This is a genomic window from Bradyrhizobium sp. USDA3010, assembly GCF_056429065.1.
This window is the reverse complement of sequence record NZ_JBWJZD010000035.1, coordinates 1-57671: the sequence shown is the minus strand read 5'-3', so window position 1 is coordinate 57671 and position 57671 is coordinate 1. Positions and strand designations below refer to the sequence as shown.

Below are 57671 nucleotides of genomic sequence, written 5' to 3'. Positions count from 1 at the left end.
CGCACCGTCAAGAAGGAAGACATCGTTGCGGTGTCGAAGTGGCTCAAGAAGCGCCAGCTCGAGCACGAAATCGCGTTCCGCCCGGCGCGCGTCCTGATGCAGGATTTCACCGGCGTTCCGGCCGTGGTCGACCTCGCGGCGATGCGCAACGCGATGCAGAACCTCGGCGGCGATGCCGAGAAGATCAACCCGCTGGTGCCGGTCGATCTCGTCATCGACCACTCGGTGATCGTCAACTTCTTCGGTGACAACAAGGCGTTCGCGAAGAACGTCACCGAGGAATACAAGCAGAACCAGGAGCGCTACGAGTTCCTGAAGTGGGGTCAGAAGGCGTTCTCGAACTTCTCGGTGGTGCCGCCCGGCACCGGCATCTGCCACCAGGTCAATCTCGAATATCTCGCGCAGACGGTGTGGACCAAGAAGGAGAAGATGACGGTCGGCAAGAAGACCGGCACCTTCGAGGTCGCTTATCCCGACTCGCTCGTCGGCACCGACTCGCACACCACCATGGTCAACGGCCTCGCCGTGCTCGGCTGGGGCGTCGGCGGCATCGAGGCGGAAGCCTGCATGCTCGGCCAGCCGTTGTCGATGCTGCTGCCGGAAGTGGTCGGCTTCAAGCTCAAGGGCCAGCTCAAGGAAGGCGTCACCGCGACTGACCTCGTGCTGACCGTCACCCAGATGCTGCGCAAGCTCGGCGTGGTCGGCAAGTTCGTCGAGTTCTTCGGTCCGGGCCTCGATTTCCTGTCGGTCGCGGACAAGGCGACCATCGGCAACATGGCGCCCGAATACGGCGCGACCTGCGGCTTCTTCCCGGTCGACGCCGCGACCATCGATTACCTGAAGACCTCGGGCCGCAAGGCCGATCGCGTCAAGCTGGTGCAGGCCTATGCCAAGGCGCAGGGCCTGTTCCGTACCGCCAAGTCGGCCGATCCGGTGTTCACCACCACGCTGACGCTCGACCTCGCCGACGTGGTGCCGTCGATGGCCGGACCGAAGCGCCCCGAAGGCCGCATCGCGCTGCCGGCGGTCTCGACCGGTTTCGCGACCGCGCTGGTCAACGAGTACAAGAAGCCCGATGGTGAGCAGAAGCGCTTCGCGGTCGAGGGCCGCAATTTCGATCTCGGCCATGGCGACGTCGTGATTGCCGCGATCACCTCCTGCACCAACACCTCGAACCCGAGCGTGCTGATCGGCGCCGGCCTGTTGGCGCGCAAGGCGGCCGCCAAGGGTCTGAAGGCCAAGCCGTGGGTGAAGACCTCGCTCGCGCCGGGCAGCCAGGTCGTGGCTGAGTATCTCGCCAATTCCGGCTTGCAGGCCGATCTCGACAAGGTTGGCTTCAACCTGGTCGGCTTCGGCTGCACCACCTGCATCGGCAATTCCGGCCCGCTGCCGGAAGACATCTCGAAGTCGATCAACGAGAACGGCATCGTCGCCGCCGCCGTGCTGTCGGGCAACCGCAACTTCGAAGGCCGCGTCTCGCCGGACGTGCAGGCGAACTACCTCGCTTCGCCGCCGCTGGTGGTCGCGCATGCGCTCGCCGGCACCGTGACCAAGGATCTCGCGGTCGAGCCGATCGGCATCGGCAAGGACGGCAAGCCGGTATTCCTGAAGGACATCTGGCCGACCACCAAGGAGATCAACGCCTTCATGAAGAAGTACGTCACCGCGACGATCTTCAAGAAGAAGTACGCCGACGTGTTCAAGGGCGACACCAACTGGCGCAAGATCAAGACCACGGAAAGCGAGACCTATCGCTGGAACATGAGCTCGACCTATGTGCAGAACCCGCCCTATTTCGAAGGCATGAAGAAGCAGCCGGAGCCGATCGTCGACGTGGTCGACGCGCGGATCCTCGCGATGTTCGGCGACAAGATCACCACCGACCACATCTCGCCGGCCGGGTCGATCAAGCTGACCTCGCCCGCTGGCAAGTTCCTGAGCGAGCACCAGGTGCGCCCCGCCGACTTCAACCAGTACGGCACGCGGCGCGGCAATCATGAAGTGATGATGCGCGGCACCTTTGCCAACATCCGCATCAAGAACTTCATGCTGAAGGGCGCCGACGGCAATATCCCGGAAGGCGGTCTGACCAAGCACTGGCCCGACGGCGCGCAGATGTCGATCTACGACGCGGCGATGAAGTACCAGCAGGAGAACGTGCCGCTGGTGGTGTTCGCCGGCGCCGAATACGGCAACGGCTCGTCGCGCGACTGGGCCGCGAAGGGCACCCGCCTGCTCGGCGTGCGCGCGGTGATCTGCCAGAGCTTCGAGCGCATCCATCGCTCCAACCTGGTCGGCATGGGTGTGCTTCCGCTCACCTTCCAGGACGGCACGTCGTGGTCCTCGCTCGGCCTCAAGGGCGATGAGAAGGTCACGATCCGCGGGTTGCAGGGCGATTTGAAGCCGCGCCAGACGCTGACGGCCGAGATCGTCTCCGCCGACGGCGGCAAGCGGGATGTCCCGCTGCTCTGCCGCATCGATACGCTGGACGAGCTCGACTACTATCGCAACGGCGGCATCCTGCATTACGTGCTGCGCAAGCTCGCGGCCTAGCGCGGATTTGTGATCAGTGCCTCACTGCTTAGTGAGTAGCGGCTAAAAAGAAGGCGGCCTATGACAAGGCCGCCTTCTGGCGTTCTGGGGCACGCAAGTTCAAGGGACAACTTCATGCTCCGTACAATTACGGATAGAAATCATCACGACTGGTTCGCAGTATGACAGCGATGATGGCCTATAATTCTATCTCGCGATGGTCCAGCGCCCTAGGTTTCTGCGCGATCGTTGCGATCATCCGCCCCGCTCACGCCGATCCGCGTGCTGTCGTCGAACTCTTCACCTCGCAGGGATGCTCGTCCTGTCCGCCCGCGGACAAGATCATCGGTGACCTCGCGAAGGACCCCAACGTCATCGCGCTGAGCATGCCGATCGACTATTGGGACTATCTCGGCTGGAAGGACACGCTGGCCGATTCCCGTTTCAGCGCGCGCCAGAAAGCCTATTCGCACATGCGCGGCGACCGCGACGTCTACACGCCGCAGGCCGTGATCAACGGCTCCGCCCATGTGATCGGCAGCGACCGCGCCAGCATCGAGGACGCGATCAAGGACACCGAGAAGAGCGGCAGCGTGATGTCGGTGCCGGTGACGATGACGCTGACCGGCAAGCAGATCAACGTGTCGGTGGCCGCATCGAAATCGCCCGCGGTGTCGCGCGGCGAAGTCTGGATCTGCTCGATCTCGAAGTCGGTGCCGATCTCGATCGCGCGCGGCGAGAACCGCGGCCGCGAGATCACCTACCACAACGTGGTGCGCAATCTCCTGAAGGTCGGCGACTGGAACGGCTCGTCCGGGAGCTGGACCGTGCCGCTGGAGAACATCACGCGCGATGGCGTCGATGCTGCGGCCGTCTACGTCCAGGACGGCAATCGCGACAAGCCGGGCCCGATGCTGGGCGCCGCATTCACCTCGCTTCACTAGAGCCTTTCGGTTCTGATTGATCAGAAGCGCAGCTTTAGATTCCTGTTTAACGCGTTTTCTTCACGCGAACCGGTGTCCACTTCGCTCGAAAACGCTCTAACTGCGCGGTGCTGGCTTCTGTCAGTCTTGCGTCGTTGGGCCGCACGCATGGTGTCGTGCGGCTCCGCGCGGCGGCAAGCGTGCATCCAGTGATCTGCTGAGAGGGAAGCGCCGAGGCTTTGCGCGGCTTGATCGCGCATATTCGAGCAGGGCCCAAAAACAAAAAGGACCAACTTTCGTTGGCCCAGTGTGTTGGGATTTGATTCCCCTGCGAACAGGCCCGATCCCGACGGCCCCGGGGGGCTGGGGGCTGAGGAATCCGGAACCGAAAGGACCGGGCCAACGCAGGATTGTCTTTTCGCAGGGCAGCGGGGCGGGCGATGGGCGGAAGTGGGGCAGCAATATGATTCCTCTAACGTTCCCGTGACTCTTCGGTTTTCCGGACAATCCGTCGCGCCTGGCCGTGGTTAAGGGCTGGTTGCATTGCGAATGGCCCCTTGCAGGCTCCGGCGCTTAGCGCAATCATGTCACTCTCGTGACGATCCCGAAGTGGGGCACCGGCCTTCGGCACCCGATCGTCACCGGGATGACAGGAGGCGCTCGATGAGTTTGATCTCGGAGGATAGTGATCCGAGTGGGAGTCGTGCCGCGGCGCGTCCCGCCGCCGCGACCCCTCAGCCCAACCGCGTGACATTCAATCGACTTGAGCTCAACCGCATTCTCAATCTCTACGGCCGCATGGTCGCCGATGGCGAGTGGCGCGATTATGCGATCGACTTCCTTAAGGACCGTGCCGTGTTCTCGGTGTTCCGGCGCGCATCCGAAATACCGATCTACCGGATCGAAAAGGATCCCCGGCTGGCGCGCAAGCAGGGCATGTACAGCGTGATTTCGGCGACCGGCCTGATCCTGCGCCGCGGCCACGAACTCGAACGGGTGCTGTTCGTGATCGATCGCAAGCTGTCGCTGGTGTAGGCGCGGCAAATTCAACAGACCGAGCCCGGATGAAGCGAAGCGCAATCCGGCACAAGTTCATCTGCGGTATCGGCGGCCCCGGATTGCGTTGCGCTGCATCCGGGCTACGGACTGTAGCTCAGTCCGCTGGCACCGTCGCCGCGCCCTCGCCGAGCGCGCGCTGCATCATCACGGTGTCGAGCCAGCGGCCGAACTTCCGGCCGACATTCGGGTGCGTCCCGATCATCTGAAATCCGCAGCGGCGGTGCAGCCCGATCGAGCCGGCATTGGCGGAGTCCCCGATCACCGCGATCATCTGCCGGAAGCCGCGCGCGTCGCATTCGGCGATCAGGCGGGCCATCAGCCGGAGGCCGATGCCGCGGCGATGGACCGCAGGGTCCAGATAGACCGAGTTCTCGACCGTGAAGCGATAGGCCGGCCGCGGCCGGTAGGGGCCGGCATAGGCATAGCCGGCGACGCGGCCGTCGAGCACGGCGACGAAATAGGGGAAGCGGCCATCGATCAGCGCCCTGTAGCGGCGGGTCATCTCGGCAAGGTCGGGCGGGATCAGCTCGAAGGTTGCGGTGCCGAAGCGCACCGCGTGCTCGTAGATCGCCGTGATCGAGGGCAGGTCCGCCTCGACGGTTAGCCTGATTTCCCGATTGGCCCCCGCAGGATTGGACATGGGCGCGACAGTATTTTTGCCCTGCGCAAAAGAAAAGCCCCGGCCGCAAGGCCGGGGCTTGGATTGGATCGATCGTCTCGCTCGAGGCGCTCAGTCGCGCTGGCCGAGCAGCTGCAGGAGCAGCGTGAACAGGTTGATGAAGTTCAGGTAGAGCGACAGCGCACCAGTGATTGCCGCACGCTCTGCCATCGCGCCACCCTGCGAGGCGTAGCCGTAGATGTAGTCGTTCTTCAGCCGCTGGGTGTCCCAGGCGGTGAGGCCCGCGAACACCAGCACGCCGACCACAGAGACGATGAACTGCAGTGCCGAGCTCGCCAGGAACAGGTTGACCAGGCTCGCGATGATGATGCCGATCAAGCCCATGAACAGGAACGAGCCCATGCCGCTCATGTCACGCTTGGTGGTGTAGCCGTAGAGGCTCAGCGCACCGAACGTCGCCGCGGTGATGAAGAACACGCGCACGATCGAGGTGTGCGTGTACACCAGGAAGATCGACGACAGCGACAGGCCCATCAGCGCCGAGAACACCCAGAACAGCAGCTGGGCGGTCGCAGGCTGCAGGCGGTTGATGCCGGCCGAGATGACGAACACCATCGCCAGAGGGGCGAGGATGAACAGCCACTTCAGCGGGCTCACGAACATCGCGTAGCCGAACTGCGTCAGATAGGCGTTGCCAAACTTGGCGACGGCGGCGGACTGATCGGTGGTCACCGCACCCATGTAGACACCGAGCGCGGCCAAGCCTGTGATGGCCAGGCCGATGCTCATGTAGTTGTAGATGCGCAGCATGTAGGCGCGCAGACCGGCGTCGACGGCCGCAGCGTCAATGCGCCCGGCGGCCCGGCCGAAAGGAGAAGCGTAGTTGCGGTCTAGGTCCGACATGGTCGAATTCCCGTGGTTGGTCCCGGTGGAGCGCAAGGGATTTGCGGCGCCGGTTCTAAATCTATCTCAGATGGCTCGGTTTGCGGAACATTAATTGCGTGTCATTCAAACCGACTATCCGACCCGAGTGGTATGTGGGAAATTAACACATCCGACGCAAGCTTCCACGCGCGGCCGAATGTCGCTCTAACCTAGTATTCATAGGTAAAACGGCGCTGCCGCCGCTACAAATTGTCACAAATTCCGCAACACCGAGGCCGGCTTCTGGTTCAGCGCGAGCAGCGTTCCGGCCAGCCCCAATCCGACGGTGACGACCAGCGCGGCGACCACGACCAGCGCGGCGCTGCCGGCCTGCCAGATGAAACTCAGCGTCATCAGCCGCGTCACGATCAGCCAGGCCGCGACCGAACCGGCGATCACCCCGAAGATTGCGGTTGCAAAACCGATCATCAGATACTCCAGCGCGTAGGCGCCGAGCAATCGCACCCGCGTGGCGCCGAGCGTCTTGAGGATCACGGCGTCATAGACGCGGTGGCGGTGCCCGGCGGCGAGCGCCCCGCCCAGCACCAGGATCGCCGAGATCAGCGTCACGGCGCTGGCGCCGCGGATCGCCAGCACCAGATTGCTGACGACGGTGCCGACCGTCTCCAGCGCCTCGCGGACGCGGACGCTGGTCACCATCGGGAACGCGTCGGCGACCTGCTTGATGATGCGCGCATCATCGGTAGTGCCGCCATGGGGTTCCGTCAGGGTCGCGACGTGGCTATGCGGGGCGCCCTTGAAGGCATTCGGCGAGAACACCAGCACGAAGTTGATGCCGAGGCCCTGCCAGTCGATGTTGCGCAGATTGGCGATCCTGGCCGGCACATCGCGGCCGAGCACGTTGACCACGATCTCGTCGCCGATCTTCAAGGACAGGCCGTCGGCGATCTTCTTCTCCATCGAGACCAGCGGAGGACCGCTGTAGTCCGGTCCCCACCATTCGCCCTCGACGATCTTCGAACCCTTGGGAACTTCGCCGGTGTAGGTCAGGCCGCGGTCGCTTTGCAGAACCCATTCCGAATCGACCGACGGCTTGAGCTGGTCGGCCTTGACGCCGCGTGCGGCGACGATGCGCCCGCGCAGCATCGGCACGTCCTCGACGGTCGAGCCGGCCGCGATCTGCGCCAGGAAGGCGGCAAAGCGGTCGGCTTCCGTGGAGGGGATGTCGATGAAGAAGAACGACGGCGCCCGCTCCGGCAAAGCGGCCAGGAATTGCCGGCGCAGATTGCCGTCGATCTGGGTGATGGTGACGAGCACCGCGAGCCCGAGCCCCAGCGACAGCACGACCGACGGCGTCAGCGCACCCGGTCGGTGGATGTTGGCGATCGCCAGCCGCAGCATGGTCATGCGGCTGCGCGGCAGCCGCCGCGCCACCGCCATCAGGATCTCGGCGATCCCGCGCAGCAGCAGGAACACCGCGATCGACGAGGCGACGAACACGGCGGCGACCCGCTTGTCATAGGCGAGCCCGATCGCAACCCCGATCAGGAGCGCGACCACCACCGCCATCAGCGCGAGATAGCTCCAGCGCGGGCGGTGCCATTCGCTGGCGACGGTCTCGCGGAACAACGCAGCGACCGGCACGTCGTGGACCCGGCCGAGCGGCCATAGCCCGAACGCCAGCGCGGTGAGCTGGCCGTAGAGGAAGGAGAGCGCGAGCTCGTCGGGATGCAGGGCCGGCACCACCGGCAGCGGCAGCAGCTTGCCGAACAGGCCGACGATGACGAAGGGCAGCGCGGCGCCGAGCACCAGCCCGATCAGCGAACCGATCCCGGCCAGCACCACCACCTGCGTGCAGTAGATCGTGAAGACGTCGCGGCCGGTGGCGCCGAGCGCCTTGAACGAGGCGATGACGTCGCGGCGCCGGTCGATATGGCTCTTCACCGCGTTGGCGACGCCGACGCCGCCGACCAGCAGCGCGGCGAGGCCGACCAGGGTCAGGAACTGGGTGAAGCGGTTGATGGTGCGTTCAAGCTGCGGCGAGGCGTTGTTGCGGCTGCGGACTTCCCAGCCGGCCTCCGGCGCGGCAGCCCGTGCGCCTTCGATCAACGCGGTGGTGGCGCGATCGTCGTTGGCGCCGTCGCGCAGCTTCACCCGGTAGATCCAGCGCACCAGGCTGCCCGGTTGCAGCAGGTCGGTGGCGCGCAGGCTGGCTTCGCTGATCAGGAAGCGCGGGCCGAGGCCGACGCCGCCGGCAAGCTTGTCGGGCTCGGTCGCCACCACGCTGCGGATCTGGTAGGTCGCGCTGCCGATCGTGACGCGGTCGCCGAGCTTTAGGTCGAGCCGCGCCAAGAGCGTTGAATCGGCGGCCGCGCCATAGACGCCATCGCGTTCGGCGAGTAGATCGGCGACCGGCATGTTCGGCTCGAGCGTCAGCTCGCCGAGCATCGGATATTTTCCGTCGACCGCCTTGAGCTCGACCAGCGCCAGCTTGCCGTCGCCGCTACGGGCCATCGCGCGCAGCGTGGCCGCAACCGAAACCTCGCCGCGGGTACGCAGATACGCGACCTCCTCGGGCTTGGCCTCGCGCGAGATCAGCGAGAAGGCGACGTCTCCGCCGAGCAGCGTGCGGCCCTCGCGCGACAGGCCGTCGCCGAGGCTCGCGGCGACCGAGCCGACGCCGGCAATCGCCATCACGCCGAGCGCGATGCAGGCGATGAACACGTAGAATCCGCGCAGGCCACCGCGCAGTTCGCGCAGCGCGTAACGGAAGGCAAGCGACGACGCGCGGCCCTGCACCGCGACTTCGGACGCGATACTCATGTCGTGGATTGTCCGTCGATGCGGCCGGAACGCAGCCGCACCACACGATCGCAGCGCTGCGCCAGCGAGAGGTCGTGCGTCACCAGCACCAGCGTCATGCCGCGCTCGGTGTGCTTGGTGAAGAGCAGGTCGATGATCTGCTTCCCCGTCGTCTCGTCGAGATTTCCGGTCGGCTCGTCGGCAACCAGGATCGCGGGATCGGGCGCGAGCGCACGCGCGATCGCGACGCGCTGCTGCTCGCCGCCGGAAAGCTGCGTCGGGTAGTGATGCAGCCGTTCGCCGAGCCCGACCGATTGCAGCTCCTGCGCGGCGCGCGCGGCGGCATCGGGATTGCCGGCGAGCTCGAGCGGCACGGCGACGTTCTCCAGCGCCGTCATGGTCGGGATCAGATGGAACGACTGGAAGACGATGCCGACCTGGCGGCCGCGGAAGCGCGCCAGCGCATCTTCATCGAGGGCATTGAACGACGTGCCGTTGACGACCACTTCTCCGCTGTCAGGACGTTCAAGCCCCGCCATCACCATCAGCAAGGTCGACTTGCCCGAACCCGACGGGCCGATCAGGCCGATGGCCTCACCCGCTGCCACACGAAGGCTGATATCTTTGAGGATATGGACCCGTGCCGCGCCGGTGCCGAGCGAGAGATTGACGTTCCTGACGGCAATGGTGTCCGGCTCGACGTCGGTCAGTGAAGAGGATTCGATGAGACTGTCCATGGTTCGGTCATATGGCACTTCCGCTGCTGCGGTCGAGAGCCGGTTGAGAATCTTCGTGCACATACTCGTGTTGCTTATGGGCTTGATGACGGCGGCAAGTGCGCAGACGGCAGGGGTGGAGAAAAGCCCGGCGCAAGGTTCGGCGAAACCGATCAAGATCGTGGTTCTGGGCGATTCCCTGAGCGCCGGTTATGGCCTTCCGGCCGCGGCGGCATTTCCGGTCCGGCTGCAAAAAGCCTTGGAGACCAAGGGGATAAAGGTCAATATGACCAATGCCGGGGTATCCGGCGACACCGCCTCGGGGGGCCGCGAGCGGCTCGACTGGTCGGTGGCTGACGGAACTGACGCCGTGATCGTCGAGCTCGGCGCCAACGATGCGCTGCGCGGCATCGATCCCGCGGTCACGCGTGCCGCGCTATCCGACATCATCACAAAGTTGCAGGCGCGCAAGATCGCCGTGCTCTTGTGCGGCATGCTCGCGCCACCGAACTATGGCAGCGAGTATGCAGCGAAGTTCAACGCGATCTATCCGGATCTCTCGAAGTCGCTGGGCGTGCCGCTCTATCCGTTCTTCCTTGACGGCGTTGCTGCCGATGCCAAGCTCAATCAGGCTGACGGCATGCATCCGACAGCGGAAGGTGTGGACATCGTCGTGAAGAACATGCTGCCCACGGTGGAGGCATTTCTCGGCGCATTATCAGGGCAACGCAGTTGAAATGCAGGCAGCGCGCCGAGTTGTGCCCGTAGGTTTACGAGCTGTTAACGGGTCATGCTTCGCAGAGTCACATATCTCGGGTACAAATAGGCATCGGTGATTCGTCGCCGGGCTTGTTACAGGGGCGGGCTCCCAAAACCCGCGCCAAGCATCGAGGATTATTGCGATGCCGCGTCTGTTCACTGGTCTGGAAATTCCGGCCGATATCGGCCAAACCCTCTCCAGCTTGCGTGGCGGCCTTCCCGGCGCACGCTGGATCGATCCCGAAAATTATCACGTCACTCTGCGCTTCATCGGCGACATCGATGGCTTCTGGGCCAACGAGATCGCGACGATGCTGTTTCGGGTGAACCGAAAACCGTTCGAGGTCAAACTGCAAGGTCTGTCGAGCTTCGGTGGACGCAAGCCGCGCGCGGTGGTTGCCGCCGTCGAGCCCAGTCGGCCGCTGATCGAACTGCAGGCCGAGCTCGAGCGGATGATGCAGCGGATGGGGCTCGATCCCGAGGGCAGGAAATTCACGCCCCACGTCACGCTCGCGCGTCTGCATGACGCATCGAGCCAGGACGTCGCGGATTATCTGTCGGTGCGCGGCTACTTCCCGAGCCGCAGCTTCATGGCGGACCGCTTCGTGCTGTTCTCGTCGCGTGCGTCGACAGGCGGCGGCCCCTATGTGGTCGAGGATTCCTACGCGCTCTGCGCGTGAGGTTTCTTAGGATCGCGGCTTGAGGTGTCAGGCAGCGGCCGGTGCGGTCGGCCGTGGTATGCAAGGGCTTGCGCTTGCATACCCCATTGGCACAATTCACGGCTTGCAATTTTCCGCGCACTAGGGCCGTAAGGTGGACCCATGCTGTCCACCTCGCCGAGTTCCTTTCTCGAACACTACAAATCCCTGGTCGCCTCCGGCGCGATCGAGGCCGATCCCGCGCAGGCCCGCGCCGCCGAGGCGTTCGGCGCGCTGGAGGAGCGGCTCGCGAGCTACAAGCCGCAGCGCAAGCAGAGCCTGCTCGGACGGCTGTTCGGCGGCGACAAGGACGACACGCCGCCGCGCGGCCTCTATGTCCATGGCGAGGTCGGCCGCGGCAAGACCATGCTGATGGACCTATTCTTCCAGCAGAGCCCGGTCGAGCACAAGCGCCGCGCCCATTTCCACGAATTCATGGCCGAGGCGCATGAGCGCATCTACGGCTACCGCCAGCAGATCGCGCGCGGCGAGATCGGGGACGGCGACGTGATCGCGCTCACCGCGCAGGCGATCTTCGACGAAGCGTGGCTGCTCTGCTTCGACGAATTCCACGTCACCGACATCGCGGATGCGATGATCCTCGGGCGGCTGTTCGCCAAGTTGTTCGATCTCGGCACCGTCGTGGTCGCGACCTCGAACGTCGCGCCTGATGATCTCTACAAGGGCGGTCTCAATCGCGCGCTGTTCCTGCCGTTCATCGCGCAGATTTCCGACCACATGGATGTGCTGCGGCTCGATGCACGCACCGACTTCCGGCTCGAGAAGCTCGTCGGCGTGAAGATGTGGCTGGTGCCCGCGGATGACGCGGCTCGCGATGTGCTCAATGCGGCGTGGCGCAAGATGACCGGCAACGCGCCGTGCAAGGCGCGCCTTATCGAGATCAAAAAGCGTTTGCTGACTGTGCCGTGCTCGTCGCATGGCGTCGCGCGCTTCAGCTTCGCCGATCTCTGCGAGAAGCCGCTCGCCGCGTCCGATTACCTCAGGCTCGCGCACGATTACCACACGATCCTGATCGACCATATTCCGGTGATGGATTACGCCGAGCGCAACGCCGCCAAGCGCTTCATCTCGCTGATCGACACGCTCTATGACAATGCCGTGAAGCTGATGGCCTCGGCCGAGGCCGATCCGGTGTCGTTGTACCTTGCGACCGACGGCATCGAGGCGATGGAGTTCACGCGCACGTCCTCGCGCCTGATCGAGATGAGCTCGGAATCCTATCTGGCGCTGCCGCACGGCCGCAAGGACTCCGCGGCCAGCGGCGCGTCGACCGGCCTGGTCGAGACCTGAAATTAGCCTCGAAATTCGGTCTTGCGCGCGGTCCGGTTCGGAGCAACTTTTCGTGTCTCCGGGACGGATGTTGCTGGCATGCCTGATCGAATTCCAGGCAAGGCCTCCAATCGGGCAGGCCGCGACTTGAATGGATCATTCGAAAGGGATAACCACCCTTGCAACCGACTTCCCTCCCTCCTGCACCAGTTCAAAGGACTGATTTCCCATGGCACGCGACAAGATTGCACTGATTGGCTCCGGACAGATCGGCGGAACGCTGGCGCACCTCGTTGGCCTCAAGGAGCTCGGAGACGTCGTGCTGTTCGATATCGCCGAGGGCGTGCCGCAGGGTAAAGCGCTCGACATCGCGCAGTCGTCGCCGGTCGACGGCTTCGACTCCAATCTGGTCGGCGCCAATTCCTATGAAGCGCTCGATGGCGCCAAGGTCTGCATCGTCACCGCGGGCGTGCCGCGCAAGCCCGGCATGAGCCGCGACGATCTGCTGTCGATCAACCTCAAGGTCATGGAGCAGGTCGGCGCCGGCATCAAGAAGTACGCGCCCGACGCGTTCGTCATCTGCATCACCAACCCGCTGGACGCGATGGTCTGGGCGCTGCAGAAGGCCTCGGGTCTGCCGCACAAGAAGGTGGTCGGCATGGCCGGCGTGCTCGACTCCGCGCGTTTCCGCTATTTCCTGGCCGACGAATTCAACGTCTCGGTCGAAGACGTCACCGCCTTCGTGCTGGGCGGCCACGGCGACACCATGGTGCCGCTGACCCGCTACTCGACCGTTGCCGGCATCCCGCTGCCCGACCTCGTCAAGATGGGCTGGACCTCGCAGGCCCGCATCGACGAGATTGTCGACCGCACCCGCAATGGCGGCGCCGAGATCGTCAACCTGCTCAAGACCGGCTCGGCTTTCTATGCGCCGGCGGCGTCCGCGATCCAGATGGCCGAGAGCTATCTGAGGGACAAGAAGCGCGTGCTGCCCTGCGCCGCCTATCTCAACGGCGAGTACGGCGTGAAGGACATGTATGTCGGCGTGCCGACCGTGATCGGCTCCAAGGGCGTCGAGCGCATCGTCGAGATTGAGCTCGCCGGCAAGGACCGTGAAGCCTTCGACAAGTCGGTCGGCGCGGTGCAGGGCCTGGTCGACGCCTGCAAGAAGATCGCGCCCGATCTGCTCGGCAAGTAATCTCAATCGACAATGACCCGATAGGCGATTTCAATCGCCTGTCGGGTACAAGGTGATGAAATTCCGGCGGATTTTGTAGTTGCGCGAGCTTTGGTATATGGTATACCAGCGTCAAGGCTGACTTGAAGTTCGCCGCACGAGGGTTTGGGAGCGTCTTTCCATGAATATCCACGAATACCAGGCCAAGGCTCTGCTGCACGAATTCGGCGTGCCGATCTCGCGCGGCGTGCCGGTGCTGAAGCCGGAAGATGCCGACGCGGCGGCCAAGCAGCTCCCCGGCCCGATCTGGGTGGTGAAGAGCCAGATCCATGCCGGTGGCCGCGGCAAGGGCAAGTTCAAGGAAGCATCCGCCGGCGACAAGGGCGGTGTCCGTATCGCCAAGTCGGTTGCCGAGGTCGACCAGTTCGCCAAGCAGATGCTCGGCGCGACGCTGGTCACGGTGCAGACCGGCCCGCACGGCAAGCAGGTCAACCGCCTCTACATCGAGGAAGGCTCCGACATCGACAAGGAGTTCTACCTCTCGATCCTGGTCAATCGCGAGACCTCCGAGATTTCCTTCGTGGTGTCGACCGAAGGCGGCGTCAACATCGAGGACGTCGCGCATTCGACGCCGGAAAAGATCGTCTCGTTCTCGGTCGATCCCGCCACCGGCGTCATGCCTCACCACGGCCGCACGGTTGCCGAGGCGCTGAAGCTGAAGGGCGATCTCGCCAAGCAGGCCGAGAAGCTGACCGGCCAGCTCTATGCAGCTTTCGCCGCCAAGGACATGGCGATGCTCGAGATCAATCCGCTCGTCGTCACCAAGCAGGGCCAGCTCCGCGTGCTCGACGCCAAGGTGTCGTTCGACAGCAACGCGCTCTACCGTCACCCGGACGTGGTCGCGCTGCGCGACGAGTCCGAGGAGGACGCCAAGGAGATCGAGGCGTCGAAATATGACCTCAACTATGTCGCGCTCGACGGCACGATCGGCTGCATGGTCAACGGCGCCGGCCTCGCCATGGCGACGATGGATATCATCAAGCTCTACGGCATGGAGCCGGCGAACTTCCTCGACGTCGGCGGCGGCGCCAGCGCGGAGAAGGTTGCAGCTGCCTTCAAGATCATCACCGCCGATCCGAACGTGAGGGGCATCCTGGTCAACATCTTCGGCGGCATCATGAAGTGCGACGTGATCGCCGAGGGCGTGGTCGCCGCGGTGAAGCAGGTCGGTCTCAAGGTGCCGCTGGTGGTGCGCCTCGAAGGCACCAATGTCGAGCTGGGCAAGAAGATCATCCGCGACAGCGGCCTCAACGTGGTGCCCGCCGACAATCTCGATGACGCCGCACAGAAGATCGTGAAAGCCGTCAAGGGAGGCTAACGATGGCCGATCATCTCGACGCTCCGACCCCGCTGGACGAACACCGCAAGCTCGCGGTTTTCGCGGGCGAGTGGAGCGGCGACGAGATGGTCTATCCGTCGCGCTGGACCGCAGGCGGTCCGGCCACCTCGCATGTCGTTGCGCGCATCGCGCTCAACGGCTTCTACCTGATCCAGGACTGCGTGCAGACCCGCGACGGCAAGGAGAGCTTCGCCACCCACGGCGTCTTCACCTACGACCGCGAGGATCGAGCCTACCGATTGTTCTGGCACGATTCACTCGGCTACTACCCGCCGTCGCCGGCGTCCGGCGGCTGGGCGGGCAAGTCGCTGATCCTGGTGCGCGGCTCGCTGCGCGGCAATGCCCGTCACGTCTACGAGGTCGTCGACGACAACACCTACACCATGAAGATCCAATTCTCGCCTGACGCGGAAGGGTGGGCCGACGTGCTCACCGGCGTGTACCGGCGTATCCACTAAACCCTTCACCGACCGTCTCGCGAAAGCATCTCGAACCATGTCCATTCTGATCGACAAGAACACCAAGGTCATCTGCCAGGGCTTCACCGGCAAGAACGGCACGTTCCATTCGGAAGCGGCGATCGCTTACGGCACCAAGATGGTCGGCGGCGTGGCGCCGGGCAAAGGCGGCTCGACCCATCTCAACCTGCCGGTGTTCGACACCGTCGCCGACGCGCGTGCGAAGACCGGCGCCGACGCCAGCGTGGTCTATGTCCCGCCGCCAGGTGCGGCCGACGCGATCTGCGAGGCGATCGATGCGGAGATCCCGCTGATCGTCTGCATCACCGAGGGCATTCCGGTGCTCGACATGGTGCGCGTCAAGCGCTCGCTGTCGGGTTCGAAGTCGCGGCTGATCGGGCCGAATTGCCCCGGCGTGATGACCGCCGGCGAGTGCAAGATAGGCATCATGCCGGCCAACATCTTCAAGCCCGGCTCGGTCGGCATCGTCTCCCGCTCCGGCACCCTGACTTATGAAGCGGTGTTCCAGACCACCCAGGAGGGCCTCGGCCAGACCACAGCGGTCGGCATCGGCGGCGATCCGGTCAAGGGTACCGAGTTCATCGACGTGCTGGAGATGTTCCTGGCCGACGAGAAGACCAAGTCGATCGTCATGATCGGCGAGATCGGCGGCTCCGCCGAGGAAGACGCCGCGCAGTTCCTCAAGGACGAGGCCAAGCGCGGCCGCAAGAAGCCGATGGTCGGCTTCATCGCCGGTGTCACCGCACCTCCCGGCCGCCGCATGGGTCATGCCGGCGCGATCATCTCCGGCGGTAAGGGCGATGCCGGTTCCAAGACCGCGGCGATGGAAGCCGCCGGCATCAAGGTGTCGCCGTCCCCGGCGCGGCTCGGGCACACGCTCGCCGAGATGCTGAAGTAACTTCCGTCAGGCGAAGTTCCCTTCGAGGTTTGGCAGGGTTTTGGGCGGGTTCTCATGAGGGAACCCGCCCTTTTAATGCGTTTTGCCAGCAGAATGCCGATCAATAAAATATGAAATTAAGTTCATTTCTTGGTTCTTTTAGGCAGGAATATCTGTCCTAGATAGGGTAAAGGGTATCGATCCAGCCGGCGCACTTCCAGACCGGCACCAGCGCCGTCTCCTACGCGCGAACCGAAAAAAATCACCAGGACTGCCCCATGTCTCGCCAAGACGCGAATGCTGCTTTTGCTCTCTCATCATTCCTGCAAGGCACCAACGCCACCTACATCGACGATCTCTATGCCCGCTACGAGCAGGACCCGTCGTCGGTCGACGCCGAATGGCAGGATTTCTTCAAAAGCCTGAAGGACGCCCCGGCCGACGTCCAGAAGAACGCCGAGGGTGCCTCGTGGGGCCGCGTCAACTGGCCGGTGACGCCGCGTGACGAGCTGACCTCGGCGCTCGACGGCAACTGGGCCCAGGTCGAGAAGGCGGTCGGCACCAAGCTCGCCGCCAAGGCCCAGGCCAAGGGCGCGGCGCTGTCCGACGCCGACGTGCATCAGGCCACCCGCGATTCGGTTCGCGCGCTGATGCTGATCCGCGCCTATCGCATGCGCGGGCATTTCCACGCCAAGCTCGATCCGCTCGGCATCGAGGCGCCGCGCGACCGCGAGGAGCTCGATCCGCGCTCCTACGGCTTCACCGAGGCCGATTTCGACCGCAAGATCTTCCTCGACCACGTGCTCGGCCTCGAATACGGCACGCTGCGCGAGATCGTGCAGATCTGCGAGCGCACCTACTGCCAGACGCTCGGCGTCGAGTTCATGCACATCTCCAATGCCGCGCAGAAGGCGTGGATCCAGGAGCGCATCGAAGGTCCGGACAAGGAGATCAGCTTCACCCCCGAGGGCCGCCGCGCGATCCTCAACAAGCTGATCGAGGCCGACGGCTTCGAGAAGTTCTGCGACACCAAGTTCACCGGCACCAAGCGCTTCGGCCTCGACGGCGGCGAATCGCTGATCCCGGCGCTCGAACAGATCATCAAGCGGGGCGGCAATCTCGGCGTGAAGGAGATCGTCGTCGGCATGCCGCATCGCGGCCGCCTCAACGTGCTGACCCAGGTGATGGGCAAGCCGCACCGCGCGCTGTTCCATGAATTCAAGGGTGGTTCGGCCAACCCGGACTCGGTCGAAGGCTCCGGCGACGTCAAGTATCACCTCGGCGCGTCCTCGGACCGCGAGTTCGACGGCAACAATATCCATCTGTCGCTGACCGCAAATCCGTCGCATCTCGAGATCGTCGATCCGGTCGTGATGGGCAAGGTGCGCGCCAAGCAGGATCAACACGGCGATCCGCCGGACATGCGCATCTCGGTCCTGCCGCTTTTGATGCACGGCGACGCGGCATTCGCGGGCCAGGGCGTGGTGGCGGAATGCTTCAGCCTGTCCGACCTGAAGGGCTACCGCACCGGCGGCTCGCTGCACTTCATCGTCAACAACCAGATCGGCTTCACCACCTATCCGCGCTACTCGCGTTCGTCGCCCTATCCGTCCGACGTCGCGAAGATGATCGACGCGCCGATCTTCCACGTCAATGGCGACGATCCGGAGGCCGTGGTGTTCGCGGCCAAGGTTGCGATCGAGTTCCGGCAGAAATTCCACAAGCCGGTCGTCATCGACATGTTCTGCTACCGGCGTCACGGCCACAACGAGGGCGATGAGCCGGCGTTCACCCAGCCGGTGATGTACAAGAAGATCGCCTCGCACCCGTCGACGCTGGAGATCTACGCCAAGCGGCTGGTCGCCGACGGCGTGTTGACCGAGGGCGAGGTCGAGAAGGCCAAGGCCGACTGGCGCGCGCGGCTCGATGCCGAGCTCGAAGCCGGCTCGGGCTACAAGCCGAACAAGGCCGACTGGCTGGACGGCAAATGGGCCGGCTTCAAGTCGGCCGATCAGGAGGAAGACGCGCGCCGCGGCGTCACCGGTGTCGATGTCGCCGTGCTCAAGGAGATCGGCCGCAAGATCACCAAGGTGCCGGACGGCTTCCGCGCCCACCGCACCATTCTGCGCTTCCTCGACAATCGCGCCAAGGCGATCGACACCGGTGTCGGCATCGACTGGGCGACCGGCGAGGCGCTGGCGTTCTGCACGCTGCTGCAGGAAGGCCATCATGTGCGTCTGTCCGGCCAGGATTCCGAGCGCGGCACCTTCTCGCAGCGCCATTCGGTCCTGATCGACCAGGAGGACGAGAGCCGCTACACGCCGTTCAACCATCTCGGCGGCGAGGACACCGGCCATTACGAGGTCATCAACTCGCTGCTGTCGGAAGAGGCGGTGCTCGGCTTCGAGTACGGCTACTCGCTGGCCGAGCCGAACGCGCTGACGCTCTGGGAAGCGCAGTTCGGCGACTTCGCCAATGGCGCGCAGGTGGTGTTCGACCAGTTCATCTCCTCGGGCGAACGCAAATGGCTGCGCATGTCGGGCCTCGTCTGCCTGCTGCCGCATGGCTACGAGGGGCAGGGACCGGAGCACTCCTCCGCGCGCCTCGAGCGTTACTTGCAGATGTGCGCCGAGGACAACATGCAGGTGGTCAATCCGACCACGCCGGCAAACTACTTCCACGTGCTGCGGCGCCAGCTGCATCGCGAAATCCGCAAGCCGCTGATCCTGATGACGCCGAAGTCGCTGCTGCGTCACAAGCGCGCCGTGTCGCGGCTCGACGAGCTCGGCAAGAACGCCACCTTCCACCGCATCCTGTACGATGACGCGCAGATGCTGCCGGACGAGAAGATCAAGCTGGTGCCGGACGACAAGATCCGTCGCGTCGTGCTGTGCTCCGGCAAGGTCTATTACGACCTGTACGAGGAGCGCGAGAAGCGCGGCATCGACGATATCTACCTGCTGCGCATCGAGCAGCTGTATCCGGTGCCGCTGAAGGCGCTGGTGCAGGAGCTCGGCCGCTTCAAGGCTGCCGAGGTGGTCTGGTGCCAGGAAGAGCCCCGCAACATGGGCTCCTGGCACTTCATCGAGCCCTATCTGGAATGGGTGCTGAATCAGACCCACGCAGCCAATAAGCGTCCGCGCTATGCCGGCCGGCCGGCATCGGCGGCGACCGCCACCGGCTTGATGTCCAAACATCTCGCGCAGCTCAAGGCGCTGCTCGACGACGCACTGAACTAACGGCCTTCACTGAAGCCATGCCCCGCCTTGTGCGCAATTGCGCACTGGAGCGGGGCATCCGGTATCCCGCGTCATCCAGCCTCACCGCTGTCGTCACGGAGTACCGGGTCGTTCGCTTTGGCGGATGGTGGCTGAACCAATTTTGCGACCGCAAGGTTATCGGGGAAAAGATCATGACTGAAATTCGCGTTCCAACGCTCGGCGAATCCGTAACCGAGGCCACGATCGGCCGCTGGTTCAAGAAGGCCGGGGAGGCCGTCGCGGTGGACGAGCCGTTGGTGGAGCTGGAGACCGACAAGGTCACCATCGAGGTGCCCGCGCCGGTCGCCGGCACGCTGGGTGAGATCATCGCCAAGGATGGCGAGACCGTCGCCGTCGGCGCGCTGCTCGGCCAGATCAATGACGGCGCGGCTCCGGCCAAGCCGGTTGCTGCCGCCGCTCCGGCCAAGGCCGCTGCTGCGGCGCCTGCCGCCGCTCCCGCACCAGCCCCTGCCGCGCCCAAGGTGCCGCCGGCGGATGCGCCGCTGGCGCCTTCGGTGCGCAAGCTGTCCGCCGAAAGCGGCGTCGACGCCTCCACCGTTCCGGGCTCGGGCAAGGATGGCCGCGTGACCAAGGGCGACATGCTGGCCGCGATCGAGAAGGCCGCCTCGGCGCCGACCCCGGTCAACCAGCCGGCCGCCGCCGTGCAGGTCCGTGCGCCGTCGCCGGCGGACGATGCCGCGCGCGAGGAGCGCGTGAAGATGACCCGGCTGCGCCAGACCATCGCGCGCCGCCTCAAGGACGTGCAGAACACCGCCGCGATGCTGACGACCTTCAACGAGGTCGACATGACCGAGGTGATGAAGCTGCGGGCTCTCTACAAGGATACGTTCGAGAAGAAGCACGGCTCCAAGCTCGGCTTCATGGGCTTCTTCACCAAGGCGGTCGTGCAGGGGCTGAAGGACATTCCGGCCGTCAACGCCGAGATCGACGGCTCTGACCTGATCTACAAGAACTACTACCACATCGGCGTTGCGGTCGGCACCGACCGCGGCCTGGTGGTGCCTGTCGTGCGCGACTGCGACCACAAGTCGATCGCCGAGATCGAGAAGTCGATCGCCGATTACGGCCGCCGCGCCCGCGACGGCCAGCTCAAGATCGACGAGATGCAGGGCGGCACCTTCACCATCACCAATGGCGGCATCTACGGCTCGCTGATGTCGACGCCGATCCTCAACGCGCCGCAGTCCGGCATCCTCGGCATGCACAAGATCCAGGAGCGGCCGATGGTGGTCGGCGGCAAGATCGAGGTGCGGCCGATGATGTATCTGGCGCTGTCCTACGATCACCGCGTCATCGACGGCAAGGAAGCGGTCACCTTCCTGGTGCGCGTCAAGGAGAGCCTGGAAGATCCGGCACGGCTTGTACTGGACCTCTAAGGTCGTATCGCGCGCGGCGCCCGATCGGTTCAGGCGTCGCGTTTTGTTGGGTGCTTACGTTTGGGGATCAATGTGACGGATAAGGTCGTTGTCATCACCGGCGGCAGCCGCGGCATCGGCCGCGCCACCGCGCTTGCTGCTGCCGCGCGCGGTTATCGCGTGGTGGTCGGGTATGCCTCCAACCAGGCTGCGGCCAACGAGGTCGTTGCCGCGATCGAGGCCAGCAACGGCAAGGCGATCGCGGTGAAGTGCGACGTCGGCAGCGAGCAGGACATCCTGGCGCTGTTCAAGGCGGCCGATGGGTTCGGCACGCTCGGCGCGCTGGTCAACAATGCCGGCATCGTCGGCAGGAGCGGCGTGCGTGTCGACGAGATGTCGGCCGAGCGCATCCAGCAGATGATGGCGGTCAACGTCACCGGCAGCATCCTGTGCGCGCGCGAGGCGGTGAAGCGCATGTCGACCAGGCACGGCGGCCAGGGCGGCGTCATCGTCAACCTCTCCTCGGTCGCAGCAAGGCTCGGCGCGCCCAACACCTATGTCGACTATGCCGCCTCCAAGGGGGCGATCGATTCCTTCACGATCGGCCTCGGCTACGAAGTCGCGGGTGAAGGCATCCGCGTCGCCGGCATCCGGCCGGGCCTGATCGACACCGACATCCACGCCGCGGGCGGCGAGCCCGATCGTGCGCACCGGCTGGCCCATATGGTGCCGATGAAGCGCGTCGGCACCGCCGACGAGATCGCCAACGCCATCGTCTGGCTGATCTCCGACGAAGCGTCCTACGTCACCAGCGCGATCCTCGACGTGTCGGGCGGTCGCTAGAGCGTTTTCGAGCGAAGTGGGTACCGGTTCGCGTGAAGAAAACGCGTCAAGACAAGAACCTAGAGCCCCGTTCCGATTCAGTCGGAACGGGGCTCTAGAACACGATCAAGCAGCGGGAAGCGGCCTTCCGATCGGACCGCGCCCGCCCAACTGTCACAGAGTTTAGCTACAGGACCTCAATCATGGCTTCTTACGATCTCGTCGTCATCGGCACTGGCCCCGGCGGTTACGTCTGCGCGATCCGCGCGGCGCAACTCGGCATGAAGGTTGCCGTCGTCGAGAAGAGCGCGACGCTGGGCGGCACCTGTCTCAATGTCGGCTGCATGCCGTCGAAGGCGCTGCTGCACGCCTCCGAGATGTTCGAGGAAGCCGCGCACTCCTTCGCCAAAATGGGCGTCAGCGTCCCCGCCCCGAAGCTCGATCTGCCCGCGATGATGGACTTCAAGCAGCAGGGCATCGACGGCAACGTCAAGGGCGTCGAGTTCCTGATGAAGAAAAACAAGATCGACGTCCTCAAGGGCACCGGCAAGATCATCAGTGCCGGCAAGGTCGAGGTCTCCGGCGACGGCAAGTCCGAGATCGTCGAAACCAAGAACATCGTGATCGCCACCGGCTCCGACATCGCGCGGTTGAAGGGCATCGACATCGACGAGAAGCGCATCGTGTCGTCGACCGGCGCGCTGTCGCTGGAGAAGGTGCCGTCGAGCCTGCTGATCGTCGGCGCCGGCGTGATCGGGCTCGAACTCGGTTCGGTCTGGCACCGTCTCGGTGCCAAGGTCACCGTGGTGGAATTCCTCGACCGCATCCTGCCCGGCATGGATGGCGAGGTGGCGAAGCAATTCCAGCGCATCCTGGAAAAGCAGGGCTTCACATTCAAGCTGGGCGCCAAGGTCACCGCGGTCGACACCTCGGGCAAGACGCTGCAGGCCAAGATCGAGCCGGCCGCGGGCGGCGCTGCGGAGACCATCGAAGCCGACGTCGTGCTCGTGTGCATCGGCCGCGTGCCCTACACCGAGGGCCTCGGGCTGAAGGAAGCCGGCGTTGCGCTCGACAATCGCGGCCGCGTCGAGATCGACGCGCACTTCTCGACCAATGTGAAGGGCATCTACGCGATCGGCGACGTCGTGGCCGGGCCGATGCTGGCGCACAAGGCGGAAGACGAGGGCGTTGCCTGCGCGGAGATCATCGCGGGCCAGGCCGGCCATGTGAACTACGACGTCATTCCAGGCGTTGTGTATACCACGCCGGAAGTGTCGTCGGTCGGCAAGACCGAGGAAGATCTCAAGCAGGCCGGCGTCGCTTATACCGTCGGCAAATTCCCGTTCACCGCGAACGGCCGCTCCAAGGTCAACCAGACCACCGACGGTTTCGTGAAGGTTCTCGCAGATGCGAAGACCGATCGCGTGCTTGGCGTGCACATTGTCGGCCGGGAAGCCGGCGAAATGATCCACGAAGCCTGCGTCCTGATGGAATTCGGCGGCTCGGCCGAGGATCTGGCGCGCACCTGCCACGCACATCCGACCCGTTCCGAAGCGATCAAGGAAGCCGCGCTTGCGGTGGGCAAGCGCGCCATCCATATGTGATCGAACATCCCGGCGCGAGCCGGGTAGAGATCATAGTGATGTTGCGCCGCCTGCTTCAGCCGTTCTGGGTCCTTCTTGCGATCATCTTCCTGATCGAGGCCTGGCTATGGGATCACGTCGAGCCGATCGTAGCCCGGGTGGTCGCCTGGATCCCGCTGCGCGCGCTCAAGCAATGGCTTGCCGAACGGGTCGATTCGCTGTCGCCGGCGATGACGCTGATCGTCTTCGTCGTGCCGCTGATCCCGCTGTTTCCGCTCAAGCTGGTCGGACTCTGGCTCCTGGCGAACCAATACTGGTTCAGCGCGGTCTCGCTGATCCTGTTCGCCAAGATCGTCGGCGTCGGCGTCACCGCCTTCCTGTTCGACGTGACCCGATCGAAACTGCTGGAGATGCCCTGGTTCGAGGCGCTCTATAATTTCGTGATGGCGCTGCGCGCCAAGGCCACCGCGCTGGTCGAGCCGGTCAAGCGGCGCATCCTCGAGCTGATCAGTGGCGACGGCGACGGCTGGACTGCGCGCACGCTGCGCCTGATCGCGCGCTTCCGCAAAAGCGTCCACCAGACCAGCAAGGTGCTCTAGGCAACCACCCGTGCCCCGTCATCCTGAGGCGCGAGCGGAGCGAGCCTCGAAGGATCGACGGCCACCAGCCGGGCCGTTCATCCTTCGAGACGCGCGCAATGCGCGCTCCTCAGGATGACGGAGGGAAAGCAGAGCCTTTCAGCTCAATGCAGATGCAGCAGATGCGGCTGGAACAGGCCGAGCAAGGTCATCACGACGCCGGCGAGCGTCACCAGGCCGGACACCCAGGCCAGCGCGGCGATGCCGGTGATGATGGTCGCGGACGCCAGCACGATGGCGATCTGGAAGGCGGCGGAGGCAAGCTCGAAGTGATGATATTTTGCGGTGGCCTCGTCGCGCTCATGCTCGGCGTGCTTGGCGCGTTCGGAGAGTTGCTCTGATCCTTCGCCGGTCTCCGGCTCCGAGCGGTAGCGTGCCGCGGTCTTCTGCCAGTCGTCGATCTGCTTCTGCAGCGCGGCCTTGGCCGCCTCGTCGGTGGTGGTCGCGAGGTTGAGCTTGCCCTGTTCGGCTGCGGTCTGCACCGCGGTGCGGCGGATGCTCTTGGCCTGGAAGAAGGCCCAGAGGTTGGAGGCTTCGACGTTCTTGCTGATCGATTCGGTCTGGGCGCCCTTGCCGAGCGTTTCCGACAGCGCCAGGCAGAGCGCGATCACGGCGATCAGGAGGGCGATCTTCCTGTTCTCGGCCGACGCATGCTCGGCATGCTCCGCGTGCTCCATACTTTCATGTGCGCTCATGATTCCCCCTCCGGATGAGACCGCGCCACGATTGCTGAATGCGGCGCACAAGGCAAGTGCCGAGCGATTTGTGGCAGCCGTATGAATATGAACGGCGCAAGATGAACGGCGCATTTGATGCCGGCCTCGAGCCGTATTTTGAACTCAGGTCCGGGCGCTCAGCCGCGCGGGTGCGCGGAGCGATAGACTTCGAGCAGGCGCTCGCTGTCGATGCCGGTGTAGATCTGCGTGGTCGACAGCGATGCGTGGCCGAGCAATTCCTGGATCGCGCGCAAATCGCCGCCGCGGCTGAGCAGATGGGTGGCGAAGGAGTGCCGCAACGCATGCGGCGTTGCGCTGTCGGGCAGGCCGAGCGCGCCGCGCAGCCGCTCCATGGTGAGCTGGATGATGCGCGGGCTTAAGGGGCCACCGCGCGCACCGACGAACATCGGCCCGGTCGGGCTGAGCTGATGCGGACAGATCGCCGCATAGTTCGCGATCAATTGCAGCACGTTGTGCAGCACCGGCACCATGCGGGTCTTGTTGCCCTTGCCGGTGACGACAAGCACGTCGCCTTCGCCCGGCTTCGGCACGTCGCGGCGCTTCAGCCCCAGCGCCTCGGAGATGCGCAGACCGGAACCATAGAGCAGCGCCATCACGGCGGCGTCACGCACCAGGATCCAGGTCTCGCGGGTTTCGCCGGCGCGCTCGTCGGCATCGGCAAAGCGTTTCGCCGCTTCCATGTGGATCGGTTTCGGCAGGCTCTTCGCCACCTTGGGGGCGCGGATTACCGAGAGCGCACCGACCTTGCCCTTGCCTTCGCGCTCCAGGAAACGTCCGAACGAGCGCAGGCCGGCCAGCGCCCGCATCAGCGATCGGCCGCCGATTTCGTCGGCGCGGCGCATCGCCATGAAGGCGCGGACATCACTGGCCTCGAGCGCGGAAAATGCCGCAAGCGTGACGCGCGCGCCCCAGTGCTCGGCCAGGAAGGCCAGGCATTGACGCACATCGCGGGCGTAGGCCTCGAGCGTCTTCGGCGACAGCCGCCGCTCGGCGCGCAGATGCGACAGCCAGCGCGTCATCTCCTGCGTGACCGACACGTCGGCGCAGTCGAGCTCGAGCGGTGGCATGGGCTGATCGGTCCGGGCCATGTCTTGAGCGGTCATGTCTTGAGCGGGCACGTCCTTAAGGGCTATTGGCGCTGCTAATCTCCTGATTATATCGCACTGCCTTCGTTTACCGTTCGCTAAGACCGCGCAGCGGTGCTAGCCCGGCTCAAAGCTCTGATTCAATGGACCACACCACACGCCCCAGCCCAGCCTCCGCATCGACGACCCGCGTCGTCGACGTGCTGGTGCCTGTCGCGCTGAACCAGACCTATTCCTACCGCGTGCCGCGCGGCATGGAGCTTGCGTCCGGCGATGTGATCTGCGTTCCGCTCGGGCCGCGCGAGGTCGTTGCGGTGGTGTGGGCCGAGAATGCCAAGCCGGATCCGCGGCTGCACAACCGGCTCAAGGACGTCAGCGAGAAGCTCGATGTTCCGCCGCTCAGGCCGGAGCTGCGCCAGCTCGTCGACTGGGTCTCCACTTACACTTTGTCGGCGCGCGGCATGGTGCTGCGGATGACGCTGCGGATGGGCGAGAACCTTGGGCCGGAGCGGACGCGGCTCGGGGTGCGCCTCGTGGGCGAGCCGCCGCGGCGCCTGACGCCGGCGCGCCGGCGGCTGATCGAGGTGCTGTCGGATGGCTTGCTGCACGGCAAGTCCGAGGCGGCGCGTGAGGCCGGCGTCAGCTCGGGCGTGGTCGACGGCCTGGTCGACGAGGGCACGCTGACGGTCGAGGCGATGCCGCCGCCCGCACCGCCACCCATTCCCGATCCCTCCTATGCGCAGCCGGATTTCTCGCGCGAGCAGCGCAGCGCGGTCGATGTGATGCGGACGCTGGCCGCGAGCGGCAGCTTTCACGTCGCACTGCTCGACGGCGTCACCGGTTCCGGCAAGACCGAGGTCTATTTCGAGGCGATCGCGGAGAATATCCGCCGCGGCAAGCAGACCCTGATCCTGATGCCGGAAATCGCGCTGACCGGCCAGTTCCTCGACCGTTTCGCGCAGCGCTTCGGCGTGCGGCCGCTGGAATGGCATTCGGAGCTCACGCCGCGCACGCGGGCGCGAAACTGGGCCGCGATCTCCGAAGGCAAGGCGCCGGTCGTGGTCGGCGCCCGCTCCGCGCTGTTCCTGCCTTACGCCGATCTCGGTCTCATCATCGTCGATGAGGAGCACGACCAGGCCTACAAGCAGGATGAGGGCGCGCATTATCACGCGCGCGACATGGCGGTGGTCCGCGCCCATATCGCCAGGATCCCGATCGTGCTGGCGTCGGCGACGCCCTCGGTCGAGAGCGAGGTCAATGCGCGCAAGGGGCGCTACCAGCGCGTCGCGCTGCCGTCGCGGTTCGGCGGCCAGCACATGCCGCATATCGAGGCGATTGACATGCGCCGCGCGCCGCCGCCGCGTGGCCGCTTCATCTCGCCGGTTCTGGCCGAGCAGATTCGCCATGCGATCGAGCGCCGCGAGCAGGCGCTGCTGTTCCTCAACCGTCGCGGCTATGCGCCGCTGACGCTCTGCCGTGCCTGCGGCCACCGCTTCGCCTGCACGATTTGTGATGCATGGCTGGTCGATCACCGGTTCCGGCAGCGGCTGGTCTGCCATCACTGCGGCTTCTCGATGCCGCGCCCGAACATCTGCCCGCATTGCGCAGCCGAGGAATCGCTGGTCGCCGTCGGCCCCGGCGTCGAGCGCCTGCAGGAGGAGGCCGCGAGTATCTTCCCCGAGGCCCGCACCATGGTGCTGTCGAGCGATCTCATCACCTCGATCGAGACCATGCGCAGCGAACTCAACGAGATCGCCGAGGGCCGCGTCGACATCATCATCGGGACCCAGCTGGTGGCCAAGGGACACAACTTCCCGCGGCTCAATCTGGTCGGGGTCATCGATGCCGATCTCGGCTTGAGCAACGGCGATCCGCGTGCCGCCGAGCGGACGTTCCAGTTGCTGAACCAGGTGGTCGGCCGTGCCGGCCGCGAGCAGGGCCATGGCGTCGGCTATCTGCAGACCCATCAGCCGGAACATCCGGTCATCAAGGCTCTGATCGCGAACGACCGTGAGGCGTTCTACGCCAGCGAGATCGATATCCGCGAGCGCACCGGCTATCCGCCGTTCGGCCGGCTGGCGAGCCTGATCGTCTCCGCCGGCGATCGCCCGACGGCGGAAGGCTTTGCGCGCAAGCTCGCCGCGATGGCGCCGCTCGACGAGCGGATCCAGGTGCTCGGCCCCGCCGAGGCCCCGCTTGCCGTCATCAAGGGCCGCTACCGCTTCCGCCTGCTGGTGAAGTCGCTGCGCAATGTCGACCTGTCGCAATATCTGCGCGAATGGCTGGAAGCCGGTCCGAAGACCAAGGGCAATCTGAAGCTCGAGGTCGACGTCGATCCGCAGAGCTTCCTCTAGTTCGTTCACTGTCCTCCGTCATTGCGAGGAGCGAAGCGACGAGGCAATCCATGTGTCCGCAAACGCGGTGAAATGGATTGCTTCGCTCCGCTCGCAATGACGGGCGCTGGCAGCACGGCCCGAAAAGAAAAAGCCTGCCGTCATTTGCGACGGCAGGCCTTTGGCGCGAAGCAGGCCTCGCGGCCGTTACGCAACGCAACGCTTACTGAAGCGCTTACGAGACGACCTCGGCGGTGACGCGGCCGACGCCGGCGCCGGTCAGGCCGATGGCGCGGGCTGCGCCGGTCGAGAGGTCGAGCACGCGGCCGCGGACGAACGGGCCACGATCGTTGACGGTGACGACGACGCTGCGGCCGCCGTGGGTGACACGGAGCCTGGTGCCGAACGGCAGCGAGCGGTGAGCGGCGGTCATGGCGTTCTGGTTGAAGCGCTGGCCGGAAGCGGTGCGGCTGCCCGACTCATTGCCGTAGAAGGAGGCCATCCCCGAGAACGTGTGGCCGCCGGACGGCTGGATCGATGCATTGGCGTCGCGCCAGGACGAACCTTCAGCGCGGGCCTGGTGATGATGGTGGTGGCGATGGTGATGCCTGGACTTCGCGGACGCCTCCGTCACGCTGCCCCCGACCAGGATAGTTGCGGCTACAAATGCAAGCGCCGTACGCGAGCGGGTTACATTGCCCGCCGCCTTCTTGATATTCAGCATTGATAAGACCCTCAGACAGTATTGCCACTAACGTGGCAAGTGGAACCCCCGTCCCTTCGTTGACCAAAGCCGTTTGGTTTCGCAATGAGGCACGAATTGGGCAGTAAATCCCGATTGTCTCGGGCTGAAATATCTTGTTACCGCTTTGGGGTACTCAATCGAGGTTCTGTAATCTTGGCCTTTAATGAATTTTTAACCATTAATATGCTTACGAATACTGATTAATGGGCCAGCGGTAAGTTTTCAGTAAGTAATCGCCAAATGAAACGGCGCCGCGTTTCGGGTTCCTTGCGCGCTCGGCCACAGGCCCATGCAAATTTCGTTGGAACAAATCCGCGGTGGCGCGAATCGGAGCCCGCGCAGTGAATTTCCGCGCGCCGAATTTTTCTGATTCGAGCGCCGGCTGCGGTCGCCGAAAACCGCATGCGACAAGGCGGCTCGCACGGTGCCGTCATGTTGCACCTGCGCGATTGCTATGTTAGCAAAGCCGCGATTTTAACGATCCCGGCACGTCCTGTGCCGGTCGAAAATCGAAGTCCCGCTTGAATTCCAAGGGCTTGGATCGCTAGGCGCTGCTTTGGTGGCGACGGTTTTTCCCTTGCGAATTTGACAGCAAAAAAGAGCGAGCTCGTGGCTGCTGAAGATCCGTCCGTTTCGGGAGTGTCCGGTCGTTACGCAACGGCCCTGTTCGAGTTGGCGCGCGACGAGCAGTCCGTCGATCAAGTCCGGGCCGACCTCGACAAGTTCGAGGCCATGCTCAACGAGAGCGCCGATCTCAAGCGCCTCGTCCGCAGCCCGGTGTTTGCCGCCGACGCCCAGCTGAAGGCGTTGGCCGCGGTGCTCGACAAGGCCGGCATCGCCGGCACGTCGGCGAAATTCCTCAAGGTGCTCACCGCCAATCGCCGGCTGTTTGCCGTGGCCGATGTGATCCGCGCCTATCGCGCGCTGGTGGCGAAGTTCAAGGGTGAGGCGACTGCGGAAGTCACCGTCGCCGAGCAGCTCAGTGACAAGAATCTCGACGGGCTGAAGGCCGCACTGAAATCAGTGACGGGCAAGGACGTCGCGCTCAACGTGAAGGTCGATCCCTCCATTATTGGTGGCCTGGTGGTCAAGCTCGGCAGCCGCATGGTGGATAGTTCGCTTCGCACCAAACTCAATTCGATCAAGAACGCGATGAAAGAGGCAGGCTGATGGACATCCGCGCCGCAGAAATTTCTGCGATCCTCAAGGACCAGATCAAGAATTTCGGCCAGGAAGCCGAAGTCACCGAAGTTGGCCAGGTGCTGTCGGTCGGCGACGGTATTGCTCGCGTCTACGGTCTCGACAACGTCCAGGCCGGTGAAATGGTCGAGTTCGAGAACGGCACGCGCGGCATGGCGCTCAACCTCGAAACCGACAACGTCGGTATCGTGATTTTCGGCGCCGACCGCGAGATCAAGGAAGGCCAGACCGTCAAGCGCACCCGCGCGATCGTGGACGCGCCGATCGGCAAGGGCCTGCTCGGCCGCGTCGTCGACGCGCTCGGCAACCCGATCGACGGCAAGGGCCCGATCCAGGCCACCGAACGCAAGCGCGTCGACGTCAAGGCGCCCGGCATCATTCCGCGCAAGTCGGTGAACGAGCCGATGGCCACCGGCCTGAAGGCGATCGATGCGCTGATTCCGATCGGCCGCGGCCAGCGCGAGCTGATCATCGGCGACCGTCAGACCGGCAAGACCGCGATCGCGCTCGACACCATCCTGAACCAGAAGCCGCTCAACGCTCAGCCGGACGAGAACCTCAAGCTGTATTGCGTCTACGTCGCGATCGGCCAGAAGCGCTCCACCGTCGCGCAGTTCGTCAAGGTGCTCGAAGAGCAGGGCGCGCTGGAATACTCGATCATCGTCGCGGCCACCGCGTCCGATCCGGCACCGATGCAGTACATCGCGCCGTTCACCGCCTGCACCATGGGCGAGTACTTCCGCGACAACGGCATGCACGCCGTGATCATCTATGACGATCTGTCCAAGCAGGCCGTCGCCTATCGCCAGATGTCGCTGCTGCTGCGCCGCCCGCCGGGCCGCGAAGCCTATCCGGGCGACGTGTTCTATCTGCATTCCCGCCTGCTCGAGCGCGCCGCCAAGCTCAACAAGGAGCATGGTTTGGGCTCGCTGACGGCGCTGCCGGTCATCGAAACCCAGGCCAACGACGTGTCGGCCTACATTCCGACCAACGTGATTTCGATCACCGACGGCCAGATCTTCCTGGAAACCGACCTGTTCTTCCAGGGTATCCGTCCGGCCGTGAACGTCGGTCTGTCGGTGTCGCGCGTCGGTTCGTCGGCGCAGACCAAGGCAACCAAGAAGGTCGCCGGCAAGATCAAGGGCGAGCTCGCGCAGTACCGCGAGATGGCGGCGTTCGCGCAGTTCGGCTCCGACCTCGATGCCTCGACCCAGCGCCTGCTCAACCGCGGCTCGCGCCTGACCGAACTCCTGAAGCAGCCGCAGTTCTCGCCGCTGAAGATGGAAGAGCAGGTCTGCGTGATCTGGGCCGGCACCAACGGCTACCTCGATCCGCTGCCGCTCAACAAGGTGAAGGCGTTCGAGGACGGCCTACTCTCGCTGCTGCGCGGCAAGAACGTCGAGATCCTCGACGCGATCCGCACCAGCCGCGATCTGTCCGACGACACCGCAGCCAAGCTCAAGACGGTGGTCGAGGGCTTCGCCAAGACGTTTGCGTAACAAGACGTTTGCGTAGGAAGACCTTCGCACAAGGGCATCGCCTGGCCGTCGGCCGGGCGATGGGAACAGAGAGGCTTGCGATCTGACCGTTGCGGTCGGATTGCCGGGGTGGACGAAGAATGGCGTCACTGAAAGACATGCGGGTCCGCATCGCCTCGACCAAGGCGACGCAGAAGATCACCAAGGCCATGCAGATGGTCGCAGCCTCGAAGCTGCGCCGCGCGCAGAACGCCGCCGAGGCGGCGCGGCCCTATGCCACCAAGATGGACGCGGTGATTTCCAACATCGCCGCTGCGACCAACGGCTCACCCGGTGCGCCGGCGCTGCTCGCGGGCACCGGCAACGATCAGGTGCACCTGCTTCTGGTCTGCACCGGCGAGCGCGGCCTGTCCGGCGCTTTCAACTCCGCGATCGTGCGTCTGGCGCGCGAGCGGGCGAACGCGCTGCTCGCGCAAGGCAAGGAAGTCAAATTCTTCTGCGTCGGCCGCAAGGGCTACGAGCAGCTGCGGCGGACGTTCGAGAAGCGGATTGTCGAGCACCTCGACCTGCGTTCGGTGCGGCAGATCGGTTTCGTCAACGCCGAGGACATCGCCAACAAGGTGCTGGCGCGGTTCGAGGCCGGCGAGTTCGATGTCTGCACGCTGTTCTATTCGCGCTTCCAGTCGGTGATCGCGCAGATCCCGACCGCGCAGCAGATCATCCCGCTCGAAGTGGCTGCGCCCGCGGCCAGCGTGGCTCCCGCGACCTCGTACGAATACGAGCCGGAAGAGGACCAGATTCTCGGCAGCCTGCTGCCGCGCAACCTCGCGGTGCAGGTCTTCCGTGCGCTGCTGGAGAACAACGCCTCGTTCTATGGCGCGCAGATGAGCGCGATGGACAGCGCGACGCGCAATGCCGGCGAGATGATCCGTAAGCAAACCCTGATTTACAACCGAACCCGTCAGGCCCAGATCACGAAGGAGTTGATCGAGATCATCTCCGGCGCTGAGGCGGTCTAAGGCAGATTTTCGAAGGAGAACAGTCCATGGCTACAGCAGCCAACCAGATCGGTCGCGTTACCCAGGTCACGGGCGCCGTGGTCGACGTGCAGTTCGAAGGCCACCTTCCGGCGATTCTGAATGCGCTCGAGACCAAGAACGGCGGCAACCGCCTAGTGCTCGAAGTCGCACAGCATCTCGGTGAATCGACCGTCCGCACCATCGCGATGGATATCACCGAAGGTCTGGTGCGCGGCCAGGAAGTCACCGACACCGGCGAGCCGATCCGGGTACCGGTCGGCGAAGGTACGCTCGGCCGCATCATCAACGTCATCGGCGAGCCGATCGACGAAGCCGGTCCGATCAAGTCCGAAGGCCTGCGCGCCATCCACCAGGAAGCGCCGAGCTATACCGACCAGTCGACCGAGGCGGAAATCCTCGTCACCGGCATCAAGGTCGTCGATCTTCTCGCTCCGTACGCCAAGGGCGGCAAGATCGGCCTGTTCGGCGGCGCCGGCGTCGGCAAGACGGTGCTGATTCAGGAACTGATCAACAACGTCGCGAAGGCGCACGGTGGTTACTCCGTGTTCGCCGGCGTCGGCGAGCGGACCCGTGAAGGCAACGACCTCTATCACGAGTTCATCGAATCGAAGGTCAACGCCGATCCGCACAATCCGGATCCGAGCGTGAAGTCGAAGTGCGCGCTGGTGTTCGGCCAGATGAACGAACCGCCGGGGGCCCGCGCCCGCGTCGGTCTGACCGGTCTGACGGTCGCCGAGCACTTCCGCGACCAAGGCCAGGACGTGCTGTTCTTCGTCGACAACATCTTCCGCTTCACCCAGGCGGGTTCGGAAGTGTCGGCGCTGCTCGGCCGTATTCCTTCGGCGGTGGGTTATCAGCCGACGCTCGCGACCGACATGGGCGCGCTGCAGGAGCGCATCACCACCACCCAGAAGGGTTCGATCACCTCGGTGCAGGCGATCTACGTGCCGGCCGACGACTTGACCGACCCGGCGCCCGCCACCTCGTTCGCGCATTTGGACGCCACCACGGTGTTGTCGCGCGCGATCTCGGAAAAGGGCATCTATCCGGCGGTGGACCCGCTCGACTCGACCTCGCGCATGCTGTCTGCGCTCGTCGTTGGCGAGGAGCACTACAACACCGCGCGTATGGTCCAGCAGATTCTGCAGCGCTACAAGTCGCTGCAGGACATCATCGCCATTCTCGGCATGGACGAACTGTCGGAAGAGGACAAGCTGACGGTCGCCCGCGCCCGCAAGGTCGAGCGCTTCCTGTCGCAGCCGTTCCACGTCGCCGAAGTCTTCACCGGCTCGCCGGGCAAGTTCGTCGACCTCGCCGACACCATCAAGGGCTTCCGCGATCTGTGCCAGGGCAAGTACGACCATCTGCCGGAAGCGGCGTTCTACATGGTCGGCACCATCGAAGAAGCCGTCGAGAAGGGCAAGAAGCTCGCCGCCGAAGCGGCCTAAGCTTTGGGATATCGTCATCGCCGGACGTGATCCGGCGATCCATCGAACGAGAAGCATTTTGACTGATGGACCCGCGGGTCGAGCCCGCGGGTGACAGCGCAAAGAACGGAAAGACCATGGCCACCTTCCACTTCGATCTCGTCTCTCCCGAAAAGCTCGCCTTCTCCGGCGAGGTCGATCAGGTTGACGTTCCCGGTGTGGAGGGTGATTTCGGTGTGCTCGCCGGACACGCTCCCGTCGTCGCCACGGTTCGCCCGGGTATCCTGACGATCACGACTGCCGGCAAGCGCGAGAAGGTGATCGTGCTCGGCGGCCTTGCCGAGGTGTCGGACAAGGGCCTCACCGTGCTCGCCGACGTCGCGACCGCGATTGCGGAGCTCGATCGGGCGAAGTTCGCCGAGACGATCAACGAGATGCAGGAGAAGCTCTCCGAGAAGGAGGGCTCCGAGCTCGACCACGCGATCGAGCGGCTCGACCACTTCAAGAGCATCCAGCACGAGCTCAACGCGACGGCTATGCACTAAGGCGCGATTGCCGACCAGTGATCGCGCCATAGCGTCGAGTGAGCCGGCCCCTTTGTGAAATCGCTCACACTCTTCCAGTCATCGTCTGCCAGGACTTGAAGCATTCAACGCTCGCCGTACCCCGGCGGGCGGTGAATGCTTGTTGCGCCCGGAAGCGTCTGGCGGCATTCTGCGCGGCATATTTGGGTTCCGGGGCTGGTACTCATGAAGCGCAAGATCGCAGCGATCTTTGCGGCCGATATTGCAGGCTATAGTCGATTGGTTGCCGAGGATGAGGAAGAGACGCTGCGGCGGCTCGCCTCCTATCGTCAGGTCACCGACGATTTCATTGCCAAATGCGGCGGCCGCATCTTCAACACCGCGGGCGATGCGGTGCTCGCGGAATTTCCCAGCGCCGTCGAAGCCGTGCGTTGCGCGATCGACATCCAGGAAAGCCTGCGCACGCGCAACATGGCCTATCCGCCGAGCCGGCAGATGTCGTTCCGGATCGGCATCACCATCGGCGATGTGGTCGAGCGCGACGGCGATCTGCTGGGTGATGGCGTCAATATCGCGGCAAGGCTCGAGGGCCTCGCCGAGGTCGGCGGCATCTGCGTGTCGCGCGCCGTGCACGAGCAGGTCGTCAACAAGCTGTCGGTGCAATTCGCCGATATCGGCGCACAGGAAGTGAAGAACATCCCGACCCCCGTGCACGCCTACATGGTGGCGATGCGGCGCGAGGACGGCAGCTACGCGACGCCGCAGATCAAGAAGCCGATCAAGGCCGCAGCTGCGGGCGCACCGGCCTGGATGTGGCCCGCTGCCATCACCGTGGTGCTGCTGGCCGCGATCGGTGTCGGCGGCTTCCTTTATTACACCAAGCTGGAGACGTCGGCGACGAAGCCCGTAGCGGCGGCCAGTTCCACGCCGGCGTCTGCGCCGCTGGTCTCGGGTTCACCGGCACCATTGGTCGCACCGTCGCCGCCGGTACCCGCGGCGCCGTCTGCCCCGGCGAAATCCGCGCCGACGTTGGCAGCACCCGTATCACCGCCATCACCGCCTTCGATCACAGCGGGTGACAAGCTCGCCACCGACATCGTTCCCTTCGTCAGCGACCGCACCCGCAACATACTCGCGACCGAGTATTTGCCCGCGGGCGATTCCAAGGCGGTCGCCCTCAACATCAACGGCTTCGTCGGCTGGAGCCTGGCGCAGCCCAGTGAGGACGCGGCGAAGACCGCAGCGCTCGATCTGTGCCAGAAGCGCGCCGACAATGCGAGCTCGCCGCGCAAATGCGAACTGTACGCCGTCGGCAACACGATCGTGTATGCCCATGGCCAGCCGCCGGTGCCGCCCTTGCCATGGGTCAAGCGTGATGCGCTGATCGAGAAGCCGTACGCCACCAAGGACGTGCCGCTGCTGCGCGAGGCAGCCAGGGCCCGGCTCGATAGTCTGTTTGTGCCGGGGCGCAAGACGCGAACCATCGCGCTCGGTCCGGGCGGTCACTACTTCTTCAATTCGGGCATCGATTCGCTCGAGGAATCGGCGCGGCGCAATTTGCAGGCCTGCGGCGCGGTCGCCGGCGTGCCCTGCACGATCGTCGCCGTTGACGATGTCTTCGTGGTGCCCATTCCGGCCACGTTGCGCGTGACAGGCTTCTTCAAGGCCGCGGACAGCTCGGTCATCACGCCGGGCGAGCGGAGCGACGTCGCGCGGAAGCTTGTCGATGCGACGGCAGGCTGGAATGCGGTTGCGGTCGGGACGCAGGGGCGGCCGGGACTGGGATTGAAGGCGGAGAACGAGCAGAGTGCGGTCAATGCCGCGCTCGCGGAGTGCGCCAAGCGCGACAGCGATTGCCATGTCATCGCGGTCGGTCCGTTCACGGTCGGCCCGAACTAGAGCATGATCCGGGAAATGTGAAGCAGCTTACAGCCGGGATCGTGCACCAATGACAAGCTGCGGCGCGATGACGAGTTGACGCGATTGCATCGCGATTTTACCCCCGGAACAACGGACAAGATACTGTGCTGACTTTCTCGACCGATGCTCTCCGCCCGCAGGACCGCTTTGAGCATTGGTGCGACGTGCGCGGCAAAAACCTGTTCGGGGTCACGATCGAGCGCGACAGACGGCCCGATTTCCATGGACGGTTTTCTGCGACGCCGGTCGGCGGCGCCGTGCTCGCGGAAATGTCGGCGTCGTCCTACCGCGTCAGCCGGACGTCATCCGACATCGGACGTGTTCCGAGCAACAGCCTGCATCTCGGCTGGCAGGTGCGCGGCCCCGGCCACATGAATATCGGCCGCGATCGCATCCAATGGGTCGGCAACGGAGATATGGTGTTCGGCCATTCCAATCTTCCGTTTGCGTCGACGCCCGAACGGACCGACGGCTTTCGCTTCTTCAGCCTCAAGATTCCCGTCACCGACGAGCTCGTGCTTGGTGCGCGGATCGAGGACGTGCCGCTGGTCGCGCTGGCGCGTGATGCGAGCCTGACCCGGCTTGTCGGCGCCATGTTCCGCTCCGTGACGCGCGATCCGGCGCAAGCCGGGCAGTTCGCCGGCGAGGTCACGCATATGGCGCGGCTGGCGCTGCTTGCGCGCGGACGCTTGCGGCCACGCCAGGATGAGATCCGTGCCGCGCTGCATGCGGGCTACCTTCATGCCGCGCGCGAAATCCTGCTGCGTGATCTGCATCGGGCGTCGCTCACGCCGGCCGCGGTCGCCACCGAGCTCGGCATTTCGCTCCGGCAATTGCATGCGCTGTTCGAGCCGACCGGTCTCTCGTTCACGCGAACGCTGACGGCGGCGAGGTTGAAGGAGGCGAGGCGGCTTCTCTCAGCGATGCCGGAGCGCGGCATCGACGAGATCGCGTTCTCATGCGGCTTCGACAGCATCGCGATCTTCTACCGCGTGTTCCGCGCGACCTACGGCATGACGCCGGGTGATGCACGGCGCCTTCCGCCGCAGGATCAGCCGGCGAATTCCGCGAACCGGATCGCGACCGCGCGATAGACCTCGCGGCGGAACGGCACCACCAGATCGGCGACGCGATCGAGACGCTCCCAGCGCCATTGATCGAACTCGGCGGGTTGGCCGTTGCGCGGCGTCAATGGATCGATCTCCTCGTCGCGCCCGGTGAAGCGCAGCGCAAACCATTTCTGCCGCTGGCCGCGGAATTTGGCCAGCCGATGTGATGCCGGCCCGTCATAGGCCGGGAATTCGTAGGTCATCCAGTCGGTCTCACCGAGATAGTCGGCGTTGACCGCCCCGGTCTCTTCCCACAATTCGCGCATCACGGCCTGGCGCGGGTCCTCGCCGGCGTCGATGCCGCCTTGTGGCATTTGCCATTCGAGCCCGGGCAGCACGATCTCCGGACCGTCGTCCTTGATCCGGTGGCCGATCAGCACGCGTCCGCCGCCGTTGAACAGCGCGATGCCCACATTGGGGCGATAGGGCTTATCTGATGACATCTCGACCGGTGCGCCGCGCGTTTGTCTGGCCGATCATATGGCCGTCTATTTGGCCGCCAGACCGGCGAATTCCTTCACGACGCGCTCATAGACCGGACGCTTGAACGGCACAATCAGCTCCGGCAGATTCTTCATCGGCTCCCAGCGCCAGGTGATGAACTCGGCCTTATGGCCGCCGCCGGGGTGGGCGACGTTGATCTCGTTCTCGTCGCCGGTGAAGCGCAATGCGAACCACTTTTGCCGCTGGCCGCGGTAGCGACCCTTCCAGGCGCGGCCTGCGACCGTGCGCGGGATATCGTAGATCAGCCAGTCCGAGACCTCGCCGAGCTTCTCCACCGACTTGATGCTGGTCTCTTCATAGAGCTCGCGCCGTGCGGCCTGAAACGTATCCTCGCCGGGATCGACGCCGCCTTGCGGCATCTGCCAGACGTGTGCGTCGTCGACATGCTCGATGCCGCCGGCGCGGCGTCCGATGAAGACCAGTCCCGCCGTATTCAGCAGCATGATGCCGACGCAGGTTCGATAGGGCAGGTCTTCATAACGTGCCATGCCGCCGCTACCTCGCACAGTTCCTGGCGCCGCCCGACCCGGCCCCCCGGCAAGGTCTTAGGTTGCACCAACAGATTGATCTCTAGCCCGATTTTGATTTCAGCATCGCCGTTGTCAATGGCACAAGCATGATGCCCTTGGAGTCCAGTGTCTTGAGCCAGGCGCCGAGCCGCTCGATCGAGACCGGCAGCGCCGAGGCGACGCCCACGGCCGTGCCGCGTTCCTTGGCGATCGTTTCCAGCTTGACCAGCGCGCGGTCGATTTCCGCCGATGTCGGCACCACGTCGATGGCGAAATCGGCCTTGGCGAACGGCAACGATTGGCCGGCCGAGAGGCTCTGCGCGACGCTGCGCGGGGTGGAACCGTCGTCGAAAAAGCTCAGGCCGCGCTTGGCCGCCTCGCGCACGATGGGCTGCATCACGGGATCGGTCGCGACGAACCGGGCTCCCATGAAATTGGCGATCCCGGCATATCCCTGCAGGCGGCTGAGGTGCCAATAGAGACGGTCGAGATTCTGCTCGCTGCTCAATGTGGTCAGCAGGGTCTGCGGGCCCGGATCGTTGTCGGGATAGTCGAACGGCTCCATCGGGATCTGCAGCAGGATCTCGTGGCGCTGCGTCCGGGCGCGTTCCGCGAGCTTGCCGGGGTCGGCGCCGTAGGGCGTGAAGGCCAGCGTCACGGCCGGCGGCAGCTTCATGATGGCGTCAGTGGTCTTGGCGGCGCCGACGCCGAGGCCGGCGACCACGATGGCGACCACGGGCATCCGGGCTGCCTTGGCGCGGTCAGCTTCGGCCGCATAGACCGTGAACGGCTTCAGGCCGTCGGCAACCACCGGGATCATGCCATAGCGCGATTTTTCCAGCAGGCGCGGGTCGATCCCGGTCATCGCGAGCGGCGGCGCGTCGCCATCCGTCGTCTTTTCGGCCGGATCACCGGCGCCGATCACCACGTCCTGGCGCTTGCCGCTGGAGCCGTCGATAATGGTGACGGTCCTGGCGTCGTTCTTGGCATCGCCGGCTGCGGCCGGCGTCTTGGTGGCGGATTTGACCACCGGTTCGGCCGGGGCGTGTTTATCGTCGGCGGCTGCGGGCGGGGGATTGCGGAGCGTGATGCGGGCAATCGGTTCGCCGCCGAGCGGATTGTCGTTGAACAGCGCGACGCCGGCGAAGCCGACCAGCACGAGGCCCAGCAGCACGGCGAGCGCCTGCATCGCCGTGAATGGCAAGCGGACACGGCGCGTCTTGCCCACGGTGTTCTGCCCAAGCGGCGTGCTCAGTTCGTCGGCCGCTTCTGCCATGACCCTCCCCGAATCAACAGCGCGAACGATAGCACGATGCGGTGCATTCCCGCGCGCCGGCCTCCCCGTCAAAGCACGGCTGGCGGTGGACGGCAGAAGCAGAAAGGGCGGCCCGAGGGCCGCCCTGTTCGCCTAAACCATTGGATGGGATCAGTTCGCGGCCTTGTTGCCGGGCTTGTCGACCGCGGCCTTGTCGCCGGGCGCTGCCGGTGCCGGCGTCGCGCTCGAGGTCGACTTGATGCCGTGCAGCAGGTCGTCCGCCATCTTCAGCGCCTTGTCGTCCTTGGCGTCCGGAGGGACGTAGGACTGCGAGCCGGTCTTCTCGTCGCCGTCGTTCTTCAGATGGCCGCGCAGCGAGGCCTCGCCCTTGGTGTCGGTGCGCGCCTTCAGCTCCTCCGGCACGTCCTGCAGCACCTCGATGTCGGGCACGATGCCCTTGGCCTGGATCGACTTGCCCGACGGCGTGTAATAGCGCGCGGTGGTGAGGCGCAGCGCGCCGTTGCCCGAGCCGAGCGGGATGATGGTCTGCACCGAACCCTTGCCGAACGAGCGGGTACCGACCAGCGTCGCACGCTTGTGGTCCTGCAGCGCGCCGGCGACGATTTCGGAGGCCGATGCCGAGCCGCCGTTGATCAGCACGATGACCGGCTTGCCCTTGGTCAGGTCGCCCGGGTGCGCGGCGCGGCGCTGGGTTTCCTCGGCATTGCGCCCGCGGGTCGAGACGATCTCGCCGCGCTCCAGGAAGGAGTCGGACACGGTGACGGCTTCTTCGAGCAGGCCGCCGGGGTTGTTTCTGAGATCGATGATGTAGCCCTTCAGCTTGTCGCCGATCTGGCTCTGCAGGTTGGAGACTTCCTTCTTCAGGCCTTCGGTGGTCTGCTCGTTGAAGGTGGTGATGCGGATATAGGCGATGTCGTCGGCCTCGACGCGCGCACGTACCGAGCGGACGCGGATGTTGTCGCGCACCAGCGTGACGTCGATCGGATTGTCCTGGCCCTTGCGGATGATCTTGAGCTTGATCTTGGTGTTGACCGGACCGCGCATCTTCTCGACGGCCTGGTTCAGCGTCAGGCCCTGCACGGCTTCGTCGTCGAGATTGGTGATGATGTCGTTGGCCATGATGCCGGCCTTCGAGGCCGGGGTGTCGTCGATCGGCGAAACGACCTTGATCAGGCCGTCTTCCATCGTGACCTCGATGCCGAGGCCGCCGAACTCGCCGCGGGTCTGCACCTGCATGTCGCGGAAGCTCTTGGCATCCATGTAGCTCGAGTGCGGATCGAGGCCGGACAGCATGCCCGAGATCGCGGACTCGACGAGCTTGCTGTCATCCGGCTTCTCGACATAGTCGCTGCGCACCCGTTCGAACACGTCGCCGAACAGATTGAGCTGGCGGTAGGTGTCCGACGTCGCGGCGCGCGCGCTCGATCCCATCAGCACAGCGCGGGGCTGCGTGACGAAAAGCGTCAGGGCCGCGCCGGTGGCGGCGCTAAGGAGAATTACCGAAGTCTTGCGCATCATCCGCGAACCTTTTCGCCTTCATTTGCGGCCCACCATGGACCTGGATCGATTGGAGTGCCGTCTTTCCGGAACTCGACATAGAGCACTGGCTGGCTCGCATTGGTCGCGAGAATGGATGCAACCTGGGACGTCGACCCCATGGTCGCAACCGGCTCCCCCGTTAGCACAAACTGGCCGATGTTTACCGAAATACGCTCCATCCCGGCGATCAGGACATGATACCCGCCCCCGGCATTGAGGATCAAGAGTTGTCCGTAGCTGCGGAAAGGACCGGCGTAAACAACCCAGCCGTCACACGGGGTTGTGACCTGTGCGCCCGGTTTGGCGGCCAAAGAAATGCCCTTTTGTACGCCCCCTGCGCCGTCGGAACCGCCAAATTCGCGAATCTTGGTGCCATTCACGGGATAGGAGAACAGGCCTTTGGCCGAGGCGAAGGCGACCGCCGGGCTCATGCGGGCGGGGTCCTTGAGCGCCCCCAGATTGGGCTTGCCGTTAACGGTCGCCGGGGCCCCCTGGAGGCTGGCCGTGGCGGCGGCCTTGGCCGCGCTCTTGAGATCCTGCTCCATCTTGGCGATCAGGCTCTGCAGATCGGCGGCCTGCTTCGACAGCGCGATGGCGCGGGCGCCTTCGGCTTCCATGTCCTTTTCGGCTGCGCTTTGCTGGCGCTGCCGTTCGTCGACCAGCGCCGCGAGGCGGGTCTGGTCTTCCCTCAGTTTGTCGCGGTCGGCCGCCAGCGCATCGCGCTCGGTCGAGATGGTCTTGCGCAGCGCGACCAACTCGCCGAGATCGGACGCAAGCTTCTCGGCGTGCACGCGCAATTCCGGCACCACCGCGCCGAGCAGCATCGCAGTGCGCAGCGATTGCAGCGCGTCCTCGGGCCGCACCAGCAGCGCCGGCGGCGTGCGCCGTCCGGCGCGCTGCAACGCGGCCAGCACCTCGATCACTTCGGAGCGGCGTGAATCGAGCGAGCCGCGGATGTCGCGCTCGCGGCCGTCGAGCGGCTGCAGGCGTGCCTCGGCGTCGGCGATCCGCGTCTCGACGCCGCGCACCTGGCCGGCAATGTCGATCAGCTGCTGGTTGAGCTTGCTGCGATCCTGGCCGATCGCCGCGATGTCGGCCTTCAACTTCTCCTGCAACTCGGTGGCCTTGCGCTGCTGTTCGCGCGCGGCCTCGAGCTCTTGCTCGCGCTGCTTGATGGCGTCGGGCGACGTCTCCGCTGTTGCGGCCTGCTGTGCCGGCGGGGTGGACTGTTGCGCGGGTGGTGTCGCCTGCGCGTGCGCCGCAGTCAGCGGATACGCGGCGAGCATAGCGATCGACAGAGGCAGGGATGCAGGCAACCAGCGGCGGCGCGCGCTGCCGAGATGCGAATCCGAAGCTGTGTCCCGCTTGTGCTGCATTCGCGTGCGTTCAGCGCTTTCGACTGTCCGTCACCGCGCCTCAGACGCGATGGTAGGGGTGGCCGGCCAAAATGGTCGCGGCCCGATAAATCTGTTCCAGAAGCATGACGCGGACCATTTGGTGCGGCCAGGTCGCGGAGCCGAATGCAATACGCAACGAAGCCTTGCGCTGCAATTCAGGCGAAAGTCCGTCCGCGCCGCCGATCACGAAGACAGTATGTGCTGCCCCCTCGTCGCGCCAGCGGCCGAGCTGCTGCGCAAAGCTTGCGCTGTCGATGCTCTTGCCGCGTTCGTCGAGCGCGACCAGCATGTGCTTTTCCGGCAGCAGCGCCGCGATCGCCGCGGCCTCCTCGGCGATGCGCGCGGCCGTATCGCGCGCGCGGCTCTCCGCAATCTCATGGATGTCGAGGCCGCGAAAGCCGAGCTTGCGGCCGATATCCTCGAAGCGCTCGCGGTAACGCTCGGCGAGCTCCCGTTCAGGGCCCTGTTTCAGGCGGCCGATGCAGATCACGACAAGGCGCATAAGAGCGTTTTCCGGCAAAGTGGAAGCCGGTTTGCCGCAGAAAACACGTCAAATTCACGGCTCGCGCGCTGGAAGCGCGCGTGCAAGCTATATGCGCTGCAGCCGATTCGCATCGGCTTCGATACGCCTTAGACCGCCGCGACCGCCGGGTTCTGAGTCCACAACCGCTCGAGGTTGTAGAACTCGCGCACCTCAGGCCGGAACACGTGCACGATCACCTCGCCGGAATCGATCAGCACCCAGTCGCAATTGGGCAGGCCCTCGACATGGATGTTCTTGACCCCGTTTTCCTTGAGGCTCTTCGTCACATTTTCCGCGATCGCGCCAACGTGCCGGTTAACCCGGCCGGTGGTGACGATCATGTAGTCGGAATATGCGGATTTGCCGCGAAGGTCGATGGTGACCGTCTCTTCCGCTTTCATGTCGTCGAGGCGGGAGAGGATCAGGCTCAGCGTCTTGTTGGCATCCGGCTTGTCGGCATCCGGTTGCGCCTGCAAGGCCGCGGTTTTCGTCGATGTTTTACGCGCAGTCTTGGGACCTGAAGTCTTGGGAACCTTGGGTAAAACAGACTTTGACAATACAGATGTGGCCAGGGACCATTCCTTTCACTGTATCGCGGGTGCCGAATCCTCGGCCCCACGCGCCATATTACGCATGTGGGGTTAATGGTTTCAATATTCCAGTAACCCTTTTGCGCCTCACGCCGTTCTCCAGCTCCCGTCCGGGTTCCGTAGTCCGGTCGAAGACAGATTGGATTTCATTCCTGTCAGGAAGACCCAGGCCGGCGCCTGCTGATCGGCCAGCCGTGTCGCCTGATTTTCGGGCAAGCGATAGCGCATGAGCGCCTGCGCCGCCGGTGCGGCAAGGGCGCGGAAACTCTGGGGCGGACGGTCGATCACGGCAATCGGCACATCGGACGCGATGCGCCGCCAATCTTTCCAGCGATGAAATTGCGCGAGATTGTCAGCGCCCATGATCCAGACGAAGTGCACGCCGGAGACACGGCGGCGCAAGTGGATGATCGTGTCGACAGTGTAGCGGACACCGATGACAGCTTCGAGACAGCTGATGTCGATGCGCGGATCGTCGGCAACGCGACGCGCAGCCGCAGCGCGCTCGTTGAGCGCATGCAGGCCGTCATGGTTCTTCAGCGGATTGCCCGGCGTCAGCAGCCACCATACGCGGTCGAGCTGCAAACGCTTGAGAGCGAACTGGCTGATGGCGCGATGCGCGGCGTGCGGCGGATTGAACGAGCCGCCGAGCAGCCCGATGCGCATGCCGTTGGTATAGAACGGAAGCGCCTGGGCTGGGGATAACGGCACGGTGGAAGCTTGTTGCAAGGGTCTACCGTGCGCGTGCGACAATGATCACGGCCGGGTCTGCCCGGTGCCGTGGACGCGGTACTTGAAGCTCGTCAGCTGCTCGGCGCCGACCGGCCCGCGGGCGTGGAATTTGCCGGTGGCAATTCCGATCTCGGCGCCGAAGCCGAACTCGCCGCCGTCGGCGAACTGGGTCGAGGCGTTATGCAGCACGATCGCCGAATCGACCTCGTTGAGAAATCTCTGCGCGGCAGCGGCATCCTCAGTCACGATCGCATCGGTGTGATGCGAGCCGTGATTTTGAATATGCGCAATCGCTTCATCGAGACTGCCGACGATCTTCGCCGAGATGATCGCGTCCTCATATTCGGTGTTCCAGTCCTCGTCGGATGCGGGCTTCACCCTGGCGTCGGCGCCTTGCACGATGTCGTCGCCGCGCACCTCGCAACCGGCATCGATCAACAACTCGACCAGCGGTTTCAGCTTCGTCGCGGCAGCGTTGCGATCGATCAGCAAGGTCTCGACGGCGCCGCAAACACCGGGACGGCGCATCTTGGCATTCAGCACGACCTCCTTGGCCATATCGAGTCTGGCGCTGGCATCCACATAGATGTGGTTGACGCCCTCTAGATGCGCGAACACCGGAACGCGTGCCTCCGCCTCGACGCGTGCGACCAGGCTCTTGCCGCCGCGCGGCACGATCACGTCGATGCCGCCGTTCAATCCCGTCAGCATCAGGCCGACTGCCGTGCGGTCACGGGTCGGCACCAAGGTGATCGCGGCCTCAGGCAGACCGGCTTCACGCAGGCCCTGCACCAGACAATCATGGATCGCGCGGCAGGATCGGAAGCTGTCGGAGCCACCGCGCAGCATCACGGCGTTGCCGGATTTCAGGCACAGCACGCCAGCGTCGGCGGCGACGTTGGGGCGGCTCTCGAAGATCACGCCGATCACGCCGAGCGGCACGCGGACGCGCTCGATGGTCATACCGTTGGGTCGCTGCCAGCTCTCGGTGACGGCGCCGACCGGATCAACAATCTCGCGCACGGTGGCAACGCCATCGGCCATGCCGGCGACGCGCGCCGGCGTCAGTGTCAGGCGGTCGACGAAGGCAGCGGTCATGCCGGCAGCGCGCGCCTCGGCGACATCCTCGGCATTGGCGGCGAGAATGGCCGGCGCGTTGGCGCGGATCGCGGCTTCGATCGCGGCGAGCGCCCGGTTCTTCTGCTCCGGCGGCGCCAGCGCCAGCACGCGCGCGGCAGCGCGCGCCTTGGCGGCGAGGTCGGTCATCAGGACGGCGAGATCGGCGTTGCCGTCGATCGCCTTCAGGGGCGCGCTCATGGAAGTCCCAGCTTTGGATTAAGGCCATGTTCTAGCATGGCAATTGAGGGGTGGCGAGGCACGGAACCGGTATGGCAGGTGGGCGGCCGCGCCCCGGGCCGTCGGCCCAGCCGGCTATTTGGGCCTATTTGGCCGGGATCGCGCCGGCCGGGCCGATCACAAGGTCGTCGCGGTGGATCATCTCCGAGCGGCCGCTGATGCCGAGAATCGCCATCACGTCCGGCGAGGAGCGGCCCTTGATCTTCTCGGCATTCTCGGCGTCGTAGGCGACCAGGCCGCGGCCGATCTCATGGGTGTCAGGGCCGCGCACCACCACGGCGTCGCCGCGGGCGAACTGGCCGTCGACCCGGACGACGCCGGCCGGCAGCAGGCTCTTGCCGGCACGCAGCGCCGCCACCGCACCGGCATCGATCGTCAGCGTGCCCTTCGGCTCGAGCGAGCCCGCGATCCAGCGCTTTCGCGCGGTGACGGGATTGGCCGGGGTCAGGAACCAGGTGCAGCGGCCGCCGTCGGCGATCGCCTGCAAGGGATGCTCGATCTTGCCGGAGGCGATCAGCATGTGGGTGCCGGCGGTGGTCGCGATCTTCGCGGCCTCGATCTTGGTGGTCATGCCGCCGCGCGACAGTTCGGAGCCGGCCGAGCCGGCCATCCCCTCGATCTCCGAGGTGATGCTTTCGACCACCGGGATCAGCTTCGCATCGGGATCGATCGCGGGCGGCGCGGTGTAGAGGCCGTCGATATCGGACAACAGGATCAACAGATCCGCGCTCGCCATGGTGGCGACGCGGGCGGCGAGGCGATCATTGTCGCCGTAGCGGATCTCGGTGGTGGCGACCGTGTCGTTCTCGTTGATGACAGGCACCGCGCCCCATTCCAGCAGCTTGGCGATGGTCGAGCGCGCGTTGAGATAGCGGCGGCGCTCCTCGGTATCCTGCAACGTCACGAGGATCTGCCCGGCGCCGATGCCGTGATGGCCGAGCACCTCCGACCAGATCCGCGCCAGCGCGATCTGGCCGACCGCTGCGGCAGCCTGGCTCTCCTCGAGCTTCAGCGGGCCGCGCGGCAGCTTCAGGCGGCTGCGGCCGAGCGCGATCGAGCCCGACGACACCACCATGACCTCGCAGCCTCGCTTGTGGAGTTTTGCGATGTCGTCGACCAGCGCGGCGAGCCAGGACGCGCGCACCTCGCCGGCCTGCGAGTCGACCAATAGCGACGAGCCAACCTTGACGACGATGCGGCGAAAGTTCTTGAGCGCGGGGCGTTTCATGGGTTTGGTCTGGCAGGAAGGTGGAAGCAAGAGACGCCACGATGTGGCTTGGAAAGTCCAAGTGTTGCTCGGCTTGTGCCGTTCAACCCTGCGGCAGCGGCGTCGCCCACGGTTCCGACTGAGCCTTGGCCTTGTTCGACACCGGCGCCTCGCCGATCACCTCGACCAGCGCGCGCAGCGCGTCCTGCACGCCTGCGCCGGTCACGCCCGAGATCAGCAGCGGCGTCTTCCTCGCCGCCCGCTTGAGGCGATCCTTCTGCTTCTTCAACTCGTCTGGTGTGACCGCGTCGATCTTGTTCAACCCGACGATCTCGATCTTGTCGGCGAGCTGGCCCTCATAGGCCTCGAGCTCGGTGCGCACCGTCTTGTAGGCCTTGCCGGCATGCTCGCAGGTCGCATCGACCAGATGCAGCAGCACGCGGCAGCGCTCGACATGGCCGAGGAAGCGGTCGCCGAGACCTGCACCCTCATGGGCGCCTTCGATCAGGCCGGGAATGTCGGCGAGCACGAATTCGCGGCCGCCGTAATTCACGACGCCGAGCTGCGGATGCAAGGTGGTGAAGGGATAGTCGGCGATCTTCGGTCGCGCCGCGCTGACCACGGACAGAAAGGTCGATTTGCCGGCGTTGGGCAGGCCGACCAGGCCGGCATCGGCGATCAGCTTCAGCCGCAGCCAGATCCAGCGCTCCTCGCCCGGCGCGCCGGGATTGGCGTTGCGCGGCGTGCGGTTGGTGGAAGACTTGAAATGCGCATTGCCGAAGCCGCCATTGCCGCCTTCGGCCAGCACGAATTTCTCGCCGAGCTCGGTGAAATCGTGCAGCAGCGTCTCGCGGTCCTCGTCGAACACCTGGGTGCCGACGGGCACTTTCAGCACGATCGACTTGCCGTTGGCGCCATGGCGATCCTTGCCCATGCCGTTGGTGCCTTTTGGCGCCTTGAAGTGCTGCTGGTAGCGGTAGTCGATCAGCGTGTTCAATCTGTCGACGGCCTCGATGATGACGTCGCCGCCGCGGCCGCCATTGCCGCCGGAGGGACCGCCGAACTCGATGAACTTCTCGCGCCGGAACGCGACGCAGCCGTTGCCGCCGTCGCCGGAGCGAATATAGACCTTGGCTTCATCGAGGAATTTCATGATCCGTACTAGTTAGGGCAGGGGGGCCGCGGCGGCAACCCGCAAAGGCCCTGACTTCGGCGAAAAGCCTTAATTTTCGGGCCTTTTTACGACCCTCCCGCTAGCTGGGCCGGCGCCGCACCAGGAATTTCTGCATCCCCTCCAGCACCAGATCGCGGCGCTGGTTGTGCACGGTCGAGCGCAGCGTCACGACGCCCGTGGTCCGGCCCGGCGCGAGCTCGATCACCTCCAGCGCGGGGTAGATGGTATCGCCGGCATAGACCGGTTTCAGGAACTTGCTCGATTGTTCCAGGAAGCCGACCAGCGATTCCTCCACGACATAGGGAAACAGCCCGGCGCCGGGTGCGGTGTGCACCAGGGTCTGGAAGCCATGCGCAAGCAGGTCCGGCATACCCCGCGTGCGGCAATATTCGACGTCGTAGTGGATCGGATGGGTGTCGCCGCTGGCGGTCTGGAACGCCGCGAACACGGCCGAGGTCTGGGTCCGGCTCGGAATCACGAAGCGCTCGCCGAGCACGAAATCCTCGAACCACCGCTGCGCGGGGACCATGCGATGCTGGGTGGGGTCGAATTCGCTCATGCGGCGTTTCCTGCTCTGCTTCTTGAATGGCTGTCCTACCGGTAGCGCAGGCGCCGCACTGCGACAATTGGTTCGATCTGCAGCTGCCGGGGTTGTCCTGCGCAACGACGTCGGTAAAACCGGCGACAGGACCGGCCCGACTCAGAGGCGGCGACAACAAGAGAACAATGAGCCTGTTCGCAAAACTGTCCTCCTACGACGATCGATCGGCGCGGCTCGCCGGCATCGGACTGATGCTGCTGTCGATCTTCATGTTCTCGTTCGGCGATGCGATGGGCAAATTCATCGTCGCCACCTATTCGGTCGGGCAATTGCTGTGGCTGCGCGCCTGCGCGGCGCTGCTCGTGCTGCTACCGATCGTGTGGCAGCGGCGTGCGGATTTCCTGCATCTGGAGCGGCCGTGGCTGCAATTGCTGCGCGTCACGCTGTCGACGCTGGAGGTCGCGGCGTTCTTCCTGGCGACCGTCTATCTGCCGCTCGCCGACGTCATCACCTACTATTTGGCCGGACCGATCTTCGTCACCGCGATGTCGGGCCTCGTGCTCGGCGAGCATATCGGCTGGCGGCGCTGGACCGCGATCCTGATCGGCTTTTGCGGGGTGTTGATCGCGCTGCGGCCATCGGCGCAGACCATCAGCTGGCCGGCGATGATCGCGCTCGGCGGCAGCCTGTCGTTTGCGGTGTTGATGCTGATCACGCGCTCGCTGCGTGCGACGCCCGATATCGTGCTGGCGACGTCGCAATTCGGCGGCACGTTCATCCTGGGCCTCGTGCTCTCGCCGATCGGCTGGGTGACGCCGACCCCCGGCAGCCTCGTGCTGTTCTTCACCGCCGGCATCATCTCGGTCGCGGCGCTGCTGTGCGTGAACCGGTCGCTGAAACTCGCGCCGGCGAGCGTGGTGGTGCCGTACCAGTATTCGATGATCGTCTGGGCGGTGATCTTCGGCTTCGTTGTGTTCGGCGACGTGCCGTCCTGGGCCACGATCATCGGCGCCGCGATCATCATCGCGGCCGGCCTCTACATCTTCGTGCGCGAGCAGCAGCTCGGACGCACGGATTCCGCGATCAATCCGCCGGCGTGACTGTGCAGGGTGGGCAAAGGCGCACCCGCATAACAGCTGTCGTCCCTGCGTTCGCAGGGACGACGACCGTTGTTGTGGATCGAGCCTTAGCTCTCCCGCCGGGTCGAGTTGTTCCAGCTCTTCAGCGAAGCCCAGACGCCGCGCGACAGCCGGAAGGCGTCGACCGGGCTCGATGAGCCCAGCGCCTCGAAGCGGTGCAGCTCGACGCCGCTCCACTGGAAGCCGCACTTCTCGAGGATGTTGCGCGACGACGGGTTGACGACGCGGGCGCCGGCGATCAGCTGGTCGAGATCGAATTCCTCGAAGAAGTAGTCGATCACCGCGCGCGCGGCCTCGGTGCCGAAACCCTGGCCCCAATGGTCGACGCCGAGCCAGTAGCCGAGTTCGGACGCGGTCTCCTCGCGCCAGTCGATGCCGACCATGCCGATCGGCGTGTGATTGTTCTCGATCAGGAAGACGGTTTCGCGTCCGCCGGCGCCGAGCGCGCGCACGAAGTCGATGGCGTCGTCCTGGGTATAGGGATGCGGCAGGCGGCGGGTGTTCTCCGCGATGCGGCGGTCATTGGCGAGGCGTGCGATGGCTTTTACGTCCGCGAGCGTCGGCTTGCGCAATGTCAGCCGTTCGGTCTCGAGGACGCAAGCTCTTGCCTCGCGCAAGGTCGGCGTCGGGATGTCCTGCAACATGTCGAGCTCCTGTGATGCGACAATCGGTACGCAACGCTTGGAACGTTGCGCGCGGTCGAAGTCGAACGCGCGCAACAAAAAGGGGAGGCCGGTCATCCCGCCTCCCCTTGGAGCCCTTGTGCTGCTCCGCCGGTTCAACAGGACCCGGCGGACTCATGTATGTCCACCGTCTACTCGGCCGCCTCTGCCATCGGAATAACCGAGATGAATGTGCGGCCATTGGCTTTGGCACGGAACTCGACATGACCCTCGACCTTGGCGAAGAGAGTATGATCGGTGCCCATGCCGACATTAAGGCCAGGATGCCAGGTGGTGCCGCGCTGACGCGCGATGATGTTTCCGGGGATCACGCGCTCGCCACCGAACGCCTTGATGCCAAGGCGCTTGCCCTTGGAATCACGTCCGTTGCGCGATGAACCGCCTGCTTTTTTATGAGCCATAGCTCGTCTCCGACTTCGCTTTGATCTCTAGATCAATTCCTTGACGGAATCATTTCACGTTTTGTCACGCATCAAATCTGAAAGCGCGACGATCACTTCTTCTTAAGCCTTGGCCGCGGCCTTCTTGGCCGGAGCCTTTTTCGCGGCCGGCGCCTTTGCGGGCGCCTTCTTCTTGCCCGCCTTGGGTGCTGCGTCCTCGCCATCGGCGGGCGCTGCGACCTTTTCCTTCTTCGGCCGCGGGCCGACGGTCGGCTTGGCGTTGTCGGCGAGGATCTCGGTGATGCGAAGCACCGTGAGCTCGTCGCGATAGCCGCGCTTGCGGCGTGAATTCTTGCGGCGACGCTTCTTGAACGCGATCACCTTGGCGCCGCGCTTGTGCTGCAGCACTTCGGCCGCAACGGTGGCGCCTGCCACGTTGGGCGTTCCCAGCACCGGCGTGTCACCGCCGAGCACCAGAACTTCGCCTAGCTGCACGATCGTGCCGACATCGCCGGCGATCTTGCCAATCTCGAGTACATCATTCGGAACGACACGGTACTGCCGGCCGCCGGTTTTGATGACTGCGAACATCGTTTGATTCCTTCGTGTTCGGTTCCGGCCTCGGACGGTTAGCCCGGGTCGGCTTTTTGTTCAGTCGCTATGGGTTATGTGTTTCGCGCGAAGGGAATGAATTCCCAAACTGGATCGCACAAAAACAATCGGCGCGAGAAAACTCCGCGCCGGATGGGCGGACTTATAGCTGCTGGCGCCGCGGAGTCAAGGTAAAGCAGGGCAAAAACCGGCCAAAAATGAAGGGTTTGGCGTGATTTTGGCCTGGATTGGCGGCTCAAGCCTGCGCCCGGGCGCCGTCGGACGGCTTGGGGTGGCCGGGCCAGCACCCGCAGAACGCCCGCCGCATCCGCTCACGGTCGGCAAGGCCAGGTTCGCCGGTAATTTCGTTCATTGAATGGCGGCTTAAGCACGCTGCACGGGAAGCAACCATATGAGTTTCCAGCCGTTGGTGGTGGGAACGTCAAGCGGGCAGGACGAATGGCCGAAGACACTGGACTAACCACGGGAATCGCGCACCACGGCGCTGCGCGGCTGCCATCCGTCGACATCGACAGCTTCAACATCGAGCTGAAGGACGACGAGGGTTTTCTCGGCGATCGCGCCTCCAAGGGCGCCTTCCGCAAGATCCTCGACCGCTGGCGCAAGCCGCTGCGCAAATCGGAGGAGGATCCGTTCGGCGACGAGCCCTCGGACCAGATCAGCAAGAAGAAGCTCGACGAGTTGCTGGTCGGCGAGGACACCGAGGCCTCCGCGGTCGTGCACAGCGCGATCGAGGAGTTTGCGCAGGAGCTCGCCTATGTGACGCGGCGCTTCCTCGGCACCAAGGCCTGGGCCAAGACCGAGCGCATCGTGGTCGGCGGCGGCTTTCGCGACTCCAGGCTCGGCGAGCTCGCCATCGCGCGCGCCGACATCATCCTGAAGTCGGAGGATTTCAAGGTCGACATGCTGCCGATCCGCTTTCATCCCGATGATGCCGGGCTGATCGGCACGCTGCATCTGGCGCCGTCGTGGATTTTCGAGGCCCACGACGGCGTGCTCGCCGTCGATATCGGCGGCACCAATATCCGCTGCGGCGTCGTCGAGACGCGCTGGAAGAAGGCGCCCGATCTTTCCAAGGCCACGGTCTGGAAATCGGAGCTGTGGCGCCACGCCGATGACGAGCCGACGCGTGAAGGCGCGGTGAAGCGGCTGGTGAAGATGCTGAAAGATCTGATTGCCGCCGCCGAGAAGGAGAACCTCAAGCTCGCGCCGTTCATCGGCATCGCCTGTCCCGGCGTCATCAACGAGGACGGCTCGATCGAGAAGGGCGCGCAGAATCTGCCGGGCAATTGGGAGAGCAGCAAATTCAACCTGCCGGCGAGCCTGGTCGAGGCGATCCCGCAGATCGGCAATCATGACACTGCGATCGTGATGCATAATGACGGCGTGGCGCAGGGACTGGCCGAAGTTCCGTTCATGCAGGATGTCGCGCGCTGGGGCGTGCTGACGATCGGAACCGGGCTCGGCAATGCCCGCTACACCAATCGCAAGAAAGACAACGGCAAGGGCGACAAGAAGGCCGAGAAAAAGGACAAGGACGCCGAGGACGAAAACGGCGAGAAAAAGGCCAAGAAAGCCAGGAAGGCCGACGCCTGAGCCGCTCTTGGGCTGGCCGATCGCCCGGTAAGGTTGATCGGTTAGGTTAAGATCGGGTTCGCGTTGCTGATCCAGCGCCGGCCGCTACCGTGGACCGTGTCGCTCCCGCCGACCGGCGAAGCCGCACTTCCCGGCCAGCAATATTGAGAAGCGGCACGGGACCGCCAGTTTTTGTCGCGTCCTGGCGGTCCCACCACTTTCTACTTCCAATTGATCCGCGCGAAGAAGCCGGCGATCTCGGCGGCGGCGCGGTCGGGATCCTCGCGATGCGGGAAGTGCCCGACATCGGGAAACATCTTCAGGTCCAGATTGGAGAAGGTCTCGCCCAGCCGGTCGGTCCAGGCATAGGGAAACAACGGGTCGTGCTCGGCCCAGCGGACGCAGGTCGGCACCGCGATCGGCGGCAGCGCGGGCGCTTCGCCCTGCATCATCTTCACGCGCCCTGCATGCGACGCGCGATAATGCGCGAAGCCGCCGGCGAGATTGCCGGGCTTGTAGAAGTTGTCGGCGAAATCCTCGATCACGTCGTCGAATGCGGCCTTGCGATGCGTCCAGTTGTGCAGGAAATGGCCGATGTAAGTGCGGCAGGTCTCGCGGCTGGCGCCGACCAGCGCGGGCGCCATCTCCATCTGGTGGAACGACTGGTACCAGATGCGGTTCAGCCGGTCCGGCGCGGCCATCCGCGCCCCGATACCGGGATAGACGAAATCGAAGAAGAACAGCCCGGCGATGCGCTCGGGCGCCTTGCGCGCGAGCGGCTGCATCACGGCGCCGCCGACGTCGTGACCGACCACGCCGGCCTTGTCGATCCCGAGCGCGTCCAGCAGCGCCAGCATGTCGTCGGTATGCTGATCGGGGCCAAATGCGCCTTGGAGTGTTCCTTGCGGCTTGTCGCTGTCGCCGAAGCCGCGCAGGTCGGGCGCGATCAGGGTGTAGCGGTCGGCGAGGCGCGCCATCACCGGCTTCCAGGTCAGCCAGAATTCCGGCCAGCCGTGCAACAGCAGCAGCGGCCTGCCGCTCCCGGTCCGCGCGACGTGGAACGCCGCGCCATTGGCTCGAATCGTCACATGCTCCATGGGCCGCTCCTGCTGCTTTTGCTTCGCCCACGCGCCGATCGAACCCGACCGGTCCCGCTAGCGCTTTGTTTCCGCGCAGTTTCTTGCGTCATCCCGGTGCTTCGATGGCGCGAGGCGCCGGTGACGGAAATATTATTGCAGCGCCTTGTCTGGCCCGCCATCCTCGCCTAGAACACGCCCCGACCGCGGGTGGCGCAAATCACCCGGGCCATCGGAGAGGTGGCAGAGTGGTTGAATGCACCGCACTCGAAATGCGGCATAGGTGCAAGCCTATCGGGGGTTCGAATCCCTCCCTCTCCGCCACCCTTCGCCCTGCCGACTCGTGAGTTGGAGCGCCATTTCAAGTCCGGCTCCCGAAAGGCGTTTGCAAACAAGCGCTTTCTTGGAAAGAAAGATTAGCGGGCGCCGCGGCGCAGCAGCCAGTTTCTTGATTCACGTATCAAACAGCAACGAGGCACACGTTCGCATCCGGCTACGCCAGACCGGGAGAAGCTGGTTGGCCGCAGAGCCGGTCCGCGCCGCCTGAAGAGGCCGCGACGACGCGCCGCCTCCGAGAGACCAGCCATTGACCCCTGACATTCCAACGATCTCGACCGCTCGCCTGACACTCCGTCCGCAACTGTTCGACGACTTTCCCGCCTATCTGGCGTTCCTGGCTTAGCCCCGGTCCACCGGCATGGGCGGTCCGTTCGATACCCGCGCGGCGTGGGGGATGTTTTGTCACGACCTGGCGTGCTGGCGTTTGTTCGGCCATGGCGCGCTGATGATCGAGCTCGCAGCTTCAAAGCAGTGCGTCGGCCAGGTCGGCATCAATCACGGGCCGCTGTTTCCGGAAAAGGAGCTCGGCTGGCTGCTCTATGACGGTTATGAGGGATGCGGCTACGCCACGGAAGCGGCGCTGGCATTGCGCGACTGGGCTTTTGCGACGCTGAAGCTGTCTTCGCTGGTCAGCTACATGTCGCCTGACAATGCGATGTCCGCCGCGGTGGCGAAGCGATTGGGCGGCGAGCTCGATCCGTCAGCGCCGCGGGACGAGCCGCGCGATCTCGTCTATCGCTATCGGGCGCGCTGAGCGGAGACGCGTGGAGCATGAAGCATCATCAATTCCGCAATCCCGCCACATCGGGCACGTTGCGCAGCTTGTCGGGATTGCGGGTCACATAGATTGCAACGACTCGCTCATTTTCGACATGCAAGGCCGTCGTTTGAACAATACCGTTCTCGATCGTGATGAAGCCCGGCAGTCCGTTGATGATGGCGTAGCGGATCAATCGTGAGGGATGCACGGCGAACAGGCGGGCGAGCCCCGCGAAACGCTCCATCGCGGCATCATGCCCGATCAGAGGCTCTGTCGGTGCCGGGACCCGGCCGCCGCCATCCGCATAGACCACGACATCTTTGGCGAGCATGGCGCGCAGCGCGGCAAGGTCGCCGGTCCGCGTCGCCGCGAAGAAAGCATTTGCGAGCCGCAGGCCTTCTTCATTCCCGACGACGAATCGCGGCTTGGCATCGTGGATATGCGCGCGGGCGCGGCTGGCAAGCTTGCGGCAGGTCGCAGCCTCGCGCCCGATCGTCTCGGATACGGCATCGAACCCCAATCCGAACACGTCATGCAGCAGAAAAGCCGCCCGTTCCAGGGGCGACAGGCGTTCCAGCGCAATCATCAGCGGCAGGGTCAGATCGTCGGCCGCTTCCTCGTCTTCGGGGTCGAAGAAGGGCTCGGGGAGCCACGTCCGACATAGGCCACTCGCCGGCGTCGTGCGGATTTCAATTCGTTCAGGGATAATCGGGTGACGATGGTGTGCAACAGGGCCTTGGGATCGCGCACCTGATCGCGATCGGCGGCGAGCCAACGCAGCCAGGCGTCGTGAACGACGTCCTCCGCGTCGGCGACCGAGCCCAGCATCCGATACGCCAGCCGGATCAGGCGCGGCCGCAGATCGGCGAAGATGTCGGCCGCCGATGCTTCGGCTGCATCCTTCATGCCGTCGCCCGAACGGTCGCTGCGGCCGCGTCGCGGCCGCGTGCAAACTGAAGTGCTGCTTTCGCCACGCGCTGTCCCAGGTGACGGGCGGTTGCGAGATCGGATTCCGGCGGCGCGGTGTCCGCACCCTCATCGGTGTTCGACTGCGCGCCGGCTCCCAGCCAGAACCCCAGCCTGTTCGGATCGGCTTCCGATCCCGACGCGGAGTTGTTCCCCGGCGGCAGGTCGAGATTGACCCAATGCATCCCATGCTGGGCAGCGAACAATGCAAGCTGGATCAATGTGGAGAGCTTGTCGCCGGCGTGGGCCCCCGAATTGGTGAAGCCGGCCGCGAGCTTGTCCTTCCACCGATACCCTTTGGACATCACTGCACTTGAGGTCGATTCCTGAAAGGCTTTGAAGGCCGCGGAGGCGGCGCCCATATAGGTGGGCGTGCCGAAGATAAAAGCTTCCGCACTCATCAGTCTATCCCAGTACTGTTCCGCGCTCTCGACCGGCACCAGCAGCGCCTCCGCGCCATCGACATCCCGAACGCCGGACCTGACGGCCTCCGCCTGACGCCGGGTGTGGCCGTAGGCGCTATGATAGACGATCGCGATCAGGCTGCGATCGCCTCCGGTTCCGATATGATGCATGGTGTCCTCTGCTGCTGCCATTGCAGAAGCTAGGACAAGGTAGCGCGTCGAAACGTGACATGCCCCCCGAACCTTGGTCCGGAGGATGTTGCTCCAATTGACCGCCACCCAGGCTGGAGCGGTGGCTGCGGGCTGCTTTGCATGGGGTTGTTTTCGATATTTTGCTGGGAGCCGCGGCCGCCGGGGGGCGATCAGCCCTCGCCGGGGGCCCCGCCCCCGCGTCGGTAACCTTAATTTTTAGTTTCGATTGTCGATAAAGTTTTATCGATTATCCTCCTGACAGTTGAGCGGCGTGACGAACCGCACGATGAGAGGCGACAGCCGGGTGGCTGAACAATCTCTCTGAAATCGAAGGGTGGGCAGAGCGCAGTGCCAGCCACCTTTCGGGCTGTCCGGCGGGGCCGGCGGGGCAAATCAATTTGTGAAGTGCATCGATTGCCAGGCTGCGGTGCGTGTCGCGCCGCAGGATGCTTCTCAATTGGGATTTCCAAGATGACGTTCGCGCACTTTCTGATCGCGGCCGGTGGCGGCTTTTTGCTGCTGGCAGGCTTCGTCGCATTTGCCCTCTGGAGAAACGCGCTCCATTCGACGGCACGGATTTAGCCCGTCTTATTCGTCAGAGGCGCCTGAGAGGCTGGCGAGCGTGGTGTAAAGCGCTGATGCGGCGTAGGATTCGGTTGCAAAGCCAACCCCATCACCTTCAGCCGCGAACACCACGCCCGCCAT

49 protein-coding genes, 1 tRNA gene and 2 pseudogenes (1 of these 52 running past the window's edge) are annotated in these 57671 nt (G+C 64.7%); 27 read left to right on the top strand and 25 right to left on the bottom strand.

What is annotated here, in order from left to right:
• The 3 genes from acnA to AC066Y_RS35440 all read left to right on the top strand — a co-directional run.
• Positions 1-2553: the 3' portion of an aconitate hydratase AcnA gene (gene acnA, locus AC066Y_RS35450; protein ID WP_478277918.1), read on the top strand. Its footprint begins 168 nt before the window's first position; only the last 2553 of its 2721 coding nucleotides appear in the window; its start codon lies off the left edge, out of view; it ends in the stop codon at positions 2551-2553.
• A gap of 161 nt (positions 2554-2714) precedes the next feature.
• On the top strand, positions 2715-3476 hold the full coding sequence (locus AC066Y_RS35445; protein ID WP_092121555.1) for a DUF1223 domain-containing protein: 762 nt from the start codon (positions 2715-2717) through the stop codon (positions 3474-3476).
• Between the two features lie 642 nt (positions 3477-4118).
• Positions 4119-4490 (top strand): DUF2794 domain-containing protein, encoded by a 372-nt coding sequence (locus AC066Y_RS35440; RefSeq protein ID WP_478277917.1) that lies wholly within the window; start codon positions 4119-4121, stop codon positions 4488-4490.
• Between the two features lie 118 nt (positions 4491-4608).
• On the opposite strand, the gene AC066Y_RS35435 is transcribed toward AC066Y_RS35440, so the two are convergent.
• The 4 genes from AC066Y_RS35435 to AC066Y_RS35420 all read right to left on the bottom strand — a co-directional run bounded on the left by AC066Y_RS35435 (position 4609) and on the right by AC066Y_RS35420 (position 9557).
• Positions 4609-5154: an N-acetyltransferase family protein gene (locus AC066Y_RS35435; RefSeq protein WP_478277916.1), complete on the bottom strand. Its 546-nt coding sequence runs from the start codon at positions 5152-5154 to the stop codon at positions 4609-4611.
• A 90-nt stretch (positions 5155-5244) separates the two neighbouring features.
• Positions 5245-6036, bottom strand: coding sequence for a Bax inhibitor-1/YccA family protein (locus AC066Y_RS35430; RefSeq protein WP_353701425.1), 792 nt, complete (start codon positions 6034-6036; stop codon positions 5245-5247).
• Positions 6037-6270: 234 nt separating this feature from the next.
• Positions 6271-8841 carry an ABC transporter permease gene (locus AC066Y_RS35425; RefSeq protein WP_478277915.1) on the bottom strand — a complete coding sequence of 857 codons (2571 nt, stop codon included), beginning with the start codon at positions 8839-8841 and terminating at the stop codon, positions 6271-6273.
• Positions 8838-9557 carry an ABC transporter ATP-binding protein gene (locus AC066Y_RS35420; protein ID WP_212318910.1) on the bottom strand — a complete coding sequence of 240 codons (720 nt, stop codon included), beginning with the start codon at positions 9555-9557 and terminating at the stop codon, positions 8838-8840. Before AC066Y_RS35420 ends, AC066Y_RS35425 begins: the two co-directional genes overlap by 4 nt.
• Positions 9558-9612: 55 nt before the next feature.
• On the opposite strand from AC066Y_RS35420, the gene AC066Y_RS35415 reads away from it, so the two are divergent.
• From AC066Y_RS35415 to AC066Y_RS35360, 12 genes are all read left to right on the top strand, one after another.
• Entirely contained in the window at positions 9613-10272 is a 660-nt protein-coding gene (locus tag AC066Y_RS35415) for an arylesterase (RefSeq protein ID WP_478277931.1), read from the top strand.
• Between the two features lie 166 nt (positions 10273-10438).
• Positions 10439-10975 (top strand): RNA 2',3'-cyclic phosphodiesterase, encoded by a 537-nt coding sequence (thpR, locus tag AC066Y_RS35410; protein ID WP_456759983.1) that lies wholly within the window; start codon positions 10439-10441, stop codon positions 10973-10975.
• Positions 10976-11116: 141 nt separating this feature from the next.
• Entirely contained in the window at positions 11117-12304 is a 1188-nt protein-coding gene (gene zapE / locus AC066Y_RS35405) for a cell division protein ZapE (RefSeq protein WP_478277914.1), read from the top strand.
• A 208-nt stretch (positions 12305-12512) separates the two neighbouring features.
• Positions 12513-13481 carry a malate dehydrogenase gene (mdh, locus tag AC066Y_RS35400; protein WP_092121604.1) on the top strand — a complete coding sequence of 323 codons (969 nt, stop codon included), beginning with the start codon at positions 12513-12515 and terminating at the stop codon, positions 13479-13481.
• A gap of 160 nt (positions 13482-13641) precedes the next feature.
• Complete coding sequence (sucC, locus tag AC066Y_RS35395; protein WP_478277913.1) at positions 13642-14838, top strand: ADP-forming succinate--CoA ligase subunit beta; 1197 nt, start codon at positions 13642-13644, stop codon at positions 14836-14838.
• A 2-nt stretch (positions 14839-14840) separates the two neighbouring features.
• Positions 14841-15317: a DUF1579 family protein gene (locus tag AC066Y_RS35390; protein WP_478277912.1), complete on the top strand. Its 477-nt coding sequence runs from the start codon at positions 14841-14843 to the stop codon at positions 15315-15317.
• 37 nt (positions 15318-15354) lie between these two features.
• On the top strand, positions 15355-16236 hold the full coding sequence (gene sucD / locus AC066Y_RS35385) for a succinate--CoA ligase subunit alpha (protein WP_092121610.1): 882 nt from the start codon (positions 15355-15357) through the stop codon (positions 16234-16236).
• 257 nt (positions 16237-16493) lie between these two features.
• Positions 16494-19454 carry a 2-oxoglutarate dehydrogenase E1 component gene (locus AC066Y_RS35380; RefSeq protein ID WP_478277911.1) on the top strand — a complete coding sequence of 987 codons (2961 nt, stop codon included), beginning with the start codon at positions 16494-16496 and terminating at the stop codon, positions 19452-19454.
• A 173-nt stretch (positions 19455-19627) separates the two neighbouring features.
• A complete protein-coding gene (gene odhB / locus AC066Y_RS35375; protein ID WP_478277910.1) occupies positions 19628-20872 on the top strand; it encodes a 2-oxoglutarate dehydrogenase complex dihydrolipoyllysine-residue succinyltransferase in 1245 nt (414 codons plus the stop codon).
• A gap of 72 nt (positions 20873-20944) precedes the next feature.
• Positions 20945-21694: an SDR family oxidoreductase gene (locus AC066Y_RS35370; RefSeq protein WP_478277909.1), complete on the top strand. Its 750-nt coding sequence runs from the start codon at positions 20945-20947 to the stop codon at positions 21692-21694.
• 182 nt (positions 21695-21876) lie between these two features.
• Complete coding sequence (gene lpdA, locus AC066Y_RS35365; RefSeq protein WP_478277908.1) at positions 21877-23277, top strand: dihydrolipoyl dehydrogenase; 1401 nt, start codon at positions 21877-21879, stop codon at positions 23275-23277.
• A 38-nt stretch (positions 23278-23315) separates the two neighbouring features.
• Complete coding sequence (locus AC066Y_RS35360) at positions 23316-23855, top strand: hypothetical protein (RefSeq protein ID WP_478277907.1); 540 nt, start codon at positions 23316-23318, stop codon at positions 23853-23855.
• Between the two features lie 143 nt (positions 23856-23998).
• On the opposite strand, the gene AC066Y_RS35355 is transcribed toward AC066Y_RS35360, so the two are convergent.
• Together AC066Y_RS35355 and AC066Y_RS35350 are read right to left on the bottom strand one after the other, a co-directional pair.
• Positions 23999-24589 (bottom strand): DUF4337 domain-containing protein, encoded by a 591-nt coding sequence (locus AC066Y_RS35355; protein ID WP_478277906.1) that lies wholly within the window; start codon positions 24587-24589, stop codon positions 23999-24001.
• A gap of 158 nt (positions 24590-24747) precedes the next feature.
• The gene (locus AC066Y_RS35350; RefSeq protein ID WP_478277905.1) at positions 24748-25698 is read right to left on the bottom strand and encodes a tyrosine recombinase XerC; all 951 of its coding nucleotides are present in this window, start codon (positions 25696-25698) and stop codon (positions 24748-24750) included.
• 161 nt (positions 25699-25859) lie between these two features.
• Here AC066Y_RS35350 and AC066Y_RS35345 point away from each other — a divergent pair, with 161 nt between their 5' ends.
• Positions 25860-28070 carry a primosomal protein N' gene (locus tag AC066Y_RS35345; RefSeq protein ID WP_478277904.1) on the top strand — a complete coding sequence of 737 codons (2211 nt, stop codon included), beginning with the start codon at positions 25860-25862 and terminating at the stop codon, positions 28068-28070.
• A gap of 214 nt (positions 28071-28284) precedes the next feature.
• Here the strand turns inward: AC066Y_RS35345 and AC066Y_RS35340 are convergent, their stop codons facing one another.
• Positions 28285-28773: a septal ring lytic transglycosylase RlpA family protein gene (locus AC066Y_RS35340; RefSeq protein WP_478277903.1), complete on the bottom strand. Its 489-nt coding sequence runs from the start codon at positions 28771-28773 to the stop codon at positions 28285-28287.
• A 630-nt stretch (positions 28774-29403) separates the two neighbouring features.
• Between AC066Y_RS35340 and AC066Y_RS35335 the strand changes: the two genes are divergently transcribed.
• From AC066Y_RS35335 to AC066Y_RS35305, 7 genes are all read left to right on the top strand, one after another.
• Complete coding sequence (locus tag AC066Y_RS35335) at positions 29404-29964, top strand: F0F1 ATP synthase subunit delta (RefSeq protein WP_092121634.1); 561 nt, start codon at positions 29404-29406, stop codon at positions 29962-29964.
• A complete protein-coding gene (gene atpA, locus AC066Y_RS35330) occupies positions 29964-31493 on the top strand; it encodes a F0F1 ATP synthase subunit alpha (protein ID WP_092121635.1) in 1530 nt (509 codons plus the stop codon). The genes AC066Y_RS35335 and atpA overlap by 1 nt, the downstream gene beginning before the upstream one ends.
• Before the next feature lie 119 nt (positions 31494-31612).
• Complete coding sequence (locus tag AC066Y_RS35325; RefSeq protein WP_212318930.1) at positions 31613-32491, top strand: F0F1 ATP synthase subunit gamma; 879 nt, start codon at positions 31613-31615, stop codon at positions 32489-32491.
• A 26-nt stretch (positions 32492-32517) separates the two neighbouring features.
• Positions 32518-33960 carry a F0F1 ATP synthase subunit beta gene (atpD, locus tag AC066Y_RS35320; RefSeq protein ID WP_092121637.1) on the top strand — a complete coding sequence of 481 codons (1443 nt, stop codon included), beginning with the start codon at positions 32518-32520 and terminating at the stop codon, positions 33958-33960.
• Positions 33961-34076: 116 nt separating this feature from the next.
• On the top strand, positions 34077-34484 hold the full coding sequence (locus tag AC066Y_RS35315) for a F0F1 ATP synthase subunit epsilon (protein WP_478277902.1): 408 nt from the start codon (positions 34077-34079) through the stop codon (positions 34482-34484).
• A 204-nt stretch (positions 34485-34688) separates the two neighbouring features.
• Positions 34689-36362 carry an adenylate/guanylate cyclase domain-containing protein gene (locus AC066Y_RS35310; protein ID WP_478277901.1) on the top strand — a complete coding sequence of 558 codons (1674 nt, stop codon included), beginning with the start codon at positions 34689-34691 and terminating at the stop codon, positions 36360-36362.
• Positions 36363-36487: 125 nt separating this feature from the next.
• The gene (locus AC066Y_RS35305) at positions 36488-37477 is read left to right on the top strand and encodes an AraC family transcriptional regulator (RefSeq protein WP_478277900.1); all 990 of its coding nucleotides are present in this window, start codon (positions 36488-36490) and stop codon (positions 37475-37477) included.
• Here the strand turns inward: AC066Y_RS35305 and AC066Y_RS35300 are convergent.
• The 12 genes from AC066Y_RS35300 to AC066Y_RS35245 form a co-directional block, all read right to left on the bottom strand.
• Complete coding sequence (locus AC066Y_RS35300; RefSeq protein WP_478277899.1) at positions 37435-37935, bottom strand: RNA pyrophosphohydrolase; 501 nt, start codon at positions 37933-37935, stop codon at positions 37435-37437. The genes AC066Y_RS35305 and AC066Y_RS35300 overlap by 43 nt on opposite strands.
• A 45-nt stretch (positions 37936-37980) precedes the next feature.
• On the bottom strand, positions 37981-38484 hold the full coding sequence (locus tag AC066Y_RS35295) for an RNA pyrophosphohydrolase (RefSeq protein WP_478277898.1): 504 nt from the start codon (positions 38482-38484) through the stop codon (positions 37981-37983).
• An 82-nt stretch (positions 38485-38566) separates the two neighbouring features.
• The gene (locus tag AC066Y_RS35290; protein WP_478277897.1) at positions 38567-39781 is read right to left on the bottom strand and encodes a divergent polysaccharide deacetylase family protein; all 1215 of its coding nucleotides are present in this window, start codon (positions 39779-39781) and stop codon (positions 38567-38569) included.
• A gap of 150 nt (positions 39782-39931) precedes the next feature.
• Positions 39932-41299 carry a S41 family peptidase gene (locus tag AC066Y_RS35285; protein ID WP_092121646.1) on the bottom strand — a complete coding sequence of 456 codons (1368 nt, stop codon included), beginning with the start codon at positions 41297-41299 and terminating at the stop codon, positions 39932-39934.
• Positions 41296-42696, bottom strand: a complete 1401-nt coding sequence (locus AC066Y_RS35280) for a murein hydrolase activator EnvC family protein (RefSeq protein WP_478277896.1) — start codon at positions 42694-42696, stop codon at positions 41296-41298. The genes AC066Y_RS35285 and AC066Y_RS35280 overlap by 4 nt, the downstream gene beginning before the upstream one ends.
• Positions 42697-42736: 40 nt before the next feature.
• Positions 42737-43219, bottom strand: a complete 483-nt coding sequence (gene rlmH, locus AC066Y_RS35275; protein ID WP_478277895.1) for a 23S rRNA (pseudouridine(1915)-N(3))-methyltransferase RlmH — start codon at positions 43217-43219, stop codon at positions 42737-42739.
• A 128-nt stretch (positions 43220-43347) separates the two neighbouring features.
• Positions 43348-43716, bottom strand: coding sequence for a ribosome silencing factor (gene rsfS, locus AC066Y_RS35270; RefSeq protein ID WP_173640701.1), 369 nt, complete (start codon positions 43714-43716; stop codon positions 43348-43350).
• 201 nt (positions 43717-43917) lie between these two features.
• Positions 43918-44541, bottom strand: a complete 624-nt coding sequence (locus tag AC066Y_RS35265) for a nicotinate-nucleotide adenylyltransferase (RefSeq protein WP_176534335.1) — start codon at positions 44539-44541, stop codon at positions 43918-43920.
• A 45-nt stretch (positions 44542-44586) separates the two neighbouring features.
• Entirely contained in the window at positions 44587-45879 is a 1293-nt protein-coding gene (locus AC066Y_RS35260) for a glutamate-5-semialdehyde dehydrogenase (protein WP_478277894.1), read from the bottom strand.
• Positions 45880-46003: 124 nt separating this feature from the next.
• Positions 46004-47146 (bottom strand): glutamate 5-kinase, encoded by a 1143-nt coding sequence (proB, locus tag AC066Y_RS35255; RefSeq protein ID WP_478277893.1) that lies wholly within the window; start codon positions 47144-47146, stop codon positions 46004-46006.
• Positions 47147-47228: 82 nt separating this feature from the next.
• On the bottom strand, positions 47229-48278 hold the full coding sequence (gene obgE, locus AC066Y_RS35250) for a GTPase ObgE (RefSeq protein ID WP_478277892.1): 1050 nt from the start codon (positions 48276-48278) through the stop codon (positions 47229-47231).
• A gap of 100 nt (positions 48279-48378) precedes the next feature.
• Complete coding sequence (locus tag AC066Y_RS35245; RefSeq protein ID WP_478277891.1) at positions 48379-48858, bottom strand: MaoC family dehydratase; 480 nt, start codon at positions 48856-48858, stop codon at positions 48379-48381.
• A 167-nt stretch (positions 48859-49025) separates the two neighbouring features.
• On the opposite strand from AC066Y_RS35245, the gene AC066Y_RS35240 reads away from it, so the two are divergent.
• A complete protein-coding gene (locus AC066Y_RS35240; RefSeq protein ID WP_478277890.1) occupies positions 49026-49940 on the top strand; it encodes a DMT family transporter in 915 nt (304 codons plus the stop codon).
• A gap of 86 nt (positions 49941-50026) precedes the next feature.
• Here the strand turns inward: AC066Y_RS35240 and AC066Y_RS35235 are convergent, their stop codons facing one another.
• The 3 genes from AC066Y_RS35235 to rplU all read right to left on the bottom strand — a co-directional run bounded on the left by AC066Y_RS35235 (position 50027) and on the right by rplU (position 51633).
• Positions 50027-50623 carry a GNAT family N-acetyltransferase gene (locus tag AC066Y_RS35235; RefSeq protein WP_478277889.1) on the bottom strand — a complete coding sequence of 199 codons (597 nt, stop codon included), beginning with the start codon at positions 50621-50623 and terminating at the stop codon, positions 50027-50029.
• A gap of 170 nt (positions 50624-50793) precedes the next feature.
• Positions 50794-51063 carry a 50S ribosomal protein L27 gene (gene rpmA, locus AC066Y_RS35230; RefSeq protein WP_024583287.1) on the bottom strand — a complete coding sequence of 90 codons (270 nt, stop codon included), beginning with the start codon at positions 51061-51063 and terminating at the stop codon, positions 50794-50796.
• A 102-nt stretch (positions 51064-51165) separates the two neighbouring features.
• On the bottom strand, positions 51166-51633 hold the full coding sequence (rplU, locus tag AC066Y_RS35225; RefSeq protein ID WP_478277888.1) for a 50S ribosomal protein L21: 468 nt from the start codon (positions 51631-51633) through the stop codon (positions 51166-51168).
• Between the two features lie 459 nt (positions 51634-52092).
• Between rplU and AC066Y_RS35220 the strand changes: the two genes are divergently transcribed.
• Positions 52093-53250 (top strand): ROK family protein, encoded by a 1158-nt coding sequence (locus AC066Y_RS35220; RefSeq protein WP_478277887.1) that lies wholly within the window; start codon positions 52093-52095, stop codon positions 53248-53250.
• A 200-nt stretch (positions 53251-53450) separates the two neighbouring features.
• Here AC066Y_RS35220 and AC066Y_RS35215 read toward each other — a convergent pair whose 3' ends face one another.
• Positions 53451-54326, bottom strand: coding sequence for an alpha/beta fold hydrolase (locus tag AC066Y_RS35215; protein ID WP_478277886.1), 876 nt, complete (start codon positions 54324-54326; stop codon positions 53451-53453).
• Positions 54327-54539: 213 nt separating this feature from the next.
• Here AC066Y_RS35215 and AC066Y_RS35210 point away from each other — a divergent pair.
• Positions 54540-54629 (top strand) — tRNA-Ser (locus AC066Y_RS35210).
• A gap of 262 nt (positions 54630-54891) precedes the next feature.
• Positions 54892-55398, top strand: a pseudogene (locus tag AC066Y_RS35205) (GNAT family N-acetyltransferase).
• A 28-nt stretch (positions 55399-55426) separates the two neighbouring features.
• Here AC066Y_RS35205 and AC066Y_RS35200 read toward each other — a convergent pair.
• Together AC066Y_RS35200 and AC066Y_RS35195 are read right to left on the bottom strand one after the other, a co-directional pair.
• Positions 55427-56310: pseudogene (locus AC066Y_RS35200) on the bottom strand (sigma-70 family RNA polymerase sigma factor).
• On the bottom strand, positions 56307-56945 hold the full coding sequence (locus AC066Y_RS35195) for a flavodoxin family protein (RefSeq protein ID WP_478277930.1): 639 nt from the start codon (positions 56943-56945) through the stop codon (positions 56307-56309). The pseudogene AC066Y_RS35200 and the gene AC066Y_RS35195 overlap by 4 nt, the downstream one beginning before the upstream one ends.
• Positions 56946-57671 lie beyond the last annotated feature (726 nt).

Bases quoted from the DNA above. Each gene is read 5' to 3' on its own strand.
- AC066Y_RS35295 (WP_478277898.1), bottom strand. From the start codon at position 38,484: ATGGCACGTTATGAAGACCTGCCCTATCGAACCTGCGTCGGCATCATG.
- AC066Y_RS35345 (WP_478277904.1), top strand. From the start codon at position 25,860: ATGGACCACACCACACGCCCCAGCCCAGCCTCCGCATCGACGACCCGC.
- atpD (WP_092121637.1), top strand. From the start codon at position 32,518: ATGGCTACAGCAGCCAACCAGATCGGTCGCGTTACCCAGGTCACGGGC.
- AC066Y_RS35355 (WP_478277906.1), bottom strand. From the start codon at position 24,589: ATGAGCGCACATGAAAGTATGGAGCACGCGGAGCATGCCGAGCATGCG.
- AC066Y_RS35290 (WP_478277897.1), bottom strand. From the start codon at position 39,781: ATGGCAGAAGCGGCCGACGAACTGAGCACGCCGCTTGGGCAGAACACC.
- AC066Y_RS35235 (WP_478277889.1), bottom strand. From the start codon at position 50,623: ATGTTGCAGGACATCCCGACGCCGACCTTGCGCGAGGCAAGAGCTTGC.
- rplU (WP_478277888.1), bottom strand. From the start codon at position 51,633: ATGTTCGCAGTCATCAAAACCGGCGGCCGGCAGTACCGTGTCGTTCCG.
- AC066Y_RS35240 (WP_478277890.1), top strand. From the start codon at position 49,026: ATGAGCCTGTTCGCAAAACTGTCCTCCTACGACGATCGATCGGCGCGG.
- AC066Y_RS35215 (WP_478277886.1), bottom strand. From the start codon at position 54,326: ATGGAGCATGTGACGATTCGAGCCAATGGCGCGGCGTTCCACGTCGCG.
- AC066Y_RS35340 (WP_478277903.1), bottom strand. From the start codon at position 28,773: ATGCTGAATATCAAGAAGGCGGCGGGCAATGTAACCCGCTCGCGTACG.
- AC066Y_RS35390 (WP_478277912.1), top strand. From the start codon at position 14,841: ATGGCCGATCATCTCGACGCTCCGACCCCGCTGGACGAACACCGCAAG.
- AC066Y_RS35285 (WP_092121646.1), bottom strand. From the start codon at position 41,299: ATGATGCGCAAGACTTCGGTAATTCTCCTTAGCGCCGCCACCGGCGCG.
- proB (WP_478277893.1), bottom strand. From the start codon at position 47,146: ATGAAACGCCCCGCGCTCAAGAACTTTCGCCGCATCGTCGTCAAGGTT.
- odhB (WP_478277910.1), top strand. From the start codon at position 19,628: ATGACTGAAATTCGCGTTCCAACGCTCGGCGAATCCGTAACCGAGGCC.
- AC066Y_RS35195 (WP_478277930.1), bottom strand. From the start codon at position 56,945: ATGCATCATATCGGAACCGGAGGCGATCGCAGCCTGATCGCGATCGTC.
- atpA (WP_092121635.1), top strand. From the start codon at position 29,964: ATGGACATCCGCGCCGCAGAAATTTCTGCGATCCTCAAGGACCAGATC.
- AC066Y_RS35245 (WP_478277891.1), bottom strand. From the start codon at position 48,858: ATGAGCGAATTCGACCCCACCCAGCATCGCATGGTCCCCGCGCAGCGG.
- obgE (WP_478277892.1), bottom strand. From the start codon at position 48,278: ATGAAATTCCTCGATGAAGCCAAGGTCTATATTCGCTCCGGCGACGGC.
- AC066Y_RS35220 (WP_478277887.1), top strand. From the start codon at position 52,093: ATGGCCGAAGACACTGGACTAACCACGGGAATCGCGCACCACGGCGCT.
- AC066Y_RS35430 (WP_353701425.1), bottom strand. From the start codon at position 6,036: ATGTCGGACCTAGACCGCAACTACGCTTCTCCTTTCGGCCGGGCCGCC.
- AC066Y_RS35445 (WP_092121555.1), top strand. From the start codon at position 2,715: ATGACAGCGATGATGGCCTATAATTCTATCTCGCGATGGTCCAGCGCC.
- AC066Y_RS35420 (WP_212318910.1), bottom strand. From the start codon at position 9,557: ATGGACAGTCTCATCGAATCCTCTTCACTGACCGACGTCGAGCCGGAC.
- AC066Y_RS35315 (WP_478277902.1), top strand. From the start codon at position 34,077: ATGGCCACCTTCCACTTCGATCTCGTCTCTCCCGAAAAGCTCGCCTTC.
- AC066Y_RS35300 (WP_478277899.1), bottom strand. From the start codon at position 37,935: ATGTCATCAGATAAGCCCTATCGCCCCAATGTGGGCATCGCGCTGTTC.
- AC066Y_RS35380 (WP_478277911.1), top strand. From the start codon at position 16,494: ATGTCTCGCCAAGACGCGAATGCTGCTTTTGCTCTCTCATCATTCCTG.
- AC066Y_RS35260 (WP_478277894.1), bottom strand. From the start codon at position 45,879: ATGAGCGCGCCCCTGAAGGCGATCGACGGCAACGCCGATCTCGCCGTC.
- rlmH (WP_478277895.1), bottom strand. From the start codon at position 43,219: ATGCGCCTTGTCGTGATCTGCATCGGCCGCCTGAAACAGGGCCCTGAA.
- zapE (WP_478277914.1), top strand. From the start codon at position 11,117: ATGCTGTCCACCTCGCCGAGTTCCTTTCTCGAACACTACAAATCCCTG.
- rpmA (WP_024583287.1), bottom strand. From the start codon at position 51,063: ATGGCTCATAAAAAAGCAGGCGGTTCATCGCGCAACGGACGTGATTCC.
- AC066Y_RS35440 (WP_478277917.1), top strand. From the start codon at position 4,119: ATGAGTTTGATCTCGGAGGATAGTGATCCGAGTGGGAGTCGTGCCGCG.
- AC066Y_RS35325 (WP_212318930.1), top strand. From the start codon at position 31,613: ATGGCGTCACTGAAAGACATGCGGGTCCGCATCGCCTCGACCAAGGCG.
- AC066Y_RS35360 (WP_478277907.1), top strand. From the start codon at position 23,316: ATGTTGCGCCGCCTGCTTCAGCCGTTCTGGGTCCTTCTTGCGATCATC.
- AC066Y_RS35425 (WP_478277915.1), bottom strand. From the start codon at position 8,841: ATGAGTATCGCGTCCGAAGTCGCGGTGCAGGGCCGCGCGTCGTCGCTT.
- sucD (WP_092121610.1), top strand. From the start codon at position 15,355: ATGTCCATTCTGATCGACAAGAACACCAAGGTCATCTGCCAGGGCTTC.
- AC066Y_RS35435 (WP_478277916.1), bottom strand. From the start codon at position 5,154: ATGTCCAATCCTGCGGGGGCCAATCGGGAAATCAGGCTAACCGTCGAG.
- AC066Y_RS35350 (WP_478277905.1), bottom strand. From the start codon at position 25,698: ATGCCACCGCTCGAGCTCGACTGCGCCGACGTGTCGGTCACGCAGGAG.
- AC066Y_RS35280 (WP_478277896.1), bottom strand. From the start codon at position 42,696: ATGCAGCACAAGCGGGACACAGCTTCGGATTCGCATCTCGGCAGCGCG.
- AC066Y_RS35310 (WP_478277901.1), top strand. From the start codon at position 34,689: ATGAAGCGCAAGATCGCAGCGATCTTTGCGGCCGATATTGCAGGCTAT.
- sucC (WP_478277913.1), top strand. From the start codon at position 13,642: ATGAATATCCACGAATACCAGGCCAAGGCTCTGCTGCACGAATTCGGC.
- mdh (WP_092121604.1), top strand. From the start codon at position 12,513: ATGGCACGCGACAAGATTGCACTGATTGGCTCCGGACAGATCGGCGGA.
- thpR (WP_456759983.1), top strand. From the start codon at position 10,439: ATGCCGCGTCTGTTCACTGGTCTGGAAATTCCGGCCGATATCGGCCAA.
- lpdA (WP_478277908.1), top strand. From the start codon at position 21,877: ATGGCTTCTTACGATCTCGTCGTCATCGGCACTGGCCCCGGCGGTTAC.